General features: G+C 45.8%; 48 protein-coding genes (1 of these 48 cut by a window edge). 15 read left to right on the top strand and 33 right to left on the bottom strand.

Features of this window, described 5'->3' with window-relative positions:
• Positions 1–902, bottom strand: partial view of a phosphate ABC transporter substrate-binding protein PstS gene (gene pstS / locus OZ401_RS19035; protein ID WP_341470102.1) — the 5' portion only. The gene continues 409 nt to the left of window position 1, outside the view; only the first 902 of its 1311 coding nucleotides appear in the window; it begins with the start codon at positions 900–902; the stop codon falls past the left edge of the window.
• 559 nt (positions 903–1461) lie between these two features.
• On the opposite strand from pstS, the gene OZ401_RS19030 reads away from it, so the two are divergent.
• The 10 genes from OZ401_RS19030 to OZ401_RS18985 all read left to right on the top strand — a co-directional run bounded on the left by OZ401_RS19030 (position 1462) and on the right by OZ401_RS18985 (position 14052).
• Positions 1462–2358: a 3-hydroxyacyl-CoA dehydrogenase family protein gene (locus OZ401_RS19030; RefSeq protein ID WP_341470101.1), complete on the top strand. Its 897-nt coding sequence runs from the start codon at positions 1462–1464 to the stop codon at positions 2356–2358.
• A 39-nt stretch (positions 2359–2397) separates the two neighbouring features.
• Positions 2398–3174 (top strand): enoyl-CoA hydratase/isomerase family protein, encoded by a 777-nt coding sequence (locus OZ401_RS19025; RefSeq protein WP_341470100.1) that lies wholly within the window; start codon positions 2398–2400, stop codon positions 3172–3174.
• Positions 3175–3185: 11 nt separating this feature from the next.
• Positions 3186–4352 (top strand): acyl-CoA dehydrogenase family protein, encoded by a 1167-nt coding sequence (locus tag OZ401_RS19020; RefSeq protein ID WP_341470099.1) that lies wholly within the window; start codon positions 3186–3188, stop codon positions 4350–4352.
• Positions 4353–4701: 349 nt separating this feature from the next.
• Positions 4702–6057: a DUF1800 domain-containing protein gene (locus OZ401_RS19015; protein WP_341470098.1), complete on the top strand. Its 1356-nt coding sequence runs from the start codon at positions 4702–4704 to the stop codon at positions 6055–6057.
• 19 nt (positions 6058–6076) lie between these two features.
• Positions 6077–7345 carry a DUF1501 domain-containing protein gene (locus tag OZ401_RS19010; RefSeq protein ID WP_341470097.1) on the top strand — a complete coding sequence of 423 codons (1269 nt, stop codon included), beginning with the start codon at positions 6077–6079 and terminating at the stop codon, positions 7343–7345.
• 15 nt (positions 7346–7360) lie between these two features.
• The gene (locus OZ401_RS19005; RefSeq protein ID WP_341470096.1) at positions 7361–8806 is read left to right on the top strand and encodes a sugar ABC transporter substrate-binding protein; all 1446 of its coding nucleotides are present in this window, start codon (positions 7361–7363) and stop codon (positions 8804–8806) included.
• A gap of 147 nt (positions 8807–8953) precedes the next feature.
• The gene (gene clpX, locus OZ401_RS19000; RefSeq protein ID WP_341470095.1) at positions 8954–10228 is read left to right on the top strand and encodes an ATP-dependent Clp protease ATP-binding subunit ClpX; all 1275 of its coding nucleotides are present in this window, start codon (positions 8954–8956) and stop codon (positions 10226–10228) included.
• A gap of 231 nt (positions 10229–10459) precedes the next feature.
• Complete coding sequence (locus tag OZ401_RS18995) at positions 10460–10684, top strand: hypothetical protein (RefSeq protein ID WP_341470094.1); 225 nt, start codon at positions 10460–10462, stop codon at positions 10682–10684.
• A 234-nt stretch (positions 10685–10918) separates the two neighbouring features.
• Positions 10919–12010, top strand: a complete 1092-nt coding sequence (locus OZ401_RS18990; protein ID WP_341467879.1) for an IS4 family transposase — start codon at positions 10919–10921, stop codon at positions 12008–12010.
• Between the two features lie 83 nt (positions 12011–12093).
• Positions 12094–14052 carry a malectin domain-containing carbohydrate-binding protein gene (locus OZ401_RS18985; protein ID WP_341470093.1) on the top strand — a complete coding sequence of 653 codons (1959 nt, stop codon included), beginning with the start codon at positions 12094–12096 and terminating at the stop codon, positions 14050–14052.
• Between the two features lie 57 nt (positions 14053–14109).
• On the opposite strand, the gene OZ401_RS18980 is transcribed toward OZ401_RS18985, so the two are convergent.
• Together OZ401_RS18980 and OZ401_RS18975 are read right to left on the bottom strand one after the other, a co-directional pair.
• Complete coding sequence (locus OZ401_RS18980; protein WP_341470092.1) at positions 14110–15555, bottom strand: glycogen synthase; 1446 nt, start codon at positions 15553–15555, stop codon at positions 14110–14112.
• A 167-nt stretch (positions 15556–15722) separates the two neighbouring features.
• On the bottom strand, positions 15723–17018 hold the full coding sequence (locus tag OZ401_RS18975; RefSeq protein WP_341470091.1) for a glucose-1-phosphate adenylyltransferase: 1296 nt from the start codon (positions 17016–17018) through the stop codon (positions 15723–15725).
• A gap of 305 nt (positions 17019–17323) precedes the next feature.
• Here OZ401_RS18975 and OZ401_RS18970 point away from each other — a divergent pair, with 305 nt between their 5' ends.
• The gene (locus tag OZ401_RS18970) at positions 17324–18136 is read left to right on the top strand and encodes a hypothetical protein (RefSeq protein ID WP_341470090.1); all 813 of its coding nucleotides are present in this window, start codon (positions 17324–17326) and stop codon (positions 18134–18136) included.
• A 125-nt stretch (positions 18137–18261) separates the two neighbouring features.
• Here OZ401_RS18970 and OZ401_RS18965 read toward each other — a convergent pair whose 3' ends face one another.
• The 10 genes from OZ401_RS18965 to OZ401_RS18920 form a co-directional block, all read right to left on the bottom strand.
• Positions 18262–20100, bottom strand: coding sequence for a hypothetical protein (locus OZ401_RS18965; protein WP_341470089.1), 1839 nt, complete (start codon positions 20098–20100; stop codon positions 18262–18264).
• A gap of 208 nt (positions 20101–20308) precedes the next feature.
• On the bottom strand, positions 20309–21724 hold the full coding sequence (locus tag OZ401_RS18960; protein WP_341470088.1) for a CdaR family protein: 1416 nt from the start codon (positions 21722–21724) through the stop codon (positions 20309–20311).
• Positions 21725–21735: 11 nt separating this feature from the next.
• Positions 21736–22707 (bottom strand): diadenylate cyclase CdaA, encoded by a 972-nt coding sequence (cdaA, locus tag OZ401_RS18955; protein WP_341470087.1) that lies wholly within the window; start codon positions 22705–22707, stop codon positions 21736–21738.
• A gap of 59 nt (positions 22708–22766) precedes the next feature.
• Entirely contained in the window at positions 22767–26105 is a 3339-nt protein-coding gene (locus tag OZ401_RS18950) for a tetratricopeptide repeat protein (RefSeq protein ID WP_341470086.1), read from the bottom strand.
• A 163-nt stretch (positions 26106–26268) separates the two neighbouring features.
• On the bottom strand, positions 26269–26541 hold the full coding sequence (locus OZ401_RS25835) for a YkgJ family cysteine cluster protein (protein WP_341470085.1): 273 nt from the start codon (positions 26539–26541) through the stop codon (positions 26269–26271).
• 3 nt (positions 26542–26544) lie between these two features.
• Positions 26545–26844, bottom strand: a complete 300-nt coding sequence (locus tag OZ401_RS18940; protein ID WP_341470084.1) for an acylphosphatase — start codon at positions 26842–26844, stop codon at positions 26545–26547.
• Positions 26845–27111: 267 nt separating this feature from the next.
• A complete protein-coding gene (locus OZ401_RS18935) occupies positions 27112–28371 on the bottom strand; it encodes a BMP family ABC transporter substrate-binding protein (RefSeq protein ID WP_341470083.1) in 1260 nt (419 codons plus the stop codon).
• Positions 28372–28429: 58 nt separating this feature from the next.
• The gene (locus OZ401_RS18930; RefSeq protein WP_341470082.1) at positions 28430–29371 is read right to left on the bottom strand and encodes an ABC transporter permease; all 942 of its coding nucleotides are present in this window, start codon (positions 29369–29371) and stop codon (positions 28430–28432) included.
• Positions 29372–30502 (bottom strand): ABC transporter permease, encoded by a 1131-nt coding sequence (locus OZ401_RS18925; protein ID WP_341470081.1) that lies wholly within the window; start codon positions 30500–30502, stop codon positions 29372–29374. It lies immediately after the preceding gene.
• Positions 30499–32088 (bottom strand): ABC transporter ATP-binding protein, encoded by a 1590-nt coding sequence (locus OZ401_RS18920; protein WP_341470080.1) that lies wholly within the window; start codon positions 32086–32088, stop codon positions 30499–30501. Before OZ401_RS18920 ends, OZ401_RS18925 begins: the two co-directional genes overlap by 4 nt.
• A gap of 409 nt (positions 32089–32497) precedes the next feature.
• Here OZ401_RS18920 and OZ401_RS18915 point away from each other — a divergent pair, with 409 nt between their 5' ends.
• The gene (locus tag OZ401_RS18915; RefSeq protein WP_341470079.1) at positions 32498–32965 is read left to right on the top strand and encodes a peroxiredoxin; all 468 of its coding nucleotides are present in this window, start codon (positions 32498–32500) and stop codon (positions 32963–32965) included.
• A 152-nt stretch (positions 32966–33117) separates the two neighbouring features.
• Here OZ401_RS18915 and OZ401_RS18910 read toward each other — a convergent pair whose 3' ends face one another.
• The 13 genes from OZ401_RS18910 to OZ401_RS18850 all read right to left on the bottom strand — a co-directional run bounded on the left by OZ401_RS18910 (position 33118) and on the right by OZ401_RS18850 (position 45892).
• Positions 33118–33561 carry a F0F1 ATP synthase subunit epsilon gene (locus OZ401_RS18910; protein ID WP_341470078.1) on the bottom strand — a complete coding sequence of 148 codons (444 nt, stop codon included), beginning with the start codon at positions 33559–33561 and terminating at the stop codon, positions 33118–33120.
• Positions 33562–33576: 15 nt separating this feature from the next.
• Positions 33577–34983, bottom strand: a complete 1407-nt coding sequence (atpD, locus tag OZ401_RS18905; protein ID WP_341470077.1) for a F0F1 ATP synthase subunit beta — start codon at positions 34981–34983, stop codon at positions 33577–33579.
• Between the two features lie 95 nt (positions 34984–35078).
• Positions 35079–35963 (bottom strand): ATP synthase F1 subunit gamma, encoded by an 885-nt coding sequence (atpG, locus tag OZ401_RS18900; RefSeq protein ID WP_341470076.1) that lies wholly within the window; start codon positions 35961–35963, stop codon positions 35079–35081.
• A 65-nt stretch (positions 35964–36028) separates the two neighbouring features.
• A complete protein-coding gene (atpA, locus tag OZ401_RS18895) occupies positions 36029–37588 on the bottom strand; it encodes a F0F1 ATP synthase subunit alpha (protein ID WP_341470075.1) in 1560 nt (519 codons plus the stop codon).
• Positions 37589–37652: 64 nt separating this feature from the next.
• Positions 37653–38183 (bottom strand): ATP synthase F1 subunit delta, encoded by a 531-nt coding sequence (gene atpH, locus OZ401_RS18890; RefSeq protein ID WP_341470074.1) that lies wholly within the window; start codon positions 38181–38183, stop codon positions 37653–37655.
• Between the two features lie 9 nt (positions 38184–38192).
• Entirely contained in the window at positions 38193–38759 is a 567-nt protein-coding gene (gene atpF / locus OZ401_RS18885; protein ID WP_341470073.1) for a F0F1 ATP synthase subunit B, read from the bottom strand.
• A gap of 101 nt (positions 38760–38860) precedes the next feature.
• On the bottom strand, positions 38861–39088 hold the full coding sequence (gene atpE / locus OZ401_RS18880) for an ATP synthase F0 subunit C (RefSeq protein WP_341470072.1): 228 nt from the start codon (positions 39086–39088) through the stop codon (positions 38861–38863).
• 81 nt (positions 39089–39169) lie between these two features.
• Positions 39170–40015 carry a F0F1 ATP synthase subunit A gene (gene atpB / locus OZ401_RS18875; RefSeq protein WP_341470071.1) on the bottom strand — a complete coding sequence of 282 codons (846 nt, stop codon included), beginning with the start codon at positions 40013–40015 and terminating at the stop codon, positions 39170–39172.
• Positions 40016–40070: 55 nt separating this feature from the next.
• The gene (locus OZ401_RS18870) at positions 40071–40268 is read right to left on the bottom strand and encodes an AtpZ/AtpI family protein (protein ID WP_341470070.1); all 198 of its coding nucleotides are present in this window, start codon (positions 40266–40268) and stop codon (positions 40071–40073) included.
• 321 nt (positions 40269–40589) lie between these two features.
• Positions 40590–41951 carry an MFS transporter gene (locus OZ401_RS18865; protein ID WP_341470069.1) on the bottom strand — a complete coding sequence of 454 codons (1362 nt, stop codon included), beginning with the start codon at positions 41949–41951 and terminating at the stop codon, positions 40590–40592.
• A 188-nt stretch (positions 41952–42139) separates the two neighbouring features.
• Positions 42140–43120 carry an ABC transporter permease gene (locus OZ401_RS18860; protein WP_341470068.1) on the bottom strand — a complete coding sequence of 327 codons (981 nt, stop codon included), beginning with the start codon at positions 43118–43120 and terminating at the stop codon, positions 42140–42142.
• Between the two features lie 2 nt (positions 43121–43122).
• Positions 43123–44055, bottom strand: coding sequence for an ABC transporter permease (locus OZ401_RS18855; RefSeq protein ID WP_341470067.1), 933 nt, complete (start codon positions 44053–44055; stop codon positions 43123–43125).
• A 64-nt stretch (positions 44056–44119) separates the two neighbouring features.
• Positions 44120–45892 (bottom strand): peptide ABC transporter substrate-binding protein, encoded by a 1773-nt coding sequence (locus OZ401_RS18850; RefSeq protein ID WP_341470066.1) that lies wholly within the window; start codon positions 45890–45892, stop codon positions 44120–44122.
• 508 nt (positions 45893–46400) lie between these two features.
• Between OZ401_RS18850 and OZ401_RS18845 the strand changes: the two genes are divergently transcribed.
• Complete coding sequence (locus OZ401_RS18845) at positions 46401–47360, top strand: hypothetical protein (RefSeq protein WP_341470065.1); 960 nt, start codon at positions 46401–46403, stop codon at positions 47358–47360.
• A 23-nt stretch (positions 47361–47383) separates the two neighbouring features.
• Here OZ401_RS18845 and OZ401_RS18840 read toward each other — a convergent pair whose 3' ends face one another.
• On the bottom strand, positions 47384–47518 hold the full coding sequence (locus tag OZ401_RS18840; protein ID WP_341470064.1) for a hypothetical protein: 135 nt from the start codon (positions 47516–47518) through the stop codon (positions 47384–47386).
• Between OZ401_RS18840 and OZ401_RS18835 the strand changes: the two genes are divergently transcribed.
• Positions 47509–48054: a hypothetical protein gene (locus OZ401_RS18835; protein WP_341470063.1), complete on the top strand. Its 546-nt coding sequence runs from the start codon at positions 47509–47511 to the stop codon at positions 48052–48054. The two genes, OZ401_RS18840 and OZ401_RS18835, sit on opposite strands and share 10 nt — an antisense overlap.
• A gap of 100 nt (positions 48055–48154) precedes the next feature.
• On the opposite strand, the gene OZ401_RS18830 is transcribed toward OZ401_RS18835, so the two are convergent.
• The 5 genes from OZ401_RS18830 to OZ401_RS18810 all read right to left on the bottom strand — a co-directional run bounded on the left by OZ401_RS18830 (position 48155) and on the right by OZ401_RS18810 (position 54508).
• Positions 48155–49303 carry an acyl-CoA dehydrogenase family protein gene (locus OZ401_RS18830; protein ID WP_341470062.1) on the bottom strand — a complete coding sequence of 383 codons (1149 nt, stop codon included), beginning with the start codon at positions 49301–49303 and terminating at the stop codon, positions 48155–48157.
• A gap of 99 nt (positions 49304–49402) precedes the next feature.
• A complete protein-coding gene (locus tag OZ401_RS18825) occupies positions 49403–50473 on the bottom strand; it encodes an alpha/beta hydrolase (protein ID WP_341470061.1) in 1071 nt (356 codons plus the stop codon).
• A 215-nt stretch (positions 50474–50688) separates the two neighbouring features.
• Entirely contained in the window at positions 50689–51774 is a 1086-nt protein-coding gene (locus OZ401_RS18820) for an isocitrate/isopropylmalate dehydrogenase family protein (protein WP_341470060.1), read from the bottom strand.
• A gap of 86 nt (positions 51775–51860) precedes the next feature.
• A complete protein-coding gene (locus tag OZ401_RS18815) occupies positions 51861–53030 on the bottom strand; it encodes a citrate synthase (RefSeq protein ID WP_341470059.1) in 1170 nt (389 codons plus the stop codon).
• 428 nt (positions 53031–53458) lie between these two features.
• Positions 53459–54508 (bottom strand): 1-acyl-sn-glycerol-3-phosphate acyltransferase, encoded by a 1050-nt coding sequence (locus tag OZ401_RS18810; RefSeq protein ID WP_341470058.1) that lies wholly within the window; start codon positions 54506–54508, stop codon positions 53459–53461.
• A 461-nt stretch (positions 54509–54969) separates the two neighbouring features.
• On the opposite strand from OZ401_RS18810, the gene OZ401_RS18805 reads away from it, so the two are divergent.
• Positions 54970–55737 (top strand): SDR family NAD(P)-dependent oxidoreductase, encoded by a 768-nt coding sequence (locus OZ401_RS18805; RefSeq protein WP_341470057.1) that lies wholly within the window; start codon positions 54970–54972, stop codon positions 55735–55737.
• Positions 55738–55784: 47 nt separating this feature from the next.
• On the opposite strand, the gene OZ401_RS18800 is transcribed toward OZ401_RS18805, so the two are convergent.
• The gene (locus tag OZ401_RS18800; RefSeq protein ID WP_341470056.1) at positions 55785–57641 is read right to left on the bottom strand and encodes a phosphoenolpyruvate carboxykinase (GTP); all 1857 of its coding nucleotides are present in this window, start codon (positions 57639–57641) and stop codon (positions 55785–55787) included.
• Between the last annotated feature and the right edge of the window lie 30 nt (positions 57642–57671).

Here is a 57671-nt window from a genome sequence, read left to right as displayed (position 1 = left end):
GTTTGTTTGATTAGCCCGGTTACACCGTCGTTCTTAGGAGCTTTTACCGGGTTAAGACCAGCAGCTTCCCACTTGGGAGTGCTACCGGCAGCGTTCAAAGCCTTGAAATCAGGGCTAACTTCTGCCAACCAGTTAGAGAAAACTGAAGAAGTACCGGAGTCATCCTGACGAACAGCAAGGGTAATTGCTAGGTCAGGTAAGGTTACGCCAGCGTTTTCAGCCGCAATCTTGGCATCATTCCACTTGGTGACTTTACCAGTATAGATAGCGCCAATGGTATCAGGGCTGAGCTTCAGAGTAGTAACACCATCGAGGTTATAAGCCAGCACTACTGCACCAAGAGTCATCGGGATGGTAAGAATGGGCTTGCCGTAGCTGGTGATTTCAGCATCGGTAGGATAACCATCGGAACCGGCAAAATCAACCTCACCGGCAAAGAAGCTCTTACGACCAGCGCCGCTACCGACACCGGTGTAAGTTAATTTTACGCTGGGGTTAACAGCTACGAAATCTTTGAGCCACTGTTGATAGGCGGGATCAGGGAAAGTAGCGCCTGAGCCACTCAAAGTGACGTTAGCGGTAACTTTGTAGCCACCCGGAGGTGTTACAGAAGCGGCGGCGGTAGCTGCTGCACTGGTAGCAGCGGCGGTAGTGGCAGCCGCAGTGGTAGCTGCTGCTGTTGTAGTTGTTCCGGCGGCAGTGGTAGCCGCAGCGGTAGTGGCAGCCGCAGTGGTAGCTGCTGCTGTTGTAGTTGTTCCGGCGGCAGTGGTAGCCGCAGCGGTAGTGGCAGGAACGGGGGTAGCAGTATTGTCACCGCAAGCCGTCAATACCAGCGCTAATACTAGGGTAAGCGCTAGAGCCACTAAAAATTTCGGGTTCAACGATTTGGTTCTCGAAAACAAGTGATCTTCCCTCCTTGAAAGGAAACTTAGATTTGAGTCAACAGAGATAATATATCTCTGCACAAATAGACTTCGAACAGTTTTTCACAATCTCATCTATATATCGTACTTCAGACTTATAAAGGAGTCTTTAACAAGTTGTTATTGATAATTTCAAACTTGTTAACAAAATGTTAACAAAGGTGCTGCCTTCGTTGACATTAAACGGAAGCTTGTTAAAAGCTGTTGGGGTTTTCGCTTCAGGCAAAAGGATTTAATCTCTTGTTTCAATTCTAGGCTCATTTTTACTGTGCTAAGGGAAGTCATTTATATTTAACCCAACTACTATTAGTATGACACACCCTTTTTAAGGAACTAATAACAAGTAATTAATAGTTGGTAAAAGTTTTTTTAACTCCTTTTCAACTTGACCCATACGGCTTTTGTCTCTTATACTCGCCATAGCGATACTTACTGCACAAACTATTTGCCTCTAAAGTTAGTTGCTTCTTGCTAAGCCTGCGGAAGCGGGTGGTTTCCTTTATTTTTCAGTAAAAAATCAAAAGGGAGTAAGTCAAAGATGACAAGTGACCAGAATGGACGCAGCCTAACAATTGAACAGGTGCGCCGAATTTGCGTGGTAGGATCGGGTACGATGGGTTCCCAAATTGCCCAGCAGTGTGCTTTGAACGGTTATGATGTAACGTTGACCGATGCTATCGCCCCTGCATTAGATAAAGCCCTTGCCAGCAATCGCGCATTGCTACAAGCGAGAGTCAATAAGGGCAAAATGACCCAAGAACAGTGCGATGAAGCTTTATCAAGGGTTAAAGCCGTTACCAGTTTGGAAGAAGCCGCAGGTGATGCCGATTTCGTAATTGAAGCTATTTTCGAAGATTTGGGAGCTAAACACGAGCTTTACAGAAATCTCGATAAGATTTGCCCACCGCATACCATTCTTGCTTCTAATAGCAGCACCATAGTTATTAGCAAAATCGCCGAAGCAATCCAACGCAAGGATAAAGCTTGCAACATGCATTTTTTCCATCCGGTGCTGGTAATGCAACTGGTGGAAGTTGTCAAAGGACCTGATACCAGCGACGAAACTATCGCAGTTACAATGGAACTGACCCGCCGAATCGGGCGAGAGCCGGTACTGATGCAGAAAGAAGTGTTCGGCTTTATCGTCAATTATATCCTCTCGCATATGATGGAAGCGGCTATGAGTCTATATGACGGTGGCTATGCCTCTTTCGAAGATATTGATAAAGCTGTGAAATTGGGCTTGAATCATCCAATGGGACCTTTCGAACTGGCAGATTTTAGCGGGTTGGATGTTTGGAATTTCGTGATGTTGCAAAGGTATAAAGAAACCGGCGACGAGCGTTTCAAACCCCCTGCCTTTCTCGAAGAAATGGTCAAAGAGGGGCGGCATGGACGCAAAGCAGGACGAGGTTTCTACGAGTACAACAAGTAGGGCGGTTGACCCGGTAATATGGATTTGAAGGAGGAGAACATGTCTTACGAGACAATTCTGACCGAGCGTGACGAACACGTTTTTATAATCACTCTCAATCGCCCTGACAAATTGAACGCTATAAATGCCACTTTGCGCGATGAGATAGTGGACGCGCTTTCTTCGGTGCGCAATGACCCTGAAATTCGGGCGATTATTATCATCGGTGGACCAAAAGCATTCGCCGCCGGAGCCGACATAAGCGGCTTTGTCGAAGCTACCAATGTGGATATGTTCAGAACCTTTGGCGCAGGCAATATGTGGGATTATACTGCTAACATGCCACAACCTACCATCGCGGCAATTTCGGGCTTTGCGCTTGGCGGTGGTTGCGAACTGGCAATGAGTTGTGATTTTCGGATTGCCGCTGAAAATGCAAAGTTCGGGCAACCCGAAATAAATATCGGCGTTATTCCCGGCGCTGGTGGTACGCAACGGCTCACTCGCTTGGTGGGAATGACCAAAGCCAAAGAACTGGTGTTGCTCGGTGAGCAAATTGATGCGCAGGAAGCCTACCGCATCGGGCTGGTAAACAAGATTGTCCCGGTGGATCAATTGCGAGAAGAAGCTATAACTTGGGCTAAGAAATTGTCCAGCAAGCCGCCGATTGGGGTAATGTTGGCAAAAGCCGCCATTAATCAAGGCGCAGATATGCCAATTGATACGGCGATTCTAATTGAAAGACTGGCTTTTGCCAACCTGTTCGCTACCGAAGATCAGAAAGAAGGCGCGAAAGCTTTCGTAGAAAAGCGCAAGCCTGATTATAAGGGTAAATAGGAGCTAACAAAATGTCTGATGTGGATGTGGATTTAGATTTAAGCAAAGATCAAATCGAAATCAAGGCGTGGGCGCGTGAGTTCGCCGAAAAAGAAATTCGCCCAGTAGCTGCCGAGTACGATGAAACCGAGAAAGTACCTTGGGACTTGATAAACAAGGCGGCTAAAGCGGGCTTTTTCGGGTATCCTTATCCAGAGGAGTACGGTGGGCTTGGCTTGACCAGTATCTTAACCAAGTGCGTTATTCTAGAAGAGTTGGCGTGGGGATGCGCCGGAGTAGCCGATATCATTGGAGCCACGCACCTTGCGGGTACGCCAATGATGAAAATGGGCAGCCCGGAACAGCTTAAAAAGTGGATTTCGATTATCAGCAACAGTGATAAAGCCAACCTTGCCGCCTATTGCCTTACCGAACCAGAAGCAGGCAGCGATGTAGCAAATATGCGTACCAGTATGCGCCGCGATGGGGACGAGTACGTTATTAACGGGCGCAAATGTTTTATCACTAACGGCGGTATAGCCGAAGTTTATTTCGTGTTCGCCACGCACGACCGCAGCCTACGTCACAAGGGTATTAGCGCCTTTATTATACCTGCCGGAACTCCCGGTTTGAGCGCAGGCAAAAAAGAGAAGAAGTTGGGAACTCGTTGCGCCCACACCGGGGATGTAATCTTCGAGGATGTGCGCGTCCCAATAGAGAACCGCTTCTCCGAAGAGGGTAAAGGCTTTTTGGGAGCGATGCGTGCTCTAGAAGAAGCTCGCGTGACTATGGCGGCAACCGCTTTGGGAGTGGCACAAGCGGCGTTTGATTATGCGCTGGCTTATTCCAAAGAGCGAAAAACCTTTGGGCAGCCGATTGCCAAACACCAAGCTATAGCTTTTATGCTGGCAGATATGGCAACCCAGATTGCTGCTGCCCGCGCTTTGACATGGCAAGCAGCCAGAGTAGCCGATAGCGGCGCGCCTCTAAACCAGATTGCCAGCATGGCGAAAATTATGGCAAGTGATGTAGCGGTGAAAGTTACCACCGATGCAGTACAAATTTTCGGTGGCTACGGCTATATTCGCGATTATCCGGTTGAAAAGTTGATGCGCGATGCCAAAATCAAGCAAATCTACGAAGGTACTAACCAGATTCAACGCACCGTTATCGCTAAAGAGCTAATCGGACGCGATTAACCACCTGAGCTTGGTTTTGCACTAACAAAGAAAGCCTATAGGTTTTCATTTCAGGCAAGGGGCATATGCTCCTTGTCTTTATTTTAGTCTCATTTCAAATTGCCTGAGCAGGGTGGGTGCAAAGTCGGAAAGGAGGCTCTTAGAATGCACTCTTTTTTATTTGCCAACTTTTCCGGTCTGTCCCCATGTTTTACATGGATTTTACCTCCCCATTACATCACCCTAATGCATTACAGCTAAAGTAATAACGAGGAAATGTTTAAATACTTTCCTAATTCTTATACCTGAGAGCTACATTGAGCTTACCATGCTAAACTTGAGGATGAGCGTATTTGTGAGGGTGTTTTATATGAGCAGTAACCCTTTAGATAACCCACAGGTACGCGCGGCACATTTGCTGAGACGAGCAGGTTTCGGCGGAACTCCTGTCGAAATAGAGGCTTATGCCGCGCTGAATTACAAAGATGCGGTTGAAAAGCTACTAACATTTAAATATGATGGAAACCTTGCTTTTAACCTTGAGCGTAAATTGCAAGATGCCGATTATTCGGCAACCCTTCAGGATTTGGGCTACTGGTGGTTGCTTACGATGTTACGCACGCGACAGCCATTACAAGAAAAAATGACTTTGTTTTGGCATGGGCATTTCACTACTTCCTATTCGAAAGTAAACCGTCCCGTTTCGCTCCTCACCCAAAATCAGCTATACCGAGATAATGCGCTTGGCAATTTTAGAGAACTGGTTAAAAAAGTATCGCGCGACCCGGCTATGATTGAATATTTGGATGGACAATCCAATCGCAAGGGCAAACCAAACGAAAATTATGCTCGCGAATTGATGGAACTTTTCACTATCGGCATTGGCAACTATACAGAGCAGGATGTACGCGAAGCAGCGCGCGCCTTTACCGGTTGGGGCTATCGGGGGCGCAGCTATTTTTACGATCCCAAACAACATGATGATATTAATAAAACTTTTATGGGCAAAAGCGGTAACTTCAACGGTGATGACATTATTGACATCATTCTGGATAGAAAAGAAACCGCGCAGCATATTGCGGGCAAGCTCTGGAGCTACTTCGCTTATCCCAATCCTGAACCCGCACTCGTAACCCGCTTAAGTGAAGTCTTTTACAACAGCAAATATGATATTAAAGAACTGATGCGCGCCATCTTCAATGCCCCTGAGTTTCTGGCTGAAAAAGCTTATCGGGCGCTGGTAAAAAATCCCACCGAATATATTGTCGGTACTTTTCGCCAGATTGGTACGACCGGTATTGAAGCACAAGCAGCGCGGGCAGCCGCAGCGATGGGTCAAACCCTGTTCGCACCCCCTTCTGTAAAAGGTTGGGACGGACAATTAGCCTGGATTAGCAGCACCTATTTTTTCGAGCGTATCAACGCTGCTAACGGATTAGTTACAGCACGCGGCAATCAGTTCAATTTCGACCTGTACGGCACGATGCAAGATAAAAACCTCGACTCCGGCGAGAAAGTAATTGATTACTATCTCAATACTTTGCTGGATGGGCAATTCCAGCCCACTCTAAAAAGCGCCCTGCTGGATTATACCACCGATAACGGCGCGTTAAACATTGCAGACCTGAAAGCGGGAAACGGCAACCCCAAATCTAGAGCAGTAGATACTAAATTACGGGGTTCGGTGCATCTCATCCTGTCGTCACCCGACTATATGCTGAAGTAACTGGAGAGGTGGTACGTAAATGATTAACCGAAGAAATTTTGTAAAATCAGGCGGATTGATGACACTTGCCGGGGCAATGGCTCCCAACTTTCTGGCTAAAACTTTGCATGAAGTGAATCTGAATAGCAGCAGCGCCTTGTCGGATAAGCCACGCTCATTGGTGGTAGTGCAATTGGGTGGTGGAAACGATGGTTTGAATACTGTTGTACCCTACAGCGACGATATTTATTACAACTTGCGCCCTACTCTTGGAATCAAACCGGACGAAGTTTTGAAGTTGAACGAAAATTTGGGATTGCACCCTGCAATGAAAAGCTTCAAAACCATGTGGGATAACGGGCAAATGGCGCTAGTGCGTGGAGTGGGCTATCCCAACCCCAACTATTCGCACTTTCGCTCAATGGAAATCTGGCAATCGGCGCAACCTGATAAGCCAATCACCAATGGTTGGCTGGGGCGTTATATCGAAACGTTATATGAGCAAGGCAAAAAGGCAGAAGCTGACAAAATCGGGATTGCAATCGGGGATGCCGGACAAGGCGGGGGCGGTACGATGGCTTTCTGGACTTCCAAAACGGTAGTTTTGAGCTACAACGGTAGCGACCGTTTCAACTTCAAAGCCGACCCTACCACTCCCAAGGATGTGGATTCACAGTTAGCAGCAGCCCGAAAAATATACAGCATCGCCAACAGTAACGCGACGGCAGATTATATTCGCACTGCCGCGTTAGATGCGCTAAATGCTAGCCAGCAGCTTGAGAAAATTGCCAATAACTACAAACCCGCTATTACCTATCCCAATAATCAATTCGCCAATCGCCTGAAAACGGTAGCGACCCTTCTAAATAGCGATTACGGGGCTAGAATCTATTTTGTACCGATGGAAAGTGGTTTCGATACCCATTTTAATCAGGCAACCACCCACGAACGCTTATTAGGCATTCTCAGCGATAGTCTGGAAGCATTTTACCGCGATTTAGAGGATCACAGCCTCTCGGATAGCGTATTGACTATGACCTTCAGCGAGTTTGGCAGGCGCGTAAATGAGAACGGCAGTCGCGGTACCGATCATGGTAGCGCCGAACCGTTGTTTGTGATGGGTGGCAAAAATATCATCAAGGGCGGTTTGTACGGGCAGCAACCTAACCTGTCCGATTTGGACAATGGTAACTTGAAGTCGAGCGTTGACTTCCGCTCGGTCTATTCCACCATCTTAAAACGGTGGATAAATACCGACCCTGCCAATATCGTGGGCGGCGCTTTCCCGCTGCTGGATTTTTTGAAGTAGAGGGAGCTGAAAGCAATGAAAGGTTTAAACTATAAAGCTATAAAGCTGCTAATTATCGGGCTGCTGTTAGCTCTTGTGCTGACAGCATGCAGCAACGATACGCCCACGCCTGCCCCCACTACTACCACGACCATTACCAATACCTCTGCGCCTGTTATTACAGCCACAACCAGCGCTGTTACAGCAGCTACAGCAACCACAGTGGCGGTTACACCAACCGTTTCGGTGGTTGACGCTACCCTTAAAACCGATTTGGTAATTTGGGCTGATGTTCCCATAGGTTCGGAACAATTCTTACGGGAGCAAATAACACGCTTTGGCAAAATGTATCCCGGCGTTAAAGTAACCTTGTCGATTATGGCAGGAGATGAATTGTTGTATCAGGCTGAAAGTTTGGCAGGTGCGGGGAAAGCCCCCGACCTTATCATTGCCCCTGCCGATTATGTTACCGATTTGAATAACCTAAAATTATTGCAACCTGCCGATAAGGTGCTGGATAAAAGCCTACTAGATAGCTTTGTAACCAATGCTCTGGAAGGTAGCAAGAGTAATGGTACTCAATGGGGCGTGCCTTTCAACTACGGTGGCGCGGTAGTATTACTCTATAATAAGAAGTTGGTAGAGAAAGCGCCAGCCACCATTGATGAAATGGTAAAAAAAGCCAGCGCAATTAATGAAGCTAACAACCCTTCTGACCCTAAAAAAGAGCGCGTGGTCGGCATTTCGGTGGACGTCAACGAGCCTTATTGGTTTAACGCATGGGTCGTTGGTTTTGGCGGCAGCCTCATGGCTAGCAATAACCAACCCACTTTGGACAGTCCCGCAGTAGTAAACGCTCTCAAGTTCACCCATGACCTAGTTTATAAAGATAAGCTCGCAAATCCTAACTTCGAGCCTACCATGAACCAGATAGAATATGCCTTCCGGGATGGACGATTGGGTATGATGATTACAGGTGATTGGGCTATTGCCGATTATTCCAGCCCGGCTACTTCTGGAAAAGCTTCACAGGTCGATGATTCTAAACTTGAGCTAGGAGTTGCGCCCTTACCTAAAAATGATACCACCGGAAAACTTCCCGCTTCCTACAACAATGGGCGAGCCTATTTCTTCGGGGCTAAAGCTACCGGCGACCGCTTGAAAGCTTCCAAACTCTTCGTGGAATATATGGCGCAGCCGCAACAACAAGCTGATTTGATGGCTACTACGCACCTTATGGCAGTTACCAAAACGGCAGTAAACAGCGATACGGTCAAAAAAGACCCGTTGTGGAGCAATTGGTTGGAAACGTTGGATAACTCCAAACCTCAACCTAATGCGCAGGAAATGCGCGCCGTATGGGATGCGGTGCGTCCCAACCTGCAAGCAGTAGTAGCCGATACACTCAAACCGGAAGATGCCGCCAAGCAAATGCAGCAAAGTGCGCTGGATAAAATCAAACTTCTCTCCGCTACAAAATAATTTAACAGCAACTATTCCAAAACCGGTAAGAATTGGTTTTATCGGTTTTTTTAGTGTAAAACGCCATAATATTTGCAGAACCTATTGTTATATATGTTATAATGACACTAGTTAAGACCAATAAAGTACAAGGGGAGTCCTATACAAATGGCAAATACCAGAAGCGGTAGAGTACAGTATCGCTGTTCTTTTTGCGGAAAAGGACAAGAAGATGTAAGACGCCTGATCGCAGGACCGGGTGCTGTTTACATTTGCGATGAATGTGTGGATCTTTGCCGGGAAATTATTGATGAGGAAATGAGCGGACCCAAGGCAGATGTTAACCTTGGTCGTGTACCTGCTCCAAAGCGTATGGTTGAACTGCTAAATCAGTATGTAGTCGGTCAGGATCGGGCAAAGCGAGTTTTGTCGGTTGCGGTTTATAACCACTACAAACGTATTAGCATGAATGCCCAATCCGATGAAGTAGAATTGCAGAAGAGCAACATTCTGCTAATCGGACCTACCGGAACTGGCAAAACCCTACTGGCACAAACCCTTGCCAAAATTCTTGACGTGCCATTCTCGATTGCCGATGCCACCGCGCTTACCGAAGCTGGTTATGTGGGTGAGGACGTAGAAAACATACTGTTGCGCCTTATACAGGCGGCAGATCATGATATAGCGCGGGCTGAAAAAGGTATCATCTACATTGATGAAATTGATAAAATTGCCCGCAAGAGCGACAACCCCTCCATCACGCGCGATGTTTCAGGCGAAGGTGTGCAGCAAGCGCTGCTAAAAATCCTTGAAGGCACGATGGCAAACGTACCACCACAGGGTGGGCGCAAGCACCCACATCAGGATTTTGTACAGATCGATACTACTAACATCCTGTTCATTTGCGGTGGCGCTTTCGAGGGCATGGAAGAGATTATCGGCAGACGTGTTGGACATAGCAGCATTGGCTTCAAACGTGCCACCACCGATGATGCGCAAACTACTAAAATGCAGCTACAGCCTGCCCCAGATGATTTGCTTAAATTCGGTCTGATTCCCGAATTTATCGGACGTGTTCCGGTAATCGTAACGCTCGATTCACTAGATAAAAGTTCACTCATCCGCATTCTCAGTGAACCTAAAAACGCTATTATCAAGCAATATCAAAAACTACTGGGCGCAGATAAGGTCGAATTGGTTTTCACCGATGATGCCCTAGAGGTTACCGCTGAAAAAGCTATGGCGCAAAAAACCGGCGCGCGCGGCTTACGTACCACCATAGAAGAAGCGCTTACCGACATAATGTACGAAGTGCCTTCAATGGAAAATGTACGACGCTGTATCGTAAATGCCGATGTAATTGAGGGGCGAGCTCGTCCGATTTTGCAAGGAGCGAATCGCACTGAGCTAACCATCGAACCTCCTCTGGAAGAAAGCGCCTAATTATAGTTTTTTACATAACCTGATCATAACAAGCCCTCCAATCTGTGAGGGCTTTTCTTTTTCTCAAATTTAATACTTTCCCTCTCTTGTAAAACTATAGACAGCTTGCCCAATACAAATACTAAATGAACAAAATGTAAAGTGCAGAGGTTCTGTAAGCTAAGTTGTAAGGTTGTAGCGTTATAATAGCTTACGAAGGTTAATGTAGAAAAGATACAGGACAGGGATATCATGAACTCGCAAAAAGACCCAGATGTCGAAATGTTGAAACAAATCAGACATTACTACCATGATATAAATCAGCCATTAACTACAATAATTTTACTCTCGGATATGGGCGCTAGTTCGGATGGTTTAACCGTACAAGAAACTAAAGATTTATACGAAGCCGCACTCAGATGCCGAGAACTACTGGCAAACTTCCATGATTATATCGAAACGCTGGATGTTGCTTAATAATAAACAAGGTTAATTGCTTTAGACTTTCTATTTTATATAGCCCTTTTGGGCTATTATTTTGTTAGATATAGATTTTTAAAACCTTATATTAATTCATGTTTTCGATTTTGTTGTAAAATAAATTTTGCTACCGTACAGATATAAAGGAGAGGAAAAGGAGGAGAAGGTTGAGGCAGAGTGGTAAACTGTAGTTTTCTTACCGACCAAAGTAGAAAGCAAAAGGATACCAAAATGAGTGACAACCTTCGCCGACATCGTGCCATAAAACAGCAATTGTTGCAACTCCACCCACAAGCGCAGGGGCGCGAATTACAATATTTAACAATTCTAGCGATGGTGATCAGTGGGATTGTAGGTAGTCGGCATAGTGCGTTGCCTAATATCGCCGCCAAAGTGCCAGATAAAACTAAACGGGAAAGCCGCATCATCCGAATGCGCCGATTGCTCAAAAATGATAACTTTAACCAAAAAGTGGTGTATGCTCCTTTCGCCAAACAATTGCTGAGTAGCCTGTGTCATTGTCCACTGGTACTGGTGATAGATGGCAGTCAGGTTGGTGCTGGTGGAATGGGCTTAGTAATCAGTGTAGTATATCAGGGGCGGGCTTTACCTTTGGGTTGGTTGGTGGTTAAGGCTAAAAAGGGACATTTAGCTCAAGCTTTGCACATCAGATTGTTAAAGCAAGTTCACTCGTTGGTTCCGTCTGGTAGCCAAGTAGTCTTTTTGGGTGATGGTGAATTCGATGGCTGTCGTTTGTTAAGACGGTTAGATTATTACGGTTGGCAGTATGTCTGTCGTACTGCTAAAAATAGCCAGGTCTGGTTGGATGAACAAGCTCATTATGCCATCAGTAAGTTAGGGGTTCAGCCTGGTCAGGTAGTGAGTCAGAGCGGCGTAGCATTCAGCAAACACGAGTACGGACCAGTACTGGTCATAGCGGTCTGGCAAAAGCCTTACCGTGAGCCACTTTATCTGGTGAGTAATTTGGCTCTAGCCCAGGAAGCAATCCGGTACTACAAAAAGAGGTTTAGGATTGAAACCTTCTTTTCCGATAGCAAGAGCCGAGGGTTTCGGCTGGACAAGAGCCATTTGGATGACCCTAAACGGCTAGAAAGGTTATTGTTAGCGGCTTGTCTGGCTTATCTTTGGATTGTACATCTGGGTACGATAGCTTTAGCTGAAGGCTGGAACCGGGTCATTCATCGCACCGAACGACTGGATTTGAGCCTGTTCAATTTAGGTTTGAACCTGCTTGAGCATTTTTTGAATGAACATTTACCCTTACCAGTCGCCTTTATCCCTTTTCTTTTAGAGGATTTCTAATTGTGTACGGTAGCAAAAAATAAATAAGCATATTTGATATTAATGATTAAAAATTTGCTTATGTAAAATTATGGAAGATACTAATGGAACCGCCGAATAACCAGAATCGTAACGATGAATTCCCGCCACGACCCAAGACTAACCCACAAGAATTCCCTTTAATACATGAAAATTTGCTGGCAGAAGAAGCCAAATATAAATGGCAGCCTTCCCAGAATAGGGAACCTGATCTCCCTGTTCGCCCTTTTCTTGTACCGGAAGAGCACATTACCGATACCGAACCTATTTTAAAAAAGCCAGCCGTCAAAAAATTCGCTGAGCCGATAGAAGAACCCCCAAAACCTGTTCTTACCACTCATAATATTCGTCGCATCTGGATATTGGTTGGAATAGCCGTTTCTGTTTTAATAATCGGCGTTGTTATACTAATAACGATGCTGGCAATACAAACCAAAGAAACTTTGGTTATTATAAATACCACCACTGCGGCAGCAACCACTACTACCCCACAACTCAGTGGCAAGGTAATTGCACCTGCTTCGGTTGTGGCAACTTCTACCGTTGCTAATACGCCAACTTCCAAACCGACAATTGGAAACACTCCTACGCCTGCACCGCTTCTCAAACAGGTAGTGGCTATTAACTGTGGCGGTGGTGCGGATGGGTCTTTCGTTACGGACGCATTTTTTACCTCTGCCGGAGTTAGCTATGTGGTAACCAATACAATCGATATGAGTAATGTAGCCTTCCCCGCACCGGTTTCGGTTTACCAGAGCCAGCGGATAGGTAACATAAATTATATAATCCCAAATCTCAAGCCTAATTCTTCTTATATTATCCGGCTACATTTTGCCGAACTCTATATTAACAGTCCCGGTATGCGCTTTTTTGATGTAATAATCAACCAATCTCAGGTATTGTATAACTTTGATCTTTACAATGCCGCGGGCGGTATGTTTAAGGCGCTTGTTAAAGAATTCCCTACGCAAGCTGACGCTAACGGGCAGATATATATTGCGTTCAGGGCAGGAACAGCGGAGTGGCCTGTTATAAACGGCATAGAAGTCCTTAGTAACATAGCGCCTACCCCGGTTCCGGCTACGGCTACTCCGTACCCGGTATTGCCGACCAGTACACCTATATTGTTTACCGCTACTCCATTTAAACCGGCTACCACGCTGCCTCCAACCCCTAGCCCCATTCCTGCCAGCAACATTGAGTATGTCAACTCTATTGGGGGAAATGAACTAAATACACCCAATAGCGTTGCCCTTGATAAGCAAGGAAATATCTATGTAATTAGCGCTATCAAGCACCAATTGTATAAATTCGATAATACCGGGAAATTTATCACAGCCGTGGGCAGCCAAGGAAATGGTGATGGTCAATTCGAGCAACCAAACGGGATTATCGTTGATACACAAGGTAATATTTTCGTAGCAGATACCCGGAACCACCGCATTCAGAAACTGGATAGCAATGGGAAGTTTTTGCTCAAGTGGGGAACGCTAGGTACGGACAACGGGCAATTCGATGGACCGATTGGGTTAGCGCTAGATTCTAAAAATAATCTATACGTAGTGGAAAATGGTAACAATAGAATCCAGATATTTTCTAGCAACGGGGTATATATCGGAAAATTGGCAGGGCAGGGCACCGGAAGATTCACTTCTCCGTCCGGTGTTGCCGTAGACCAACAGGGCAACATTTTTATTACCGATACCAGTAACAATCGCGTTCAGATGTTCAATAGCGACCTCCAGTTTGTAACCAGATGGGGTAGCGCAGGAATCGGCGATAACCAGTTTGACAAACCTAAGGGAATTGCGGTTGATGAGCAGGGCTTTATCTATGTCGCAGATAGCAATAACGGACGCATTCTTAAATTCAATAATGTTGGGAAGTTAATTGCTCAGTTTGGCAGCAAAAGTGAAGGTAAAGAGCAGTTTGGTACGCCCGAAGGGATTTATGTTGACGGGCTAGGACAAATATATGTAGCCGATAGCAGCAAAAACGTGATACACAAGTTGCGCCAAAAATAATCAAAAAAGGCTACAGGTAGTAAATCTCCTGTAGCCCCCACTCTCAATTTAGCCGCATTAGCTTAAGCCTAACTCCTGACGATAAAAGTTCAGATACTGCTGGGCTGAAGAAGTCCACGAATAGTCACGCTGCATATTCTTGCGTATAAGATCCTGCCAAAGATTCGGTTGGTGGTACACCGCTAAAGCGCGATCAATTGCCGCAAGCAAATGTACCGGTTCGTATGAACCAAAGCTGAAGCCGTTACCTACGCCCGAATCAGGGTAATATTCCTGCACAGTATCCACCAAACCACCGGTATGCCGGACAACGGGTATTGAACCGTAACGCATAGCGATCAGTTGCCCTAATCCACAAGGCTCAAAGCGTGAAGGCATCAGGAACATGTCACTTCCGGCGTAGATTTTGGGAGCAATGTCGGCGTGGAAACCTAGAATAGCGCGCACTTGACTATTAAACCGATGCGATAGCCAATAAAGAAACTCATGATACCCGTACTCGCCGGTGCCAAGCACTATCAATTGTACGCCCTTTTCAAGGATACGCTCAGCCGAAGAAGCTACTAAGTCAAAACCTTTCTGGTCAGCCAACCGCGAAACCATCCCGATTATCGGAATATTGGGGTCAACCGGCAAGCCAAGGCGAGCTTGAAGCTCAGTTTTGTTATCTTCTCGGTTCTCCACCGTTTTCGCAGTATAGTGTGAAATTAGATAAGGGTCGGTAGAGGGATTAAAAATATTATAATCAATCCCGTTTAGGATACCCCAGAGATGTCCCCAACGATAGTTCAACAGCCAATCTAAACCCTCTCCATATTGCGGGGTCAGTATCTCGGAGGCATAAGTAGGGCTGACGGTGCTAACCGCATCGGCATACGCAATGCCACGCCCCATGATATTCACCATACCATCCCTATCACCCCACACTAGTCCTAAATGTGAAAGACCAGCTTGCCCCAACCAATAGGGGCTTAGAACGCCCTGATAAGCAAGATTATGGATAGTAAATACCGATTTAACTCCCGCAAAGAAAGGATCATCACGGTAAATTGTCTTCAAGTAATTAATACAAAGAGCGGTATGCCAGTCATTCGCATGAATCACATCTGGTCGCCAATCCAGACTTTTAAGCATAATCATCACGCCCCGGCAATACACCGCAAAGCGATCACCATCATCAGCATAGCCGTAAACTTTATCACGCTCAAAATGATGCTGGTTTTGAATAAAATAGACCGGCACACGCGCATTAGGGTTATCATTTGGCAATTCGCCTTCAAGAACCTGTATAGAGGTTGTGCCTATACCGATTGGGACATCCAGAGACTCGATTATTTTTCGCAATCCCCATTTGTTAGGATCAACTACATAGTAACGCGGCATCGCTAACCGCACATCATGCCCTAACTCCGCCAACGCTAACGGTAACGAACCGGCAACGTCGGCAAGCCCGCCAACTTTAACAAACGGTGCAATCTCAGCTGCAAGAAAGAGAATTTTCATTTTTGGGTCTGGTTTCTTCTTTTTACTGTGGATAATTTGTTTTTAATTGCCCGGTTTTTTGGATTATTCCATAAAACAGGTGGGGTATAACCCAATTGAGTCATACCCACTGCGGATCATAACCTTTGAGAGAGCACACACAAGAAATCAAACTGCTCTAGCAATACTTATTTCCTTGTTGTTTGCACAGCCGCAGTTACCGTTTCTGCACTACCAAGCTCAAGAGATGGGAAATCTTCTGGCTTAACATCAGTACCGATTTTGCAATTTCGCCCGATTTTAACATTAGCTGGCAATTGGGCACGTTTACCAATAATTGTAATACCGGTATTCAGTTTATGGGGTTCAAATTTATTAGGTGTAGTATCATCACCATAACCGATAATACTGCCTTCGCCAATAATTACCTCTTTATCAATTACGGTCTTGTCGATTACCGAGCCTTTGCCAATAACCGAATCGATCATAATAATAGAGTCGCGTACAATCGCCCCTTCTTCCACAATAACACCCGGTGATAATACGCTATTGATAACCTGACCATGCACCTGGCAACCATGCGAGATGAGGCTGTCTTTCACATTGGCAGATGCTTCGATTACCGCAGAAGGACGTTCCTCGCTACGGGTATAAACCACCCAACTGCGTTCGTACAGGTCAAGTTCAGGCGGATCCTGTAACAATTCCATATTGGCTTCCCAATATGAATGTACCGTACCCACATCACGCCAGTAACCGTCAAAAGTATAGGCATAAAGCTTATCGCCGGCATTCAGCATTCCCGGAATGATACTATGACCGAAATCGTGCTTGCTGCTAGAGTCCTGTGCATCTTTGGTAAGCTTTTCAATCAGATAATTTTTATTGAAAACATAAATACCCATTGATACTAAATTGCTCTTTGGCTGTTTGGGCTTTTCCTGAAATTCAACTACACGCCCTTCGTCATCGGCTGCCACTATACCGAAACGATGCGCTTCTTCGAGAGGGACTCGCATAACCCCTACCGTAGCTTCTGCCCCCTTTTCGCGGTGCAGTTGCAACATAGGGCGATAGTCCATTTTATAGATATGGTCACCGCCGAGGATAAGCACATATTCAGCGTCTGTTTCTTCCAACTCGTTGATATTTTGGTAAACAGCGTCAGCAGTGCCCCTATACCAATCCGAGTCTTTGCGTCCCAAATAGGGCGATACCATACGGACTCCGCCATGCAAGCGGTCTAAATCCCACGGTTTGCCATTACCGATATGGTCATGCAGGGAAAGAGGGCGGTATTGTGTCAATACCAGAATATCGAACAAGCCGGAATTAACGCAATTGCTAAGAGCAAAATCAATAATTCGATATTTTCCGGCGAAAGGCACAGCAGGTTTAGCACGTTTCTCAGAGAAAATACTCAAACGTTCGCCCTGACCACCCGCCAAAATGATGGTCAACACATTTCTATTTGGTCGGCTCATAGATATTATTCCTCAATTCGGCTATCAAGCATATTAATTCAGGAGGTAAGAATTTGCACCTAATATTTTATACTATTATAACCGGAATAAGCTAGCTTCTCAAATGGAAATCATAGTTGCTTTTGAATGTATTATCAAAAAGTTTGGTTTTTATTTGGTCTTGTTGTAACTTGCAAATTTGGTTTATACTAGAATTAGAAATTGCTACGCTATAAGTCTGTTTTGTTTTAATCACCTCTTTTCTTTTTATATACGTTTCAGTTGTGAAGCAAATTTGTTTTTAAAGTGTCTCAAAGGTGAGCATTATGAGTATAAATGATTCTCTTTATAAGAGCTTGGGTTATGGGGTACTAGATATCAATCTTGGAAAGTGGGACAGAAGCAATGATGTGGCGGGTTATAGTTATGTAAACCATGCTAATCAAGATAACAAGTATTTAACCCGTGAATTTTTACGTATATTAGGTAAACGCTTCTCACCTACTGAAGCCTTCGCGATTAAGAATGAGGTGGAACAATATCGTGCAGAGCTAGAATGTCTCTATAGCCCCTCTGTAGGTGCAATAGGACACATTTCATTTGAGAAAGCAGCACAAGATTGGTACAACCTACATGGGGTTGAGTTTGAAAAACAATGGTATTTAAACATGCCATTGGAAATCCACTTTGCCCGTACCGGGCGCGAACATGTGAAGGGGCGTTGGTTACGGATATTAAACCCAGATTTTCTAGCTTTCTGTGAGGCTGGCTTCTCACCATCAAATATTTATTATGGGTTAAAGGCTGTCGGACAAAGCAATCTGCTAAATATTATCCTAACTTGGGTCAATGCGGATAAGGCAAAGTTAGCACAACTCTGGGTTAAATTAGCCGCATATTTGATGGGGTTCTGTATAGATAATAATAAAATGGCAAAAGCGATGACAGAGATAACCCTACACGCAACTCGATTGAGTTTCAAATTAGGATATCCGGTTGGAACTGCCGAAGTGGCGCTTGATTACTTCCAAAGGCTGGAATTATCTGGGTTGGGAATAGAAGCAATAACCGGAGTAACTTCTGCAATTGATATTAATAAAGTAATAGTGCAGGCGAGTAGGCTTGGAATGGGAGGATGACCAAAAAAGGGTTAAGCAGCGCAACCAACAAGCTTTCACCCTGCTTTTCCATAGTCGAAAAATAGCCTTTAATTCGGCAAAGTAGTTGGCACCCACCCGATACAGAATGTGGACGCGCTTGAAAGCTAATGTACCCACCCCCGTTGCCTGAGTATCTGGAAACCTAACAAACCGAGTTGCACCTCATATTTCGTTCCGGTAAATTCCGGGTGATACTCAAAACGCGCCCGCTCGAAATATTGCACCACATAGCTTTTGCCATCAGTGCCAGTTTCGGAGTAGGCTTCGCTCACCGGATAGCCAAAAATTGAAAGACCACCGTTTTGCTGCCAGTAACCTTTAAATCCAAAACCGAGATAATGCCCAGTTTCAGCGAAATAAAGGCGGTCTGCCGGTAACGGATTTGCTGGAACGGCAGCACGTGGGAATGAGCGGCAAGCCGAAGTTAATATGTCATTACCCAGCAAACCTAACAAGACTTCGTAGGGGGTTCCGGTAAATTCGGGATGATACTCAAAGCGTTCCCGCTGGAAATATTGCACCAGATATTTCTTGCCGTCAGTGCGACTCTCTTCTTGAAACGGTTCGGTGAGCGGGAAGCCGAACAAATCCAGTCCACCGTATTTTATCCAATATTTCAGGAAAACACCGCTCAAAGTATGTCCTGTTTCAGAAAAGTAGAATGTCCCGTCCGGGTTAGAAGGCGAATATTGATTCGCAGGCGGCGCGACCTTATCAATCGGTAAGCCGAGAACGCCGGGGTCAGGGTTGGCTAAATTTTGGTAGGCATAATAGCCCGCTTTTAGGTACACGGCAATTCCGCTGACTTTATACCCGTTTTTATTATCCGTATCTAGTTTTACCAAACCCCACGCATGGGTTGTATCACCGTCATAGAAATCCTCATACTTAAACCAAAAGATGGTTTGAACCTTGTCAAGATCATTTGCCATTATGGTACTGTAATAGCGCGTCAGGAAATCCGATTGGGCAGCTTCTTCGACGGTTGCGCCACAGCTGTTAGCATTTAGCTGAGCAGGTCGTCCTACCTCAGTAATCCACAACTTGCTGCCATTATCACCTGCCTGTCGCATACGTGCTGCCGCATCTCTGGTGCTGGCAATAGCAGCATTTACATCATCCAGAAAATATGGGTGCCAGCCGATTCCATCCCACGGGAAAGGATTATTATTCACATATTGCTTACTATACTTATAGTCCTGTATCGCCGGAGAGCGATAAATCGCGCTCAAGTAGCCGAGCGGGTCAGTACCGGGCGCACCGGGCGCAATTACCGCTCCGGTTATATACCGTGAATTGGGATGAGTAGGTTTGAGAAGTCGATAAGTATAGGACATCAACGCACCGATACTATCGGGATTTGCGGCGATACCGTACCATATATTTGGCTCGTTCAATATTTCATAAGCTTGCACAGCATCACCGTAATGATCTGTTATTTCTTTGGCGCGTCCTGCAAAAACCCGAATCCAATTGTTAGTACGGTCGGAACGGTCGGCTGGATCATTGAGACGTGGATAATACAAATCAGGGTCGCTGGCACTCTTGCTGGTGATAGTATCCGCTCCCAATAATGCCAGTATCTTTAAATGATAGCGCGGCGCAATATTGAAGATAAAGTCATCATATTTCTGGTAATTAAAAACGCCCCCGCGTATTCCTCCTGCAACATCAGCACGAAATTCTATACGCACCCAACGCACACCCATTAACGCCATCTGTCGAGCCATGTTATCCATAAACTCGTAGTTCATTGTATTTGGGGAGGTGGGGTTAGTATTCCACTCGTACCATGGGTCGCGCCCAACTAGCCCAAATAATTCGGCATTTTGATCATTAGCGGCTCCCACGTCAGGTAATTTCAAAGTGCCACTGGCAAAGCTGGTTATAAATATTCCTGACAGGATTATTGATAAGACTAATAATATTACTTTGCGAGGCATATTCAGTATCTCCCTTTCCAGAAGCGTAAATGGCAGGGTAGGTTAGTGAATTCTACTTTACATATTATAACAAAATTCAAATTAATAAAATAAGGTGAAAACTTGCTGGTTATTCCTTACTTCCCAACCTACCCGCCTGAACTTTTACTTGAATTCATTAATAAAGGCGCGGGTCTTACGTTGGCTCTCTAACGTGAGATTCCAAGTATCAAGCATGCGGAGTTGGTGTAGTGGGAACAGTCGGTGAGGGTGAAGGAGTTGTTTGTGCGCGAGTAGCAGTAGTACCAATTGTACCGATTGCAGTTGTGGTAGGAACAAGAGTCTCAGTTGTTGGAGATAATGAGGGCGTAGGTGTAAAAGGCGGCGAGGTGGGAATCGGTGTTGCCGTAGGCTGAGATACTATTCTAACCGTTACGGTGGGAGGGTTTATAACTTTAAGACCATCCGGCGCAGTTATCTTAACAGGCACATCCGAGTACACCCCAACCCCCTTACCTTCTAGGTCTACTTCAACCTTAACTTCTTCGAGTTTGAATTGTTTTTGCTGCAAGTCTTGGAATACCTTGTAAGGACCACTAAGAGTTATAGTAATGAGGGAGGGTGTAATATCATAGCGCAGACCGGGACCAATATTAATTTGCAATACCTGATATTCCAGACTGGTTGAAAAATCCAACGGTAGAATAGCAATCCGCACTTTGGCGCGTTTATTATCGGCAGAAACTAGTACATCCTTTGGTTGAACCAAAGCAACGTCAAGCACAATATCGCTGCTTGCGCCGCTCACATCTACCGGTTCTGTTTCAACATAATTGATTTGGCTTATTACATTAGGTTCGCCAAAAATAGTTACGAATTGAGGGTCACGCGAGGCTGAACCGACCACATAACCCAAAGCGGGTTGCCCTATTGTAGTTACCCGGATAGGTACATCTCTATTCTGGAAATTCGGATTTACTTTTATATCTACTGTTGCCGTCTCAGGATTAATCGTAACCTGATCCAGTTTTAATTCTATATCATTTGCGCCGAGCAATACGATATTAGTGGTACGTGCCACCAAGGATAAGTTCCGATTTGAAACATCTACACGTGCAACTGTGCGTTTCACTTGTGATACCTGGCTTTCAGGTCCGGATAACTCAATCATTGCTGGGGTAATCTTAATGTCACTGAGCGTATAATCGGGCGACACTTCCCCTACAGGCTGAACTTCTGCTTTGAAATTCGAGATTTTTACTTCTTCAACCTGAATCTCAATCTTTTCAGGTTTTATATTGTAACGCACCCCGTCGGGAACGTGTAATTCCATTTTGAACTGGTCGGTTGTGGGCTTAGTGAGTTTGGTAAGATCAACATAAGGTTTTAGAGAGCTTGAGGTAATACCGGTTAACTTGTCTCGTGGACCACTGACAGTCACTGTAATTGGTTCTTTAGTAGTAGTATTACGAACAATCAAATTAGTGGCGGTAGGATTACGTACTTCCAAAGGAATACCCTCGTAAGTATTGGTCTGTTCTGGGTACACCGTCAAACTTACATAACCCCAAACAAATATAGCCAATATCAAGGCAAGCAGTAAGCGTCCAAGATTGAGATTTTTGAAAATAGTTAGAAAGTCCATAGGAAGAGAAATTACCCGCTTTTTTCCGTAGTCTTGGAAGAAACTTTGGATTGACTACCATTAGGGGTGTTAGGAGCGGCTTCGGGCTTGTTTTTCCCGGTTAATTCTTTCGGGAAAAAATGTGTTAACGAAGCCAACGTTGAGGTAGAAACCCGGCGGATTCGGCGCTTGTTACTCTGCCCACGAGTAGCTACCAATAATGCAATCAGCATATCGGTCAAATCCTCACGCTTCAGGTTGCTATAAAGCTTGCCGGAAACTGCCACCGAAACAGACCCGGTTTCCTCACTTATAACTATCGCTACCGCATCACTATTTTCACTGATACCCAGTGCCGCCCGGTGTCTAGTCCCGTAATGTTGCTGGATACTGGTATTATCGGTGAGCGGTAGAATTGCCGCGGCAGCTATAATTTGATCACCCCTTATAATCACCGCACCATCATGCAATGGAGTATTCGGAACAAAAATATTAACCAATAATTGCTCTGAAACTCGCCCCTCTACCAAAATACCACGACTCTTGGTAATCACATCCTGTAGACCTGTACCGCGCTCAATTACAAATAGTCCACCCCATTGTTGCGAACTTAATGTGTAACAGGTTTTGACCACTTCCGAAATCATTATCCGAATGGCATCTTCAGTTCGCTGAGTGAGAGGGCGATTAAACCAATCACTGGTATGCCCGATTTGTTCAAGGGCACGTCGTATTTCAGGGGCAAAAACAACCGGAATGGCAACCAAAATAGCCGGTAAGGAGTTTATAACCAGAAAACGCAATACCTGAAAGGGCCAGATATTGACGATTATCAATAGAGATACGATCAAGATAATCGCACCCCGCATTAATACCAGAGCGCGTGTACCCTGTAGCAGAGATAGCAGCCCATAAATTAACAGAGCTACTATTATAATTTCAATGGCTGCAACCAAGTCAAGCCTAGAAAAAAGGCTTGCCAGTAATCCCAATAGTGCGTCCATGCGTTCTCAAATCCAGAACCGTAGCCCTATATCAACGGGCTAGTATAAAACCAAGCGGTTCATTTAACCTTTTCAGGTCCAAGTTGTCCGGTTTCTAATGCCTTTTGCTTAGCTTGTTCCTGTAAATTTTTTGCTCTTTCGTTTTCCGGTTCGCGTTTTAAGATTTGCCCGTACAAGCGGTAGGCTTCCCCGAATCTATTCACATTTTTCAGAACATCCGCCAACGTAAAGTAGGCACGGGTATCATCCGGTGTTAACGCGATAACCTGATGAAGCGCACCGATAGCTTCTTGAGGATTACCGTTTTGAAGGCAAATCTGAGCAATAGTACGTTGTTCTTCGATTGCATCTTTAATACGTCCCGCCAGAATATGAATATTCACCAGTTGCTGGCGAGCTTCAATATCGGCGGGTGCGATGCGTACAATCCGATCATAAAGGTCATAAGCTTTTTGCTGGTTATTCATCATCATATAAACTTCAGCGCCTTTTTGTAGGCTGCGTACCGCATCTTTCATGCGCCCATTCTTACGCTGCAACTCTGCCAGTTCATCGAGTTCAGCCAGACCTTGTTCGGTCAACCCACGCTGCAAATATACTTGGCTAAGTTTGTCTCTCACTTCAATTCGGTTAGGGGCGATACGCTCCATCTCTCTGAGCACATCAATCATATTTTCTACTTGATTAAGTTTCTCAAAGTGGTCGGCTAGCTCACCTAATTCGGCTAACGCATCTGGCAATTGCCCCTGTTCAAAAAATAGCTCTGCCAATTGAAAATAAACGTCTCTCTCATAGGGCAACAGACGTTTGACGGTTCGCAACGCTTTAATTGCGTACTCCGATTGTCCTTGTGCGCCAAAAGCCTTTGCCAATTTACGATAAATGACGGATTGTGAAGGTAGAGAGCCATATCTGAAGGTAGAAGGCGCAAAATTTTGTACATCCACTTTATCCATATAAGAAACCACTTTGCTAAGAGCTTCTACCGCATCGGCATATCGGCTTTTATCAAGATAAATTTGCCCTAATTCCCAGCTAGCCAGCAATTCATAATCGCGATTTGAGAGTGAGCCGGAAGCAGCACGAATTGTCTCATCTAATGAACGTATGGCAAATTGCCACAGTTGCGATTCAACATACAAACAACCAATGGCGTAGCTAATACCGGGGTTGTTAAATACCATCTGGGCTTGCCTGTATTCCGTAATCACTTTTTCGCGGGTAGCTTTATCCTGCCCAATTACATCCAGTACACTCTTGAAGCTAGTCCAACGAACGTCGCCTTGATCTGTAATAAAAATAGTTATATTAAGAAGACACAAGGCTCGTAAATTGTAAGGCTCTAGTTCAAGGGCGCGTCTAAACTCGGCAAGCGCTTCATTATGTCGCTCAAGTTGATTAAACAACTCACCATATTTTAGCCTGATTGGAGCACTATTAGGCGCGAGGCTTCGCAATTTGCGGCATTCTTCGAGGGCACGGTCAAGCTGTCCACTACGAATATAGCCCTCAATAGTATCGAGTAACAATTCTGCGGCTTCTTCCTTAAAACCATTGGTCATTAAAAGGTTGGCGAGTTTTCCGCGCAACGCCATATTTTGTGGGCTGATTGTAGCCAAACGCCGAAATGACCAGATTGATTTTTCAGAATCGTTGCGTAAGTTATAGAGATCAACAATAAATTGGTATTTTACACGCGCATGTTCAAACCAGCCCTTTTTAACAAAAATCTCAGCCAAAATAGCTTGTGCAGGCAGATAATTCGGGAAATAGCGTATAAGCTCATGAGAAGCATCTATTGCCGCTTGCAGTAAATCCCGCTTCATAAATTCTTCTGCTGCTCTAAGATAAGGACCAGCATATTGGTTTATATCGAGATTTATTAGCTCGGTTGGAAAGACTGAAAGAATTTGCGGTATTCCACCGGAATCTGGTGCAACAACAGTTTTGGCAGGCTCGTTAGCATCATCTGAAAGTGCCTCGAAATCTTCCTCGTCCTGATTCTGGCTAGGTTTGGAGAAAGTAATTGTGTTGCTATAACCCGGAATCTGGGAGGTATCCAGCAACTCTTCGCCAAACTTGCTCTCTTGTCCCAAATTGTCAGTAGTTGTTTTTTGTATTATCGGTTCTTGTGGTTCTTCCGAGGCAAGTGTTGACTCAATCGGGGAATTTAGTTCGCGCGCTCTGACAAGGGCAAGAGTAGTTTTTTCAGTCCTGAAATTATTTTCCCGGATAAAATCCGCCAATCGCTGGTAAAGAAGCGCAGCGCCGGGTAGGTCGCCTTTCTTTTCATAAGTATCAGCGGTAATCTCATACATTCCGATCAATTCATCAACGGCGCTCTCATCAATAATAGAGAGATCGATACTACTTAGTGCTAATTCGTAGGCTTCAACCGCTTGGTCATATTGATGCATGCCTTCATAAGCTTGTCCAAGCGAAAAATAAGCCGATGCCCCATATTCTGGGTCTTTGACAGCTATGGTAAGGTTTGGAATAGCCTGCTCAAATTGACGTTCCTGAATATAGAGTTGACCGAGGCTGTAATAAACATCTGCACGCTCAGCGCCTGCCTCAATTGCCATCTCATAGTGGCGAATTGCACGACCTACTTCGCCACGTTCAAGATATGATTCCGCATCTGCAATTAGTTGGGTGGCATCCGAAACCGGCGCTACTACAACCGGCGGTTCAGGCTGCGCCACGGTGGTCGGAGGAAGGGATTCAGGAGTAGGAGAGCCATAATTCTCGTTTATTTCAGGCAAATCATCTAAGTCGGGCAGATCAGAGGTATTTATTACTTCTACTGTCCCATTCGTAAGTTGCTTTATTAGAACGGGAGCATCATTATTGTTCGGATCAAGCTTTAAAACATCGTTAAGTATCTCAAGCGCTTGCGTATTATCTGCTTTGCGAATATAGTACTTTGCAAGTTCAACCCCAACCGAAGCCGCCGAAGGATTATCACCTTGATTAACATAGATTTCGATAATGTCGTAATAAGCTTCAGTATGATTTTCATCTAATGCAATAATATCGCTGAGGGCTTCAATCTGTCCAACCGCTTGGTTATTTTCACGGGCTATATCGCGCAAACGAAAGAGTATAGCTATTGCATCTTCAGTACGTGCAAGCTTTGCCAAAGTCTCAGCATAGCCACGTAAAATTTCCAGGTCTTTCGCCCGTAATCTGGCAAGAGGCTCAAACTGAACTAATGCTTGGTCTGCTCTACCCATGCGAAGCAAAGAAAGAGCAACACCATAACGAGCATCCAAATCCTTCTTGAATTCAGTAGCAGCACGATAGTATTCGCGTAGAGCTTGGTCCCATTGATCCTTATCCCGGAACTCGCGCCCTCGCACCATAGCTTCATCGAATATTTGCCTGTTTTCAGCCATATTTTAATCCCAACCTTGCAGTCGCGGCAGTGTGGCGCGGAAAGTTCATTATATCAGGGCAATATTAATCATCTGCTCAACATAATTCCAGGAATTTAATTATAGCATCAAGTGTAAAGGCATGAAAAGTCATAATGCAACTATTTTAAGCTTTATTTATAAATTAATAATTTCGGTCCTCTGTAGGGCTTGTGGCGCTTTCCATTAAACCTAAAAGTTGCATTGCTTCTTCATTTGTTTCCCCACATGTATCCGGTGCCGGCATAAAGTTATTGCAAACTTCCGGTCGTTCCGGTTTGCCAAAAATAGTACATAAATTAGCTGCATTTAAATTGATACAGCGAACCCCGGCGGGCTTACCCTTGGGCATTCCGGGAATGGGGGAGGAAATTGAAATGACTATACAACACGCGCCACAGCCAACTCGACATTCCATTGCTCAATATCTCACTTCAAACCCGTGATAAGTTCCTGTAAAATCGCTCCAATCAATATTGATTTCGCGAACTCTGGCTGGAGTTGGGCCGGTGTACAACAAATCGAGAAGATTCTCAAGGCGAGATTTAGTACCTTCTGCCTCAAGCTCCACCAGCGAGTGATCAAAGCGATTATTGCGCACCCATCCGGTCAACTCAAGTCGAGCAGCATGATATAAAACAAACTGGCGATAACCTACGCCTTGCACCCGCCCATGCACTTGCGCTCTCAAATTTCGTTTCTGGGAAATCTCATCAGTCATCTTTACACCGTCTTATTTTTTATCACTATCTTTGCACTTTTGGCATATTTAAATGGTTTTGGAGTATAACACTACAATAGGTATAAATTCCATCCCTGAGTGAACAAGCGCTATGCAATAGATTGGCAAGGTTGGGAGGAAGGGCTAAATTAGCAAGCTCAAGGGCACAGTGAATATTTTAGATTTTCGCAATAAGGTGTAGTTCGAAGCCTTGTCAGAGTGATTGCCCTGCCATCAAAGCGCAGGACAGGGCAATCTTTGAAATAATTAGCTAGGTATAGTACCGTCCACGCCTTCAAAGAAGTAGTTGAGTGCGAGAATGTCGGCATCGGTTAATTTTGCGCCTTCTGCAACCTTAACAGCACCCTTCTGATCCTTGATAGGACCAGCATAGACCTCGAAAGTACCAGCTTTTAATGCCGCTTTCTTATCTTCAACCAGCTTCTTGACATCATCGGGTACAACGGTGTTTAGCGGTGAAAGGTCAACCACGCCTTCTTTGTAACCGCCAAAGTATTCACCAGACTTCCAAGTTCCGGCAATTGCCGCCTTTACGCGGTCAACGTAGTAAATACCCCAGTTCCAATATGGCGAAGCAAGGTGCGCTTTAGGAGCATAGCTTTCCATGATGGAGTCATTGCCGAAAGCGTATTTCCCGGCTTCTTGAGCAGCCTGAAGGGTCGAAGGAGTATCCTGATGCTGTCCCAGAATATCGCAACCGGCATCGAGCAAGCTCTTGGCAGCGGTTTTCTCAATGGCAGGGTCGTACCAAGTGTTAGTCCACACTACCTTAACTTTGGCGGTAGGATTCACTGAGCGCACACCGAGGGTAAAGGCATCAATACCACCGATAACTTCGGGGATAGGATAAGCCGCTACGTAACCGATTAGGTTGGTTTTGGTAAGTTTACCGGCAACAATACCTGCCAAATAGCGCGGCTGGTACTGGCGCACTTGATAAGTTGCCACGTTCTCAGCAGTTTTGTAGCCAGTAGCATGCTCAAAGTACACATTGGGGAACTTCTTAGCAACATTGATAGTAGGATCCATATAGCCAAAGCTGGTGGTGAAAATCATCTTGTTGCCCTTTTGCGCCAAGTCGGTAATAACCCGTTCGGCATCCGCAGGGTTTTCTGGTACATTTTCGATGAAGGTGGTTTCCACGTTAGGTACGTTCTGCTCAAGATACTTACGACCCTGATCGTGAGCATAAGTCCAACCGCCATCACCAACAGGTCCAACATACACAAAAGCAACTTTAAACTTCGTACCACTTGCTGCGGTTGTTCCAGCGGCAGTAGTAGCGCCTGCGGTAGTAGCGCCTGCGGTAGTAGTGGCAACTCCTGTGGTAGAAGCACCAGTTGTAGCGGCTCCGGTAGTAGCTGCCGCAGTGGTTTTGGCTGCCGTAGTAGCTGCGCTAGTGGTAGCAGGGGCGGTGGTAGCAGTAGAGTCACCGCACGCTGCCAGTAGCAGAGTTACCAGCAGTAAAATCCCTGCCAGTAAACCGGCTTTCTTTGAATTACGCATTCTGTCTTCCTCCTGTAAATAAGATTCGGTTCTTCCCCTACCGAATCAACTGAAAACACTAATTTCTATCTCGCCTGAGATAAAGCTGACCCAGCGCCGCGGGTGCTACATTGCCACTACGGTGTTTTCTAGCCCACCATTGGGAGAAAGCTAGGGCGATAATAGTCAACAGGTAAGGGGTCATCCGCAGAAAATAACTGCTGACAGGCACTCCCGCTACCTGTAAACTAAATTGGAAAGCCTCCATGCCTCCAAATAAATACGCGCCCAAAAGAGCGCGCCAAGGATTCCACATCGCAAATATTACCAGCCCTACCGCAATCCAACCACGTCCGGCTGTGATATTTTCTTGCCAACTAGGGCTGTAAGCCAGTGAGACGTATGCCCCACCACAGCCCACCAGCGCGCCGCCCGCCATTGTATACACATAGCGGGTCAGTGTTACCCGTATCCCCTGTGAGTCGGCAGTAGCGGGGCTTTCACCAACCGCTCTGAGCCGCAAACCGGGGCGAGTGCGATATATGAAGAAAAATAGTATGGGCACTAATAAAAAGCTGAGATATACCATCAGGTCTTGTCTGAAAAGAATCTGACCAAGCGCCGGAATATCCGATAATATAGGTAGTTCAATTGGCTTGAAAGAATCGACCGCAGGCTGTCCAACCAGCGAACGCCCAAAGTATGAAGCGATTCCGGTTCCGGCGAGTGTCAAAGCCAAACCGCTTACAACCTGATTCACCCCAATAGTAATACTGAAAAAGGCGTGAAGTAGCGCGGCAGTAGCCCCTGCCGCCATCGCTGCCAATAAGCCGATTACCAAATTTCCGGTGCTGGCAGTAGCCGCAAAGCCCGCTAACCCACCCACCAGCATCATACCTTCCAGACCGAGATTAAGCACCCCGCTGCGTTCTGTCAGAATTTCACCCAGCGTAGCGTAAAGAACCGGGGTTCCGGCGGCAACGGTAGTAGCCAGAAGTTTTATCGCGTCAATATCAGCCATTTACTCCTGACCCTTCTTCTCATTATTCCGGCGCAACGCCCGTAAGTATAGCAAGCGGCGAGAGAGGCTTTCCCCGGCAAGTACACAGAAAAGAATAATTCCCTGCAACATTGTTACCAGCCCGGAAGGAACTCCAATCCGTTGCATGGTAAAGCCGCTCGCCAACAAACCGCCGAACAATACCGCTACCAGCAAAATTGACCATGAATTTAGGCGCGCCAGCCAAGCTACAATGATGGCAGTATAGCCATAACCGGGAGATATACCCTGCTGGAGTCGTCCTGCCACACCAGTGACCTCGCTCATTCCCGCCAAACCCGCAACCGCACCGCTAAGCAAGAATGCAAAAATAATGTTGCGAGTGACTTTTATTCCGGCGTATCTGGCAGTATTGAGATTGTCACCCATAACCTTTAGCTCAAAGCCCCAGCGCGTCCGACCTAACAGCCAGAGGAGAGTCGCGACCACTAACGCTAGAATAAGCCCAAAGTGAATCCGGGTTCCTTCAACGATAATCGGCAAACGCGCCGAATCAGAGAAGGTTGCCGTAACGGGAAAGTTAAAGCCTTTGGGGTCGCGCCACGGACCAAAGATAAAATAATCCGCGAGCAAAACCGCCACATAATTTAACATTAGGCTGCTGATTATTTCGTTCACTTCCAACCAAGCGCGTAAAATTGCCGGAAGCAACGCCCATAATGCACCACCGAGCATGCCAGCCAGCAGCATTGCCGGAATAATCACCCAAGCAGGTAGCGTGGGAAAACCGAGCGCCAGCGCGGTAGCAGCTAAAACCCCGGCATAGAATTGTCCTTCTGCGCCGATATTCCACAGCCGCACCCTGAAAGCGATGGCAACTGCCAGACCGGTCAGCGCAAGCGGGATGGCTTTCACCACCGTTTCGGAGAAATTCTCCACAAAAGCCGAGCGGAATATTTCGCCAAATACAAAACTGGCATCCTTGCCGCTCGCCCACAAAAGTATTGCGGTAATAAAAAGACCCACAAGCACTGCCGTAATCGGTGAGATAATTCCGATGGCAAGTACCAGAGGGTCGAAGGGTCGTTTTATGCCTGAAAAGCTGGATTTCTGAATATCTATTTCTTTGCCGAGTCGCTCTTTGAGGCTCAAGCTACTTCCCCCTTAGCCCCTGCCATCAGCAACCCTATTCTGGAGAGGTTATCAGGAGTCCGTACCGGTGCAACCTCACCAACTAAGCAACCATCATACATCACTAGCAACCTGTCGCTCAATAATAACGCTTCGTCCAAATCTTCCAGAATAAGCAGCACGCCCGCGCCAGCATTTCTAGCTTGTCGCAAACGGTTATGCACATAGGCGGACGCGCCTACATCCAACCCACGAGTAGGATTTGCTACTACCAGAATGCGCGGATTAGCCGCAAGCTCACGCGCCAACAAAAGTTTTTGCAAATTGCCACCCGAAAGTAACCGTGAAGGCGCAAAAGGGTCTCCGGCAGAAATCGAATATTGGGAAATTGCCCCTGACATTTGACGGTTTGCCGCCCGCCGCTTCACGAAAAAACCAAAACCGTATTCCCTGCGCCAGTAATCACGCAAAATAAAGTTGTCTTCCAGATTTAAGCCGGGAGCCAGCCCCACCCCTAAACGATCTTCGGGAACATATGCCAGCCCCAACCTTTGAATCGCACGAACGCCCAAGCCAGTTATCTGATTCTCACCCAACCGGATTGAACCGCCTTCCAAAGGGCGTAAGCCTGCCAGCGCTTCCGCCAGTTCTTTCTGCCCGTTTCCGGCTACACCCACCAACCCTACTATTTCTCCTGAACGCACCTCGAATGTAATTCCTTTGAGGCTTGAGCTAAGCGAATTTCCTTTTGCTTTCAAATCACGTACTAGCAGGGAAGTCAACGGTGGGGTATGGGAATCATTAGTGTGCTCGGCTGCGGGTGGTGCGCCTTCAACCAACCCTAGCTCTTCACGGCTGGTTGCATCAGCTTCACGCCCTATCATCAGACGTGCAATCTGTTCTTTTTCGCCTTCTTCCTCTTTAATGTCGAGCGTGGCAACAGCTTTGCCTGCTTGCAAAATGGTCGCCCGTGAAGCAAGTTTTATCACTTCTTCCAGCTTGTGACTGATAAAAATAATAGAATAACCTTCCGATACAAGACCGCGCAAAGCTTTAAACAGGTCTTCAGTTTCACTGGGGGTAAGGTTTGTAGTAGGCTCGTCCAGCGCAATAATAGTTGCGCCCAGATACAGAACTTTCAAAATTTCGGCGCGCTGCTGCTCGCCCACTGAGAGGCTGCTCACTTTGGCAGAGGGGTTAACCGGCAACCCGTATTTTACGCTTAAGGCTTCCAGTTCGCGCTCTATTTTCTTCAAGCTAGGTATAAAAGGCAGCTTACGGATACCAAGAGCTACATTTTCGGCGACTGTTTGGTTGGGTATCAGTTTGAAATGCTGGTAAACCAAGCCAATTCCATGCGTGATAGCTTCAGCCGGCCCGCGTAGATTTACTCTTTTACCACGCAGATAGATTTCACCTTCATCAGGTCGATAAAGTCCAACCAGAATATTCATCAGGGTACTCTTCCCGGCGCCATTTTCGCCCAGAAGCGCGTGAATTTCTCCGGTTTGTACTTCAAAATTGATCCGGTTATTGGCTATAAGTCCCGGAAAGCGCTTGGTAATATTTACCAGCCTGACAGCCGGAGCTTTGGTATTTTCGCCCATTAATTAGGTTCTACGCTACTCAATATTGCCGGAATTTCGAGCCTGATTAGCAAACACTCATCATTTTGAGAATTATACCCAACTAGCAAGCCGCTGTAATCGGTATTTTGCACAGTTTAACTGCTTAGAATTTGTGCAAAAAACCACAATGTGTCAATTATACACTTTTTCCCTTGTTATTATCAAGTCTGGAATATGAGAATTTTGAGGATTTAACTGGTTTCGATTAGCGGATATTTGGAAATAACCAAGAAACATATTCAATCTTAATTTAAATAGCCAAGCAAATAGCTCACTTGCGAGATAGATACCTTACCTAGTATAAGGTAAAATAATTTTTACCTAGTGAGCTTTGGTTTCGTCAATAATTTGCAATCAATAAGGTAACCCTTAGAAAGGATTACAGGCGATGTCTATAGAAATTGGTCAGTCGTTTCCCGCTTTTGCTTTGCCAAACCAGGATGGGAAAATTGTAAATCTTGCAGATTTTGCGGGGAAATGGTTGGTAGTGTACTTTTACCCAAAGGATGATACAGCGGGTTGTACTATCCAAGGCAAAGGATTTACTGCGAGCAAACAGGATTACGAAGCGGCTAACATTGAAGTGGTGGGTGTAAGCCAAGATGATATTGATTCGCACAAGGGTTTTTGTAATAAATTTGGATTTACAATAGATTTGCTCTCCGATACCGATCACAAACTCATCAATGCCGTAGGATTGGGGCAGGTAGAGTATAGCGGGGTAAAATATTGGAGCCGTACCAGTTACGTAGTTGACCCAGAAGGTAACTTGCGGAAAATTTACGAAAATGTAAAACCTCAAGGTCATGAACTCGAATTGCTTGAAAATATAAAACAACTTCAAGTATTGACCTAAAAAAACCAATCGCCTTTTTTTCTATTTAATGCAGTTTGTACTCGGTATCACCCCTGCCTGAACTGCTACTTAATAAACCACTTATAGTGTTACACGGCATTAAATAAGTTACAAAAAAAACGCGGGTATAATGCCCGCGCTTCTCAATCTTTTTATTCGTCCATAGTCATACGTGGAACGCCACCGCGCCCACTGTGGCGGCGTGAAACCTCGATACGAACCAAAGCTCTACGAAGCGATACCTCGGCACGCAACGCATCTTCTTGGCTGAGGTTAGTGCGATCCTGAAGTAAGTTTTCGGCACGTTTGCGAGCTACCTCGGCGCGCGATAAATCAATCTCATCGCTACGCTCGGCGCTATCCGCCAGCACTATGACCTTATTATTGAAGATTTCGATAAAACCGCCACCGATAGCCAAAGCAGTCTGGTCAGCACCGCGTCTATAGCGTAATTCACCAGCCTGCAACCCACTTAATAGAGGGGCGTGTCTGGGTAAAATACCCAGTACGCCTTCCTCACCCGGTGCGGTGACGTAGTCAACATCTTCATCAAACACCACCCGCTCGGCGGTGACAATTTGCAATCTAAGTGGCATTCCTAAATCTCCTGATTAGAGATTCTCGGCGTTCTTGAGAACGTCCTCGATAGCTCCGGCCATAAAGAACGCCTGTTCCGGCACAGCATCATACTTGCCTGCCAGAATTTCCTTAACACCACGTACGGTTTCTCCGACCTTTACAAACACACCGGGGCGACCAGTAAACTGTTCCGCCACATGCATCGGTTGGCTGAAGAAGCGTTCAATCTTGCGAGCGCGGGTTACGGTGAGCTTATCATCTTCGCTCAATTCGTCCACACCCAGAATAGCGATAATGTCCTGCAAGTCACGATATTTTTGCAAGGTGCGTTGAGCGGCACGGGCTACATCGTAATGCTCCTGACCAACAATCAACGGGTCAAGAATACGGCTGGTGCTAGAGAGCGGATCTACTGCCGGGTAAATACCTTGCTCAGAAATGCGGCGTTCCAGAGAAATGGTCGCATCCAAGTGGGCGAAAGTAGTTGCCGGAGCGGGATCGGTATAGTCGTCAGCAGGTACATATACAGCCTGCACCGAAGTAATCGAACCGCGCTTAGTAGTGGTAATGCGCTCTTGCAATTGACCCATTTCAGTAGCCAGAGTCGGCTGATAACCTACCGCGCTGGGCATACGTCCCAACAACGCTGATACTTCAGAACCGGCTTGTACAAAGCGGAAGATGTTGTCGATGAACAACAGTACGTCTGCCCCTTTACTATCGCGGAAGTATTCCGCCATAGTTAGACCGGTCAGACCCACGCGCAGACGAGCGCCGGGCGGTTCGTTCATCTGTCCAAAGACCATCACGGTCTTGTCCATAACGCCTGCATCGGTCATTTCATGATAGAGGTCATTACCTTCGCGGGTTCGTTCGCCCACACCGGCAAATACCGAGTAACCACCGTGTGCTTTGGCAACGTTGTTAATCAGTTCCTGGATAATTACGGTTTTACCTACACCTGCACCACCGAACACACCGATTTTACCACCGCGGGTAAAAGGAGCAATCAGGTCGATTACTTTCATACCAGTCTCGAACATCTGGGCTTCGGTGGACTGGTCGGCGAAAGAAGGGGCAAGTGCGTGAATCGGACGAGTTTCGGTGGTAGCCGAAGGTCCTTTGAGATCAACGGTGCGACCAAGCACATTGAAGATACGACCAAGTGTACCTTCACCTACCGGTACAGCAATAGCCTTGCCAGTATCGAAAGCTTTGTCACCGCGGCGTAAACCGTCGGTGCTGGACATTGCCACGCAGCGTACCCAGTCATTACCAAGGTGCTGCTGCACTTCAACAACCAGAGATTCTTGCTGTCCTTCGATTGGAACTTCAACAGCATTATAAATATCAGGCAGGTGATCCGGCGGAAACTCCACGTCAACCACGGGACCCATTACCTGTACTACATGTCCTTCGGTTTTATAAGTCACGGTCATTATAATCCTACTTCCTTCCTCTTCACAGATATAAGGTATTAGGCATTAGGTATCGATAATCGGCGTTAGGTGTCCTAAAACCTAACGCCTAAAGCCTATTTCTGTTTTTCCAGAGCCACCGCCGCACTGGCGATTTCCAGAATTTCGCCTGTAATCTGAGCCTGTCGAGTTTTGTTCATTAACAGCGTCAGGTCAGCTTTCAGTTCTTTAGCTTTATCGGTTGCATTACGCATCGCCACCATTTTGCTGCTCTGTTCGCTGGCGATATTTTCAAGGATGGCCTGGTATAATTCAACCTCGACATAACGAGGGAGGAGCGAAACCAGTACACCGTAAGGATCTGGCTCGAAGATAAAATCTATTTTCTCGAAGCCGTCTTCCTGTGCGCTCATATCCGGTTCAATAGGCAATAATTTTATCAGCTTGGGGCGCACCGTCAGAGTATTGATAAAATCGGTGTATAGCAAGTAAACTACATCAACCGTACCTTTGGTGAACTCATCAATGACTACACGCGCGATGGGCAGAATATCCAGCAGGTCGGGATTCGCTTTTATATTATCGAACTCCGCAACTATATCCCTACCTACTCTAATCATAAAGTCGCGACCTTTGCGTCCGACTGTGATAATTTTTACAGGCTTACCACCTGTTTCCGAGGCAAGGAAGCGAGTTGCGCGGCGAAGAGCATTGGTATTAAGGCTACCAGCCAAACCTTTATCGGTTGTAACAAGCACCAAACCAACGGTCTTAACCTCTCGCTGCTGAAGCAATGGGCTAATATTTCGAAAATCTTTATCACTGATGCTGGCAACGTCCGCAATTACCTCCAGCACCTTCTTTGAAAAAGGGCGGCTGGCAAGTACATTCATCTGGGCACGGCGCATGCGGCTGGCTGCGACCAGTTCCATCGCTTTGGTAATCTGCCCGGTATTACTTACGCTGCGAATGCGTCTTTTAATTACACGTACGCTCGGCATTTTTTCCTCTGTTTTCAAACATGAACCGGATAATTCTTAGAATTCCGGTTCACGTTACCTCAAATTTACCCTAACCAGCCCTGCTTGAACTCTCCAATTATAGTGCGAAGCTGTTTAAGCTGGTCATCGCTCATTTTCTTGCGTGGGTTATTGTGAACATCCGAAATGAATTTCGGATATACGTCTTCAATGAACTTGAGCAAACCGTTTTCAAATGCCTTGACTTTGTCGAGCGGAATATCATCCAGATAACCATTGTTAACTGCGAAGATGGAAATTACCTGCTTTTCAAAAGCGAGCGGCTGGAATTGAGGTTGTTTCAAACCTTCGGTAATGCGCTGACCGCGTTCCAATTGGGCTTTGGTAGCTTTATCAAGGTCGCTGGCGAATTGGGCAAAAGCGGCAAGGTCGCGGAACTGAGCTAATGCCAGTTTCATACCGCCTGCTACCTGCTTCATAGGCGCGGTTTGAGCGGAGCTACCCACGCGGGATACGGAGATACCGGGGTTAACCGCAGGGCGAATACCAGAGTTGAACAGGTCGGTTTCAAGGAATATCTGACCATCGGTAATCGAGATTACGTTGGTTGGGATGTAAGCCGACACGTCGTTTGCTTGGGTTTCAATAACCGGCAACGCGGTTAAACTACCACCACCGTTATCATCATTCAAACGGGCAGCGCGTTCCAACAAGCGACTGTGTAGATAGAACACATCACCGGGATAAGCTTCGCGACCGGCGGGGCGGCGCAGCAACAGCGACACTTCGCGGTAAGCATTGGCATGCTTGGAAAGGTCATCATAAATGATCAAAGCATCTTTGATAACACGACCGTCCGGCAGGGTCACGCCGTTTTCCATAATCTCCTCACCCATCGCACAACCAGAGTAAGGCGCGATATAGCGTAATGGAGATGGGTCAGAAGCAGAAGCCGATACTACAATGGTGTGTTCCATTGCGCCGACTTTTTCCAAAATACCGACCACCTGTGCCACTTGTGCTTGTTTTTGACCAATAGCGACATAAATACAAACCATGTCGCCGCCCTTTTGGTTAATAATAGTGTCGAGAGCGATGGCGGTTTTACCGGTTTGGCGGTCACCAATGATCAATTCGCGCTGACCGCGACCGATCGGGATTAGTGCGTCCAACACCTTGATACCAGTTTGTACAGGCGTATCTACAGATTTACGGGTAATTACACCGGGAGCAACACGCTCAATAAAGCGGTTTTTAGTAGTGGCAATTTCGCCTTTTCCATCAATGGGCTGTCCTAATGCGTTCACCACACGACCAACGAGGGCTGCACCAACCGGCACTTGGATAATCTTGCCTGTGGTGCGAACGGTGTCGCCTTCTTGAATATGGGTATAAGGACCCATAATGATGACACCGACGGTTTCTTCTTCGAGGTTCAGCGCCATGCCCACCACATCAGAACCGCCGGGACCCCTGCCGGGGAACTCCACGAGTTCGCTGGATTTCACGCCCGACAGCCCGTACACGCGGGCAATACCGTCGCCCACTTCTACTACCGTACCAACTTCTACTTGTTTGGCGGTAGTATCGAGACCTTCTAGTTGTTTGCGAATTATTGCGCTAATTTCGTCAGCACGTACTGCCATTCTTTATAATCCTCCTGAGGGGCGTTCATATTTTAGTTCGGGCGCGAACCCGCGACTAGCTTAATCAGGCTAAAGCTTTCCTCAGCGCTTGGAGGCGGTTTTTTATGCTGCCATCTATGAGCATATCGCCAAAACGCGCTACCACACCACCTATTATGGTGGGATCAACCTTATTCTTCATTGTAATTTGCTTGCCGCTGATTTTGATAAGCTGCTGGCGGATTCGTTCCTCCTGCTCACTATCGATCGGCACGGCTGTAGTTACTTCCGCAACTATGATACCACGCAAATCATCAAGCAAGGCTTGATACAAGGCGGCTATTTTACCTGCAAAAGTTTGCCGTTCACGCTCCACCAATAAAGTAGCCAGAATGAAGGCGGAAGGACTTATTTGATCCTTGAGAATTGAACTGACAAGCGTAAGCTTTTTATCTTTTGTAATTTTCGGGTTTTCAAGACGTGCCGCTATAGTCTGGTCTTCGAACACTTGCTTGATAACTGCAAGGTCCGCAGCCCACTCATCAAGCTTGTTGGTGGAACGAGCCAGTTCAAAAACTGCCTGGGCGTAACGTCTTCCGGCGCTTCCTGATGGCATCGTGACTCCTTAATTCCTAGTACTGTAGCTGGATAGCACGTCGTTAATAACCTTGCCGTGCAAATCTTTACGAGTATTTAGTTCTTCTCCGATTACCTTACCGGCGGCAGCAATTGCCAAATCACTAAACTCGCGCCGCAACTGGGCGATAGCCTGGTCACGTTCAGAGGCAATCTCGACTCTTGCTTTGGTAATTATAGCTTCAGCTGCTACTTTGGCTTCACCTTCTGCCGCTGCTCGTTTCTTATCCGCTACGGCTTGAGCCTGCGCTATAATTTCCTGAGCCTGACGACGAGCGTCTTCAAATACCTGCTTCTGGCGAGCTTCGGTTTCAGCTACTTCTCGTTTAATCCGATCGCTGCTTTCTACGATTTCAGCCGCCCGTAACTTACGTTCATCAAGGGTTTTTAAAATCGGGCGATATACGAAACGCCATAATAGTAAGAGCATTAACAGGAAGGCAACAAGCTGGAATATGAAATTCCATAGGTTAATACCTAATGCGCCAATTCCTTCATCTGTAGCTTGCTCAGCAGCAATTATAGAAAATAATCTGTTAATGTTAACAAAGTACATGGTTTATTTTCCCTCATCTTATTATTTAGCAAACAGAAATCAGTTGTCGGTTGTCGGTACTAAATTGTATAACACCGACAACTGACACTGATTGCCGAATTTTACGCGCCTCTTTGGGCAACGAAGATGAGCAGCAGGGCGATGAGCAGAGCGTAAATCGCGACCGCTTCAGAGAAGGCAACACCGATGATCATGTTGATTCGGATGATGCCTGCCGCCTCAGGGTTTCGACCGATGGCCTGCATTGCGCCAGAGACCGCGATACCGATACCGATACCTGGGCCGATTGCGCCAGCACCCATCGCGATACCTGCAGCAAGTTCCTTCATTCTGTTTGACCTCCTTAAGTATTCTCTGTGTTGTGAACTAGTTACTACTTTTTTTCAGATTAGATACGAAACTAAATCTAATTATGCAGCTTTTGCATGCTCTTCATGCTCTTTGTCGTGATGACCTTCCTCATGTCCTCCTGCTGTCACCAGCGAGAGATAGGTCAGGGTAAGGATCGCAAAGACCAGCGCCTGGATAAAGCCCACAAATATTTCAAGCCCCAGAAAGATTATCAAACTGGGTGCAGCGATTTTCAGCATTACCGCCAGCAACACCTCACCGGCAAATACATTGCCGAAAAGACGGAAAGCCAGCGAAAGGATACGAGTGAACTGACCGATTATTTCAAGCGGAGTTAAAAGTGGATCCATCCAGTGAGGTTCGGGAATGAACTCTTTCAACCAACCTTTGACCCCGTGGGACACAATTGCTGCTATCTGTACAATAATTACTGCTAACAGCGCCATTGCGAAGGTCATATTGAGGTCAGCATTTGGTCCGCGCAGGAGAGGCACCATTTCTTTTAGAACTTTGCCATCCTCAGTCACATCATGTACAAAACCGATTGAGCCTACTCCGGGAATCAGGGAAAGCCAGTTAGCAAACAAAATCCAAGTGAAATAGGTTGCTACTAGAGGAAAGATTACTTTCGCTACACGTTTACTGGTAGATTCAACCACCATATTGTGCAAACTCTCCACCAGTATTTCAACTACAGACTGCCAACGCCCGGGTATAAGCTTGGCTTTTCGTGCGCCCGACCATAGCAGAAAAAAGGTGATGAGCATGAAGAGAACGGTAGCTATAGTGGAATTGGTTACAATAAAGAAAGTGTCTTTGGAGCAAACTGCCGGAGCATCCATTTTCCCACCGATGCACATAATCGGTTCCGGCTTCAGGCTAACTACCAGTTTAAATTCTTCCATTTTCCGGTTAATTACCTCATCCCAAGCTACGAGCGTTAAATTGGCATTTACAATGTTAGTTGCGCTTGTTTCCAGGCTCGCTTGCTACGATTAGCCGCCAAAAAAAGTAACCTGCACTAAATAACCCAAGAAAGATGCCAATCAGTACAAATAAAGGGGTTGTATTAAGCACCCCATCCAACCACACCCCAGCAACAATAAATAAGGCTAACGGCACTGCTATCCCAAACCCTAGGCTTAGGGCAAATGCCATAGCACTTTTTTCTTCGTTGCTTCCATTGCTCCCGTTTCTGTTACTCATAAATATTTACAGAAACCCTTCAGAGCTTTCATTAAATCAGAATATTTACTTGAAATTTGTACTACTGTTTATTTTAAGAAATCCACCCACAGCAACTATCCCTTACACCTTCAAAAGGTTTAATTCTTGTTATAAAGTGCTGTTGTTGTGTGTGCGAGCAAATTAACTAGGCTAAGTCAGGGAAAAGTATATCATAGCAAACCTATTGGCGCAAGTGTGAAATTTGGCACAATCATAACAATTAGTTAATTTTTAGTGTATATATGTGGAAATTCAGGAAATATCAATTTCTGCCCGACTATATGCTTTTCGCACCTCTGTGCTTTGTGCAGGTACAAATTGGTGTATTACAAAACCTATTATCACTACAGCCAATAGTGTTCCAACCGCAATTTGGTATCCTAGGTTGCCAACTTTTGGATCATTAGGATTGAATAAGAGTAATGTACCACCCCACAACACCGGACCAAGCACTGCTGAGAATTTTCCGGTAAGGTTGTAAAGACCCATAAATTCGCCCAATCTCTCCGGTGGGGTAAGCTCTACCATCAAGGTACGCGCCGAAACCCAAGTGCTACCAAGCGCAATCCCCGCTAAGGGACCGCCAATCCAGAAAAAAAAGTCTCTGGGTGGAGCAGCCATTGCGATTACAAAAACTACTACCCAAATCGATAAGGATATATTCAAGGCTTGTTTGGAACCGATTTTATCTGCTACGAAGCCAAATATTATTGAACCTACCACTGCAAAAATAGTAGCAAAAGCCAAAAAGCCGTTTCGTTGACTGGGGCTGAACCCGATCACCTCAGTTGAGTAGATGCCCATTGCAGTAATAACTGTATTCAAAGCATCGGAATAGAAGAAATTAGCAACCAGAAAAACAAATAAGCCCGGATAGAGCATGGATTGCTTAAAGGTGCGTAACGTTTGTGTCATGGTTGAAGTAAAAGTTAATTTTGCTGCTTCTTGTTCAGTCTTATAATGCCTTTCACGCACGAAGATAAAGCACGGGATAGAGAATAAAAGATAGAGAATCGCTGCTATAAAAAACGAGTCGGAATTTTTGGGATTATCTCCGGTTAGCGCCCCCGCTCCATAAAGCATATCGCCCAGATAGCCCACCCCTAGAAAACCAATAATCCCTCCGAAATAACCAAGTCCTACGCCCAAACCCGATACTTTACCCCAATTACTGGTAGTGCTAACCGATGGTAAAAGCGAGTCGTAAAACATCAGAGCGGATTGATAGCCCACATTAGCAACAATGAAAAAGATTATGCCTGAACCAAGTGATACAGCCACTCCCGCCCCCAACGCTGGCGCTACACCCATAAGAAAAAGCGCACCGATACTTAAAATAGTCGCGCCCCCTAACCACTTCATTCGGTTGCCGCCACGATCCGAAAGTGCGCCCAGTAGCGGGCTAAAAACACCTACAATCAGCATTGAGATAGACATCGGCAGGGCGTACCAAATATCCTCTATCTTTAGCTCATTTTTTACCCAAGCAGGAAAATAAATACTGATAATTGCAGCGCTGTAGATTGTGTTTGCAAGGTCATAAGTTGCCCATGACCATGTAGCTAGAACAGTCGGTTTTTTTTCTGTAGCCTGTTTCGTGGCAAGTTCAGACACTGAGTTCTCTCCTATTTTTCTATACTTTAGTGGGATTCAAAATGATTTCTCCATGCTTAGTAGAAGATTATACCAAGTAGCCTAAATCCTGCCAAAGCAAAGCGTTGCTAATTTATAAAGCACACTTCTAGGCTCAAAAACGAAATTGTAGAATTGTAGAATCGGATTTAAAAAGTTAAAACCTGAAGTTATTGCCTTGATATGGTGGGATCAAAAGCATCACGTAGAGCATCTCCTAGCAAGTTTAATGACATAATTGCCAGTGAGAGAGTCAGGCTGGGGAAAAACATCAGAAGTGGTCTGGATTTAATCAATTGCGCCAGTTCACTAATCATACTACCCAAACTAGGGTAGGGTGGTTGTACCCCCAAACCCACAAAGGATAAACCGGCTTCCGCCAACATAATACCACCTACGCTGGTTGAGGCTGATATAATTATTACGCTGGCACAGTTTGGCAATATGTGATGCCTAACAATCCAGCCAAAACCCCCACCCGAAACAATACTGGCATGTACATAATCGCGCTCACGCAAAGTCAACACCTGAGAACGCACCATCCGAGCGATATTAGGCCAGCCCAAGAGCACAAACGCTGCAAAAAGCCAGACCAAATCACGACCTAGCATACCAACCAGCAAAATTGCCAACAACAAGCCGGGGAAGGCATAGGTCAAATCGGCTACGCGCATTACAATAGTTTCGACCCAGCCACCTAGATAACCCGAAAGCAAGCCCAGAGTTACACCGACAGCGGTTTCCACCAGCATTACCGAAATACCGATTGCCAGCGAAATGCGCGCACCATAAAGTATCCGAGAGAAAATATCGCGCCCTAGTTGGTCTGTACCAAACCAGTGTAACGAGGAAGATGTCTCACGCACATGCGCAAGGTCTTGGAATTTATAATCATAGGGCGCAATTAACGGGGCGAACAACGCACATATACCTAGTAAACCTAGATAGGAGATACATACTAGGGCAACTTTGTCGTGCAATAGACGCTTTAGAACTCCGGGACGACCGCGTGGACGGGTTTTCTCCTCGCGAATTACTGGACACGAACCTGACATAGCAGTGGAAGTTGATGCACTTACACGCGCTTCTTCCTGTACAAAGGTGTCGATTAACGGTTCATTTTCAAAGTCAACCTGATTTAATATATCCATATTTAATGCGCTCGACTTGCTTTCCGGTGATGAATACGCGGATCAATCCAAAGATAAGCAATATCAACCAGTAAATTGGCACAAACAAAACTCAAAACCAATAAAAGTACAATCGCTTGTAATAAGGGGTAGTCTCGACTATAAACCGCTTGCACCGAAAGGCGACCCATGCCCGGAATCGAAAAGATATTTTCTACAATAAAGAATCCACCAACGGCAGTTCCTAAAACAGGTCCTACCATAGTTACCACCGGTAGTAGCGAATTACGGAGAGCGTGGCGGGTCATTATTGTTATTTGGCTCAAACCTTTGGCTTTAGCGGTGCGTATATAATCTTGCGATAGTGCATCCAGAAGGGCTGAACGAGTTTGCCGGGTAAGGTAAGCCGCACCGGGTAAACCCAGCACAATTGTCGGTAGAATAGTCTGCGCCCATGAACCCCAGCCCCCTATAGGTAATGCCTTAAGCTGAACCCCTAACCACCAGATTCCAGCATACGCAATTACAAAAGAAGGGATACTAGTTCCCAAAACCACAAAACCGCGTACCACCCAATCGAGGGTACGACTGCGATAAGCGGCAGCGATTATACCAAGTGGAATACCCAAACCTAGCATAAGCAGCATTGAAAGCGCACCCAGTTGCAAGCTTACCAGCCAACTATCGCCAATAATCTCGATAACCGGAATTCCACCTTTGCTGAAACTATACCCCAGATTGCCATGTAAAAGCTCGCCGAAGTATATCCACAGTTGCTCAAGTATAGGCTTGTCAAGCCCGTAGTGAGTGAGAATACTATCTACCACAGTCTGGCTGGCACCGTTTTCCAACATCGCGCTCACAGGGTCACCCGGCGCAATCCGCCCCAGTACAAAGGTTATAATCACTGCTACTAAAGCTAGAGGGAGTGCGCCAATCGCTCGCCGTAAAATCATTCGCATCTGTTTAAGCCTGATGTGAAAAAGCGGCAAACCTTTTACAGGGCTTGCCACGATTAAATTACTTTACTTCGACCTGATCGTAGGGCAAAATGCCTATTGGGCTAAACTGGTAACCGCTAACATAGGGCTTGGCAACCAACCGGGTATAAATCTGGCAGATTGGCACAAACACCGCATCGTTAACCGCCACTTGCTCAGCCTGAGCATACAGATCATACCGTTTTGCGGCATTCAATTCTGCATCGGCTGCTTCAACCAGCTTGTCAAACTTATCACTTTCATAACCAAAGATGTTAGAAGATGATTTTGAATATAAAGGAACGGTCAACAGACTTTGCGGGTCTAGGTAATCCGCTACCACCCGATCATAGAAAGAGGCGAGGCTGGTCTTCTTCCGTTCTTCGGCGACAAACTTGGTGCGCTCCATCACTTCCAGCTTAACCTTCATACCTAGGTTAGTAGTAATTTGGCTCTGGAAAAACTCCATGTAAGCTGAACTACTACCCGTCCCCGCCTGCACGATCGAAAACTCCGGTAAGCCCTGTCCACCGGGGAACCCGGCATCTGCCAGCAATTGCTTTGCTTTTGTTGGGTTATATTCCAGCGCCTTTACGGTTGTCGGGTAGCCCGGTATCGTGCCAGGAGGGATAATACTATCGGGCAATTTGCAACTGGTAAAAATCTTATCAACCAGAGTTTTGCGATCAATGGACATTGCTACGGCTTGTCGTACTCGAACATCCTGGAACGGTTGGTAAGCCTTCGGGTTAAGCACCAGCGGGTAGGCGGTGTAGGTCAGCTCTTTGGGTTGAATCAAGAACTTAGAAAGTTCTGGATCATCCTTGATTTGATCAAAAATAGTATCGCCTACACTCCACACGATGTCCACATCGCCTTTGGCAAACATTGCTAAACGCGCCTGTGCATCGCTGACATAGAGCATTTCGATGTCAATTTTTGGCTTTCCAAAAACATAGTAGGGATTTGCCGCCAAATAAATGCTTTGGCTTTTCTTCCACTCTTTCAGAATGAAAGGACCAATCGAAGCGGTGTGTTTTTCCCACCAGCGATCGTTCTTTTCAACTTCAGTGCGATCGAGAATTGATGCAATCGGCAACGCCAGTTTGGAAAGGAAATAGGGCGCAACCTTGTTCAGGGTAATCTGAACATTGCTATCATCCAACGCCTTCAGACCACTAACCTCAGTAGCTTTAGCAGTATAATAGTCGTCTGCTCCGGCAATATCGGTTAGATTTACAGCAGCAGCAGCTTTAAGTTTAGGGTCAAGACTGCGGGTAAGACTCCAGACAACATCTGAAGCTTTCACCGGGTTTCCATTCTGGAATTTCAAGTCTTTACGTAAGGTAAAGGTGTAAACCTTCCCATCGGTTGAAACTTGCCATTTCTCAGCAGCCAACGCCAAAATTTCGCCTTTGGAATTGTTTGTCACCAAGCCGCCAAAAATATTTACCATAATCTGACGGGTAGTACCAGAACCAGCCGGGTCTAAGCTTGCCGGGTTCGCATACGTGTTTGCTTCCCGCAATAAACCGGGATGATCGCTTTTCGCGGAGGTTGTGGCGGCAGTAGTAGCGCTGGCAGTGGTAGTAACAGCGGCAGTTGTAGTACCAGTCGTAGGGACAACCGCAGGTCCCACAGTCTGGTTTGGCGCAAGGGTGGCAGCGGTAGTAGCCGCGGCGGTAGTAGTAGCAGGAACAGGGGTAGCAGTGCTATCACCGCAAGCCGATAAAAGCAGACCTGCGAACAGAAATATTGCTGCGCCTAGCCTCATACGAAGCGACTTAGCAGCAAATAAATTTTTACTCCTCAACTTAATCTCCTCCCTCGTGGATGGTTTCACACTCATCTGGTATCTATGTCAACTTAAATCCATCAACCGGAGCAAAGCAGCACACTTGAAAAAGTCCAATATTAATTAAGTAGTTTAGATTAAATACTACATATTACAGTATGCTAAGCTACAAATGAATTATTTTGTTATAAGCCCTTCTGAGTTTGTATATTTTTGACTCCTTTTGTCCTTTTTTTAAACCCAAATATGCTACGATTTTAAATGAGAACTTCTCACACATATTTTGTTACCTGTTAATACTTGGTCTTGCGTTGCATCCAACTATGTACAATACCAAACCGCTTCTGAAGTGAAAGGTTGTGGGATATGTGTCAATATATCTATCCCGATTACAATACTACTTGTTTAAGTAATCTGCCCTCTGATAACCTTCTTTTTTTCTCAAATCCTCCTGAAGATATAGTAAAGCCTTTTGTATCCGCCGTTTCCAGAAGCATGCTTTAGCGGAGGAAAGGATGGCATAATTATGCAATGGATTCAAGGACCGGCTGGCGGAACTGGCTTGACCAACGAAATGGTAGAAGCCCTTATAAAAGCACTTCAAAATGGAGCACCTTCGGCAACCGCCGCAATGCAAAAACTCGGTTTTGTAGTCAATGGTCTCGCTAGAGTTTCCGAGAATACTGCTCTTGGCATACTTAGGAGTTGGGCAAGCAGGGGTCATTTGGGAGCGCAACGAGCCTTATGGGTGTTAGTTGAAACCACCCCATTTCAAAAATGGTTGCTTCGTTGGGGCTTGGGTAAGCTAGTTTTTGAAGGAGCAACTAAAATTGCTATCAAGGTAGGCGGCAAATTAATTGCAGTAGGCGTGCTATCGTGGGTAATGCTGGCTTGGACTGTTTGGGATATTTATCACTTTATTAAACCTTCCTCAAACGGCAACGACCTAGCATTGACCGCAATTGCGGTAATAACAAACACCCCTGCCTTCACTGAAACTGAAACCACTACACAAAGCGTAGAAACTAAAACCCCATCCATCACAAAAGCGCCCACTACTACCGCTGTAACCCCAACGGTTGCAGCTACTACAGTAAAATGTCCTTCGCCAGTGACAGTTAACAAGCTATGCCCATGGAGTCCAAAAGATGCAGGTTCTCAACCCTGTGGGGAAGGTTTTTGTTGGGATGGTGGGTTTAACGGTTCTTTAGCATGTAAGCAGGAAAGTAGCGTGCCAAACTCAGGTCGAACCTATACCACTGATTTGGTTTGCAATGAGGGCTATGAAGCAGTGCGCAACCCCTGTACGAATGTTATTACCAGTTGCACAAAAAAAGCGACGCTTTCGGGCAATGCGGTAATAGCCTATTCCAATAATAGCTTGCATAAAGCCTCGCCGGGGAATTTATTTGACCTTACAGGCTTGCTCTTAAAACAAAAGGTTGGGCAGGAAAGTTCGTCGTCGCGCCCGACTTGTGCATCTTAAAAGCTTTTGGTAGAAATATGTGTTTAATGGAGTAATCCAGATGAGCTATAATTCAAACCAACCCAACCGTGCAGGTGACAAGCCACCAATAGCACCCGGTTTTGTAGCACCGCAACCACCGAACTATAATCCACCTCCGCCGGGATATATGCAACCACCTATTGGTTATGGGTATCCTCAATACTATCCGCAAGGCAATCAAGGGATACCTGCATATAAGGAACACAAGCGAGGCAGACTGCATTTTTTAATCCCATTAATCGGAGCAACAATAATGACGGCTTGTTGCTTTATGCCTTGGGTTACGACTAAAAATGGCGGGCAAACCGTCTATGCCAATGGATTCGGAAATGTCAGCGACTCCTTTTTTAGCTGGTTTCCTAAAGGTGCTAACCTCATAGGATCGGGATATGCGCGTGACGGTCTTTTTGTTCTGGTAGTGGGAATAATATTGATACTACTATCTTTTCTAGGTTTGCTGATTAATAAAGGTTTTATTTCAATAAGCCTGACATTGTTAGGCAGTGTTGGAGATTTTTTTCTGATTCGAAAAATACTGGATATATTAGATAAGTTAAAAGATAGCAACGGCTCTGGGAATGTCGGGCTTGGTTTACTCATCGGAGTGGGTGGCGCGGTGTTGGTGTTGCTGGAGGTTCTCTTTTTATTAACAAGGCGAAAAACAAGCAACTAAATAAATAGCACGAGTATTTGTCTATCGTTCCAAACCTCCTACATAATTAGGGAAGGGCGCTTATGTAAGCAACGCCCTTCTTTAAGCCCGCGGAAGGTAACTAAAATCCCATCGAACGTCCGATTATTTCCTTCATAATTTCGTTGGTTCCGGCGTAAATACTCTGCACCCGCGCATCCAAATACAGGCGCGTAATCGGGTATTCCAGCATATAGCCATAGCCGCCATGGAGTTGTACGCATTGATCGGCTACCCGTTTTTGCAAATCGCTTGCCCACCATTTCGCCATTGCCGCCGTTTCAGGAGTCAGACTACCGGAGTTCAATTCATCTATACAGCGATCGATGAAAACACGCCCGATCTCGATTTCTGTTTTCATTTCTGCCAATTTAAAGCGTGAGTTCTGGAAATTACCAATGGGCTGCCCAAAAGCGGTGCGTTCCTTGCAATACTCAACGGTTATTTCCAACGCTTTCTCACTAGCTGCCATCGCCGAAACCGCCACACTCAGGCGTTCCTGTGCCAACATCTGCATCAGATAATAGAACCCTTTGCCCTCATCTCCAAGCAAATTGGCAACAGGCACTTTCACATCCTCAAAGATGAGTTCAGCCGTATCTTGCGCTTTCAAACCCATCTTTTCCAGTTTGCGCCCACGAGAGAAACCCTCCATCCCACGCTCGACTACCAGCAAGCTGATTCCCTTGTGACGTTCTTTGGGGTCTGTCTTTGCTGCCACTACTACCAAATCACTCATAATTCCATTGGTAATGAAGGTCTTTTGCCCGTTGAGCAGATAATAATCACCTTGCCGAATAGCAGTGCTACGAATTGCGCTTAAATCACTCCCGGTATTAGGCTCGGTCATCGCAATGGCAGTGATATACTCCCCGGTGCATATTTTAGGAAGCCAGCGTTGTTTTTGTTCGGGGGTAGTATATTTCAGGAAATAGGGCAATACTACATCATTATGTAAAGTAAATCCTGCGCCTGCGCTCAATACCCCACCGTAAATGGTTTCCTCGCTAAGAATGGCGTTATAGCAGAAATCGTGAAGTCCCACTCCGCCGTATTCTTCCGGTACTTCCATGCCCAGAAATCCTTGCTGTCCGGCTTTCAACCATAACTCCCTTGAAACAATGCCGTCCTTCTCCCATTGCTCAAAATTGGGAAGCATTTCTTTTTCGACAAAACGCCGGACAGAGGCGCGAAACATCTCATGTTCCGCACTGAACAGGTCTCGCTTCATTCTGAATCTCCTGTGATAATAAGCGATAGACGGCTTGATAAATGGTTGTACCACCAATAAAACAGAAGAGGCTACTTTGTGCCTCCCCAGTAATTAGACTTAATGAAGACGTAGAAAATCAAGAAGTTTTGTGCCAAATTCTTCGGGTTTCTCTACATGAGGGCTGTGACCACAGTCAGCCAGCACAATTTCTTCATAACTTCCTCCGTTATCCTTGTATGTGTCCAATACACTTCGGAGTTGTGAAACCATAGGCTGAGGAGGGTAAATCTCCATACCGGGCCAACCCGGAACTGCGCCCAACATTCCTAAAGTGCCAAAATCAAACAAAGAATTATCGGCAACAATTTGGTCGCTATCTCCACGTATCCATAACACATCAGGTTTGATACTAATATTGGCAAAACTAGATTGGTTCATATATTTGGGAGAAAGGGCATTATTCACCCCAAGCGTACCGGGCGCAACGGTAGGCCAATTCTCTGAAGTAGTTAGGTCGCCGGGATAATTGCCATCCGCCACATAGGTGGAAAGCATAGCAGTGACATAGTTTTCTTCTATATCCGGCGCAACTTTAAAAGGAGGCTTGAAATAATAGGTATTCATAACATTGCGGGGTGAGTTAGGCGCTTCATCGCTTCTATCCTGATTCTTTAGGCGTGCTACAAAATCAGGGTTGGCAGTACCGCCGCCTGAACCTGCGAAATCGGCAAAATGTGGTTTTCCGTCAAGCCCCTGACATCCACCAAACCCGAAAGGTGAGCTTGCAGCTTCGAGTGTCAAAGAGCGCAAGGTATCTGCATGGTGTATAGCATATTCCATAACTACATTGCCCCCTAATGACCAACCGAGCAAATGGAAAGGAGGAAGGTTAAGAGCGGTGACGAAACTAAACAAGTCGTCCGAATAATCTTTCATACCTCTGGTAGCATCCACCGGCAAAGTCTGGGTCTTACCGTAACCACGCATATCGGGAGCATATACATGGTACTCACCGCTATTTGCCAGCACCAGCATCAAATCTTCAAAAAACAGATTGCAAGAAACATTGCCATGAATCAGAACAACAGGTGTTTTATTAACCTCACCAGCTTCAAGATAAGCCACTTCGAGTCTATCGGTACTAATACATTGATAATTAATACCCGGTAAAAAATTAATCTCACTCATAATTTTATCCGTTTTCTTATGCTGTCTATTTTGAGCAATACTATAAAGTACAATTGGAGAAACAGGAGTTGGAATAGCATTTTCCTGAACTAGGAATTTAACATTGGAAAATAGTATTGTCAATTAACATTGAGAGAAAAGTGAGGAGAGATAAATGAAATAAAGACAAGGGGTATAAACCCCTTGCCTAAAATCCAAGAATCTTGAGAAAATAACTAAAGCAGTTGCAGTTTACCTATGATGGCATCTGCTGCTTCTTGTGTGCCTACAGCATCATGGGCATTGCGGTCGTGCTTCATATCGATAGTTACTTTATTGCCTTCTTCGATTACAGCCGCAATAGCCTTTTCCAGCCTTTTAGCAGCATCAAATTCTCTAAGATGGCGCAGCATCATCAAACCGGAGAGAATCATTGCCAGAGGATTGGCAATGTTTTGACCTGCTATCTGAGGAGCGCTACCATGAGTGGCTTCAAAGACAGCAAATTCATCGCCAATATTACCACCGGGCGCCATACCCGGTCCTCCAATCAAACCTGCTCCTAGATCAGATAAAATATCACCGTACAGGTTAGGCAACACCAGCACATCGTAATCCTCTGGGTATTGCACCAAATGCATAGTAATTGCATCTACAATCACTTCTGAGAATTCAATGTCAGGATACTCTTTTGCAATTTCACGGGCAGTATCTAGAAACAAACCATCGGTGAACTTCATGATATTGGCTTTATGAACCACCGTTACTTTGCGGCGATTATTGTCGCGGGCATAGTCAAAAGCGTACTTAACAATCCGCCGAGTGCCATACGCGCTTGCAGTTTTTATACTGAGCGCCATATCATCTCTGAGTTTGCTTCCAAAATCCTTTTTCATTTCTGTAATCAACCTTTTTGTTTCAGGTTGATTTTCCCTATATTCCACCCCAGCGTAGAGATCCTCCATGTTCTCGCGTACAAACACGAGATCAACAGAATCATAACGGCTGTTCACACCCTTATAAAACTTGCAAGGGCGAACACATGAGTATAAATCGAGGCTTTGGCGCAAAGCTACATTTATACTCCGAAAACCTTTACCGATTGGAGTAGTAATTGGTCCCTTTATAGCTACTTTATTCCTACGAACAGACTCAAGAGTGCCTTCTGGCAATAAACTACCACTACGTTCAAGCTCTTCGCCACCGGCATTTTTTACTTCCCAGTTAAATTCTATCCCGGTAGCATCCAGTACTCTGCGAGTTGCTTCGGTAACCTCTGGACCAATACCATCTCCAGGTATTAGGGTTACGTTATAGCTCAATTTCTGCTCCTTTATGTGTGATTATCGGTAATTTACTGACCGTGAGATTATCGCAGATTTCATAATTATCTGCGACATCAACTAATTTAACGCTGGTCAACTGAAACAAAAGCAAGATCTAATAGACCTTTATATTCGGCTGCCGGACGGATAAGACGGTTGTTAACCATCTGTTCCAGCACATGTGCAGACCACCCTGCTGAGCGTCCAACTGCAAATGTAGGGGTAAATAAATCACCTGGCAGGTTCAGAGAATCTAAAAGAACAGCAGAATAGAATTCTACATTGGTATAAAGGTTATGACCGGGTTTATATTCTTCCAGTAGTAAAAGCGCGGTTTCCTCTACATGATGCGCCAGTTCATATACTTCCGGGTTGGCAAGTTTGGCAAGCTCTTGCAACGGCAAGGAACGAGGGTCTGCGGTCTTGTAGATACGGTGACCAAAGCCCATAAGGCGGACATTATGCGAAAGTGCATCCCGTAGCCAAGTTTCGGCATGATCCAATGAACCGATTGCCAGTAGCATATCCTTGACTTTTGAGGGTGCGCCTCCGTGCAAAGGGCCCTTTAACGCCCCGATTGCGGCTACTAGCGCCGAACCCATATCCGACTCTGTGCTGGCAACTACACGCGCTGCAAAAGTAGAAGCATTCATCCCATGATCCGACAATAGCACCAAGTAGGCGTTCATTGCTTTTACAAAATTTTCAGAAGGAATATTTCCGGTTAACAGGTAAAGATAATTTGCAGCATGGCTGAGTTCAGGAATAGATTCGAGGGGTTCAAGTCCTTGCCGCAAACGGTGAAAGGCTGCCAAGAAAACGGGCATTCTGCTAACCAGTGCAAAAGCTTGATCCAGACTTGGCGAACCTTCAATTGAGGAAGCTGCCCAAGCAGAAACAGCAGTACGTAACGCATCCATCGGCTGTGTGGTAGCAGGTAAGCCCCGCAAAGTTGACAACACTGATGCAGGTAATGTGCGGTCAGCTGCCAGCTTATTCTTAATCCACTCCAATTCGGTAGAATTTGGCAACCGACCATACCAGAGTAAATAAACCACTTCTTCATAAATAGCATTACGTGCAAGGTCCTGAACATCATAGCCTCGATAAATCAGTCGTCCTGCTGTACCATCAACCTTGCTTAGGGCGGTAGTAGCAGCAACAATTCCTTCGAGCCCGGCTTTAAATCCTTTACTCTCGGCGCTTTTTACTGCGGTGGAATTACTATTCAAAATAGTCGTAGTATCTGACATAGGTGCTCCCCTCCTGAAAAATTACCTGATGACCAAATTTGTTACTCTTAGAACGACAATTTCGTGTAAATGAGCAACAAACAATGAACTGCATACAGAACCTTCCTGAGAGGGAATGTCCCGAATTAGCGCGGTTCAAATAGTTACAAATATAAATATTTACTTAATATATGGAAAAGGCTCGTAACGATGAGCAAAGTAGTACGGTCGATTTTAAAAACATCGGCAATGAACTAAACCCTGAGCAGCCAGGAAACTCATGCTTCGTTGCAAAATGAGGATAGTAAAATTATCTATATATATCCAAGTAATGTCAGTAGCACATAACACATTGGATTTATCTATTATATCTATAGTTCATACTTTTGGCGAGTCGATTCCAATTAATTTCTGATTGAAAATGCGAAAGCCAGAAGAAGGTTCTCTAGTTAATTTTCGTGTTCACCTTCAGGAGCTTTTTTCTTTCTTAACACCGAAGGGTCGTACAAACCGAGTATCGGAATCCAAAACCACCAAGGATTAGGCAAAGACTGGAAGATGTCAGAGCTATATTTACGGGCATGATTGATAAAGCGGTGCGGCCAATATGATGGTATAAGTTTCCAGAATGGCTCAGGCGCATTCTTAAGGGAAGAAATTAAGCCCTTAAAATCATTCCCCTTGTCATATTTTTTCCTATCCTCTTCGAGTTGCTCTTGTAAAATCGAGCGTAACTTTTCGGTAGCAATATCCCAATCCATTCCTTCATCTATTAGTTCGGAAGGTTCGATTGGCTTGCCGAAATGTATTGTAACGGGAGCAGGTAACACCCCATAATACATAAAAGGAACAACAGGGAGAAAGAAAATTATAGGACTTAAATGCAGGTAGGGTAATTTAAGCAAGCGAGCAATTAGATCAAACAAGCGATTCCTATTTGCGTAAGGGTGAAAATATTCGGAACCAACAATAGTTACCGGGATAATATAGGCATTATGTTTGGTAGCAAGGCGCAACAAGGGCGTTTTAAACGGCATAAGCTTGTAGCGATCCTTGAAATCACGCGCTATGCCCGGCACACCCTCTGGAAAAATAATAACGTGTTTGCCTTGCTTTAACAGATTTACAAAATTTCGAGCAGTTGCATCCACGCAACCTACCCTATACCACCATTTAGGTATGCGGAAGAGAAAATTTCTTTTTAACTCAGAAACCTGACGGTCAACCAGTGCGCGGGGTTTTTCATCCACCGAAAACCCTAAGTGATCGTGCCAGTACATACTCACTGCGTAATCAAGCAAAATACCATCCCAAGGAAAAGAACGCCCTGCATGATTGGCTGCAAATATTATTGAACGTCCTTGATTAGGATCAGGCAAATCTTCTAACCCAACTTGCTGAAGTCTGAAGTAATATTTAGCAATCGGACCTAGCACTTCACGCGCCAAATCAACAGCATAAGCGGGATGAAACCAACTCTGGTTTGATTTTCTGCTCAACTTAGTATTTTCCCTCGGTTTAATCTTACTTAACAGGTTTTAGCTTCTTTCTTTGTTATAAGCTGAGCCGCCAGAAGTAAATCTGAGAATCGCCAGCTACAGCCAGATTTATTTCGGCATTTTAAGCCAGTTGCACATATTTTGGCAGTATCGTTTGATAGCCACACCCTTTGCGCTACCTATAACTGATCCAGTTGGATGGAACAAAGCTTTAAAGAGTTATGTTTTTTCGGTCTATAATTACATACCATTATAAGGTTCTATTTTACTCTAAATCAGCCAGAATTTCTGTAACCACAAGATTGCTATTGTGAGAAAATCAAGCATATTTGAGTGATTTTTTGACAAATAAGTAGAATCGGCATCTAAATCTTCCTTATTCTGAGCTAAATCCGATCGAATGGTGTAAAATCTGCTCAAAATTATTTCTCCAAGCGATTTCATTTTGAAAGGCTGGATATATGACAGACAGATTAGCAGGGAAAGTAGCCTTGATAACTGGCGCGGGTAACGGAATCGGGCGTATCACTGCCCGATTATTTGCTTCGGAAAGTGCCAGCGTGGTAATTTCAGATCGACTCGAAGCAGATTTAAAAGAAACCGAGCGGTTAATAACAAGCGAGGGCGGTAAGGTAACCACGATTTTGTGTGATGTCACCAAGGCAGCACAGGTGCAAGCCAGCGTAAACCTGTCGTTGGAAACATACGGTAAATTAAATATATTGGTTAACAATGCCGGAATCGGGCGAAACCCTGCCCGAATCACCGAACTAAGCGAAGAAGATTGGGACATTACGCTCAATGTAAATCTTAAAGGGGTTTTTCTCGGCATGAAATATGCTATCCCGGCGATGAAAAAGCAAGGCGGCAGTATTATAAATCTTGCCAGTGTCGCAGGCATTGTGGGAACACCCAAGCTTTCCGCATATGGCGCAAGCAAAGCAGGCGTAATTCAGTTATCCAAAACTGCCGCACTAGAATGGGCACGTTATGGTATCAGAGTAAATGCAGTTTGCCCATCTTGGACAAAAACTAATATGGTGGATTTATTCACAAATGCGACTCCAAACCCACAGGCTACCGAACAGGGCATGGCAAGCGCTATTCCTTTAGGCAGGCTTGGGCAACCCGAAGAAATAGCCAACGCAATTTTGTTTCTTGCCAGTGACGATAGTAGTTTTATAACCGGCGCAACCTTACCGGTGGATGGTGGTCTCGCCGCGATGTAAATAAAAAGGCGCGGGGTTTTTGCCCCGCACCTCTAAAAACAACTCTATTAAGCGTCGACCAGCATACCTTGGTCGTCGCGTGGAAGATTCCATTGCTCAGGTGAACGCCACAAACCTGAAAGCACCAATTCTCGAATATAGTGCATTTCCTTGGGAAGGCGATCGTACATCTTGTCGAGCAATTCCTCGTGAGAGAGTAATTCCGCTTTCCAGTTATCGCGGTCAACCGACATCACCTTCTCAAACATTTCAGGGGTGAAGTCTTCCATGCCGCGCCAGTCAAGGTCTTGGTAACGTGGCACCCAACCAAGGGGGCTTTCGATACTGGCAGCCTGCCCATGTGAGCGCTCTACAATCCACTTCAAGATACGCATATTGTCACCAAAACCGGGCCATACGAAGTTGCCATTCTCATCTTTTCTGAACCAGTTCACGTTAAAAATACGTGGCGGGTTCGGGATGGAACGCCCAAATTGCAACCAATGGTTGATGTAATCTCCCATGTGATAGCCGCAGAAAGGCAACATGGCAAAGGGGTCACGTCTGACCTCTCCAACTTTTCCGGCAGCGGCAGCAGTGGTTTCTGAACCCATGGTAGCGGCAGAATAAACGCCAAACGCCCAGTTGAAGGATTGATAAACCAAAGGCACTGTTGTACTGCGTCTTCCGCCAAATATGAAAGCAGAAATCGGCACACCTTTAGGGTTTTCATATTCTGGGTCAATAGAGGGTACTTGGCTGATAGGAGCGGTAAAGCGTGCATTTGGATGCGCTGCCTTCCGTCCACAGCCGGGGGTCCATTCCTGACCTTGCCAGTCAATCGCAGTAGCGGGGGGCGCATCGGTCATACCTTCCCACCATACATCACCGTCCGGGGTTAAAGCTACGTTGGTGTAGATAGTGTTTTTGCTGACTGCATCCATCGCGTTGGGATTGGATTTATAGGATGTACCCGGAGCTACCCCAAACATACCGGCTTCAGGGTTGATTGCATGTAGTATGCCATTAGCATCTGGCTTAACCCAAGCAATATCATCGCCAATGGTAGATACTTTCCAACCATCCAAAGTGTTGGGCGGGATCAACATAGCGAAGTTAGTTTTGCCACAGGCGCTAGGGAAAGCGGCTGCCACGTAGGTTTTTTCACCGGCAGGCGATTCTACGCCGAGAATCAGCATATGCTCTGCCAGCCAACCTTCATCACGAGCAAGCACCGAAGCGATGCGAAGAGCAAAGCATTTCTTTGCCAATAAAGCATTTCCGCCGTAGCCGCTACCATAAGACCAGATGGCGCGGTCTTCCGGGAAATGAACAATGTACTTATTATCTTTATTGCAAGGCCATGTTGAGTCTTGCTGACCGGGTAACAAAGGCGCACCAACGGAGTGGAGACATGGTACAAAATCTCCATCACCCAATATCTCAACCACTTTGCGACCCATCCGGGTCATGATTTTCATGTTGACTGCTACATAAGGAGAGTCGGACAATTCCACACCGATGTGGGCAATAGGAGAGCCTAACGGACCCATACTAAAGGGAATTACATACATTGTGCGCCCACGCATACTGCCATCAAATAGCTTGGTTAGCGTGACTTTCATTTCTTTGGGGTGCATCCAATTGTTTGTTGGACCCGCATCATGGCGGTTGTTGGTGCAAATATAGGTGCGATCTTCGACACGAGCGACATCGCTAGGGTCTGACCGGGACAGAAAACTGTTAGGACGTTTCTCTTGATTGAGCCGGATAAACATGCCGGATTCAACCATTTCATCGCAAAGTTTGTCATATTCCTCTTGCGAGCCGTCGCACCAGTGTACGCTGTCCGGCTTGCAGAGTTCTGCCATCGACTGAACCCACTCGCGTAACTTAGCATTCTTAACGTATTCGGGGAAGTCCATAGTGTCTCCTATTCTAGACATCAAATTATC

This window comes from Candidatus Chlorohelix allophototropha (assembly GCF_030389965.1).
Taxonomy (GTDB): domain Bacteria; phylum Chloroflexota; class Chloroflexia; order Chloroheliales; family Chloroheliaceae; genus Chlorohelix; species Chlorohelix allophototropha.
This window is presented reverse-complemented; position numbering and strand designations above follow the sequence as displayed.

Excerpts from the sequence above, each read along its gene's own strand:
- OZ401_RS19030 (WP_341470101.1), top strand. The coding sequence starts at position 1,462 with ATGACAAGTGACCAGAATGGACGCAGCCTAACAATTGAACAGGTGCGC.
- OZ401_RS19025 (WP_341470100.1), top strand. The coding sequence starts at position 2,398 with ATGTCTTACGAGACAATTCTGACCGAGCGTGACGAACACGTTTTTATA.
- OZ401_RS19020 (WP_341470099.1), top strand. The coding sequence starts at position 3,186 with ATGTCTGATGTGGATGTGGATTTAGATTTAAGCAAAGATCAAATCGAA.
- OZ401_RS19015 (WP_341470098.1), top strand. The coding sequence starts at position 4,702 with ATGAGCAGTAACCCTTTAGATAACCCACAGGTACGCGCGGCACATTTG.
- OZ401_RS19010 (WP_341470097.1), top strand. The coding sequence starts at position 6,077 with ATGATTAACCGAAGAAATTTTGTAAAATCAGGCGGATTGATGACACTT.
- OZ401_RS19005 (WP_341470096.1), top strand. The coding sequence starts at position 7,361 with ATGAAAGGTTTAAACTATAAAGCTATAAAGCTGCTAATTATCGGGCTG.
- clpX (WP_341470095.1), top strand. The coding sequence starts at position 8,954 with ATGGCAAATACCAGAAGCGGTAGAGTACAGTATCGCTGTTCTTTTTGC.
- OZ401_RS18995 (WP_341470094.1), top strand. The coding sequence starts at position 10,460 with ATGAACTCGCAAAAAGACCCAGATGTCGAAATGTTGAAACAAATCAGA.
- OZ401_RS18990 (WP_341467879.1), top strand. The coding sequence starts at position 10,919 with ATGAGTGACAACCTTCGCCGACATCGTGCCATAAAACAGCAATTGTTG.
- OZ401_RS18985 (WP_341470093.1), top strand. The coding sequence starts at position 12,094 with ATGGAACCGCCGAATAACCAGAATCGTAACGATGAATTCCCGCCACGA.
- OZ401_RS18980 (WP_341470092.1), bottom strand. The coding sequence starts at position 15,555 with ATGAAAATTCTCTTTCTTGCAGCTGAGATTGCACCGTTTGTTAAAGTT.
- OZ401_RS18975 (WP_341470091.1), bottom strand. The coding sequence starts at position 17,018 with ATGAGCCGACCAAATAGAAATGTGTTGACCATCATTTTGGCGGGTGGT.
- OZ401_RS18970 (WP_341470090.1), top strand. The coding sequence starts at position 17,324 with ATGAGTATAAATGATTCTCTTTATAAGAGCTTGGGTTATGGGGTACTA.
- OZ401_RS18965 (WP_341470089.1), bottom strand. The coding sequence starts at position 20,100 with ATGCCTCGCAAAGTAATATTATTAGTCTTATCAATAATCCTGTCAGGA.
- OZ401_RS18960 (WP_341470088.1), bottom strand. The coding sequence starts at position 21,724 with ATGGACTTTCTAACTATTTTCAAAAATCTCAATCTTGGACGCTTACTG.
- cdaA (WP_341470087.1), bottom strand. The coding sequence starts at position 22,707 with ATGGACGCACTATTGGGATTACTGGCAAGCCTTTTTTCTAGGCTTGAC.
- OZ401_RS18950 (WP_341470086.1), bottom strand. The coding sequence starts at position 26,105 with ATGGCTGAAAACAGGCAAATATTCGATGAAGCTATGGTGCGAGGGCGC.
- OZ401_RS25835 (WP_341470085.1), bottom strand. The coding sequence starts at position 26,541 with ATGGAATGTCGAGTTGGCTGTGGCGCGTGTTGTATAGTCATTTCAATT.
- OZ401_RS18940 (WP_341470084.1), bottom strand. The coding sequence starts at position 26,844 with ATGACTGATGAGATTTCCCAGAAACGAAATTTGAGAGCGCAAGTGCAT.
- OZ401_RS18935 (WP_341470083.1), bottom strand. The coding sequence starts at position 28,371 with ATGCGTAATTCAAAGAAAGCCGGTTTACTGGCAGGGATTTTACTGCTG.
- OZ401_RS18930 (WP_341470082.1), bottom strand. The coding sequence starts at position 29,371 with ATGGCTGATATTGACGCGATAAAACTTCTGGCTACTACCGTTGCCGCC.
- OZ401_RS18920 (WP_341470080.1), bottom strand. The coding sequence starts at position 32,088 with ATGGGCGAAAATACCAAAGCTCCGGCTGTCAGGCTGGTAAATATTACC.
- OZ401_RS18915 (WP_341470079.1), top strand. The coding sequence starts at position 32,498 with ATGTCTATAGAAATTGGTCAGTCGTTTCCCGCTTTTGCTTTGCCAAAC.
- OZ401_RS18910 (WP_341470078.1), bottom strand. The coding sequence starts at position 33,561 with ATGCCACTTAGATTGCAAATTGTCACCGCCGAGCGGGTGGTGTTTGAT.
- atpD (WP_341470077.1), bottom strand. The coding sequence starts at position 34,983 with ATGACCGTGACTTATAAAACCGAAGGACATGTAGTACAGGTAATGGGT.
- atpG (WP_341470076.1), bottom strand. The coding sequence starts at position 35,963 with ATGCCGAGCGTACGTGTAATTAAAAGACGCATTCGCAGCGTAAGTAAT.
- atpA (WP_341470075.1), bottom strand. The coding sequence starts at position 37,588 with ATGGCAGTACGTGCTGACGAAATTAGCGCAATAATTCGCAAACAACTA.
- atpH (WP_341470074.1), bottom strand. The coding sequence starts at position 38,183 with ATGCCATCAGGAAGCGCCGGAAGACGTTACGCCCAGGCAGTTTTTGAA.
- atpF (WP_341470073.1), bottom strand. The coding sequence starts at position 38,759 with ATGTACTTTGTTAACATTAACAGATTATTTTCTATAATTGCTGCTGAG.
- atpE (WP_341470072.1), bottom strand. The coding sequence starts at position 39,088 with ATGAAGGAACTTGCTGCAGGTATCGCGATGGGTGCTGGCGCAATCGGC.
- atpB (WP_341470071.1), bottom strand. The coding sequence starts at position 40,015 with ATGGAAGAATTTAAACTGGTAGTTAGCCTGAAGCCGGAACCGATTATG.
- OZ401_RS18870 (WP_341470070.1), bottom strand. The coding sequence starts at position 40,268 with ATGGCATTTGCCCTAAGCCTAGGGTTTGGGATAGCAGTGCCGTTAGCC.
- OZ401_RS18860 (WP_341470068.1), bottom strand. The coding sequence starts at position 43,120 with ATGGATATATTAAATCAGGTTGACTTTGAAAATGAACCGTTAATCGAC.
- OZ401_RS18855 (WP_341470067.1), bottom strand. The coding sequence starts at position 44,055 with ATGATTTTACGGCGAGCGATTGGCGCACTCCCTCTAGCTTTAGTAGCA.
- OZ401_RS18845 (WP_341470065.1), top strand. The coding sequence starts at position 46,401 with ATGCAATGGATTCAAGGACCGGCTGGCGGAACTGGCTTGACCAACGAA.
- OZ401_RS18835 (WP_341470063.1), top strand. The coding sequence starts at position 47,509 with ATGCAACCACCTATTGGTTATGGGTATCCTCAATACTATCCGCAAGGC.
- OZ401_RS18830 (WP_341470062.1), bottom strand. The coding sequence starts at position 49,303 with ATGAAGCGAGACCTGTTCAGTGCGGAACATGAGATGTTTCGCGCCTCT.
- OZ401_RS18825 (WP_341470061.1), bottom strand. The coding sequence starts at position 50,473 with ATGAGTGAGATTAATTTTTTACCGGGTATTAATTATCAATGTATTAGT.
- OZ401_RS18815 (WP_341470059.1), bottom strand. The coding sequence starts at position 53,030 with ATGTCAGATACTACGACTATTTTGAATAGTAATTCCACCGCAGTAAAA.
- OZ401_RS18805 (WP_341470057.1), top strand. The coding sequence starts at position 54,970 with ATGACAGACAGATTAGCAGGGAAAGTAGCCTTGATAACTGGCGCGGGT.
- OZ401_RS18800 (WP_341470056.1), bottom strand. The coding sequence starts at position 57,641 with ATGGACTTCCCCGAATACGTTAAGAATGCTAAGTTACGCGAGTGGGTT.